This is a genomic window from Mycolicibacter longobardus (assembly GCF_002102265.1).
In the GTDB taxonomy this organism is placed as follows: domain Bacteria; phylum Actinomycetota; class Actinomycetes; order Mycobacteriales; family Mycobacteriaceae; genus Mycobacterium; species Mycobacterium longobardum.
This window is the reverse complement of sequence record NZ_LQPG01000033.1, coordinates 57,407-114,710: the sequence shown is the minus strand read 5'-3', so window position 1 is coordinate 114,710 and position 57,304 is coordinate 57,407. Positions and strand designations below refer to the sequence as shown.

52 protein-coding genes (2 of these 52 cut by a window edge) are annotated in these 57,304 nt (G+C 67.5%); 20 read left to right on the top strand and 32 right to left on the bottom strand.

What is annotated here, in order from left to right; translation table 11 throughout:
• The 3 genes in view from AWC16_RS17440 to AWC16_RS17430 are tightly spaced (at most 38 nt apart) and all read left to right on the top strand, a layout consistent with a single transcriptional unit that may run on beyond the window.
• Positions 1-448 carry the 3' portion of a DUF309 domain-containing protein gene (locus tag AWC16_RS17440; protein WP_085265997.1) on the top strand. It extends 29 nt beyond the left edge of the window, so only the last 448 of its 477 coding nucleotides appear in the window; its start codon lies off the left edge, out of view; the stop codon is at positions 446-448.
• 38 nt (positions 449-486) lie between these two features.
• Complete coding sequence (gene galT / locus AWC16_RS17435) at positions 487-1,542, top strand: galactose-1-phosphate uridylyltransferase (RefSeq protein ID WP_085266044.1); 1,056 nt, start codon at positions 487-489, stop codon at positions 1,540-1,542.
• The gene (locus AWC16_RS17430) at positions 1,539-2,618 is read left to right on the top strand and encodes a galactokinase (RefSeq protein WP_085265996.1); all 1,080 of its coding nucleotides are present in this window, start codon (positions 1,539-1,541) and stop codon (positions 2,616-2,618) included. Before galT ends, AWC16_RS17430 begins: the two co-directional genes overlap by 4 nt.
• A gap of 2 nt (positions 2,619-2,620) precedes the next feature.
• On the opposite strand, the gene AWC16_RS17425 is transcribed toward AWC16_RS17430, so the two are convergent.
• The 4 genes from AWC16_RS17425 to AWC16_RS17410 form a co-directional block, all read right to left on the bottom strand.
• Positions 2,621-3,793 (bottom strand): FAD-binding domain, encoded by a 1,173-nt coding sequence (locus AWC16_RS17425; protein ID WP_085265995.1) that lies wholly within the window; start codon positions 3,791-3,793, stop codon positions 2,621-2,623.
• 4 nt (positions 3,794-3,797) lie between these two features.
• Entirely contained in the window at positions 3,798-6,164 is a 2,367-nt protein-coding gene (locus AWC16_RS17420) for a lysylphosphatidylglycerol synthase transmembrane domain-containing protein (RefSeq protein ID WP_109561480.1), read from the bottom strand.
• 183 nt (positions 6,165-6,347) lie between these two features.
• Positions 6,348-7,223 carry an oxidoreductase gene (locus AWC16_RS17415; protein WP_085265993.1) on the bottom strand — a complete coding sequence of 292 codons (876 nt, stop codon included), beginning with the start codon at positions 7,221-7,223 and terminating at the stop codon, positions 6,348-6,350.
• 9 nt (positions 7,224-7,232) lie between these two features.
• On the bottom strand, positions 7,233-7,886 hold the full coding sequence (locus AWC16_RS17410; protein ID WP_085265992.1) for an ankyrin repeat domain-containing protein: 654 nt from the start codon (positions 7,884-7,886) through the stop codon (positions 7,233-7,235).
• A 130-nt stretch (positions 7,887-8,016) separates the two neighbouring features.
• Between AWC16_RS17410 and AWC16_RS17405 the strand changes: the two genes are divergently transcribed.
• The gene (locus AWC16_RS17405) at positions 8,017-8,793 is read left to right on the top strand and encodes a hypothetical protein (protein ID WP_085265991.1); all 777 of its coding nucleotides are present in this window, start codon (positions 8,017-8,019) and stop codon (positions 8,791-8,793) included.
• On the opposite strand, the gene AWC16_RS17400 is transcribed toward AWC16_RS17405, so the two are convergent.
• From AWC16_RS17400 to AWC16_RS17380, 5 genes are all read right to left on the bottom strand, one after another.
• Entirely contained in the window at positions 8,768-9,070 is a 303-nt protein-coding gene (locus AWC16_RS17400) for a hypothetical protein (protein ID WP_085265990.1), read from the bottom strand. The two genes, AWC16_RS17405 and AWC16_RS17400, sit on opposite strands and share 26 nt — an antisense overlap.
• On the bottom strand, positions 9,067-9,417 hold the full coding sequence (locus AWC16_RS17395; protein WP_085265989.1) for a hypothetical protein: 351 nt from the start codon (positions 9,415-9,417) through the stop codon (positions 9,067-9,069). Before AWC16_RS17395 ends, AWC16_RS17400 begins: the two co-directional genes overlap by 4 nt.
• Before the next feature lie 20 nt (positions 9,418-9,437).
• A complete protein-coding gene (locus AWC16_RS17390; RefSeq protein WP_085265988.1) occupies positions 9,438-10,709 on the bottom strand; it encodes a DUF4226 domain-containing protein in 1,272 nt (423 codons plus the stop codon).
• Between the two features lie 59 nt (positions 10,710-10,768).
• Complete coding sequence (locus AWC16_RS17385) at positions 10,769-11,548, bottom strand: acyl-CoA thioesterase (RefSeq protein ID WP_085265987.1); 780 nt, start codon at positions 11,546-11,548, stop codon at positions 10,769-10,771.
• An 83-nt stretch (positions 11,549-11,631) separates the two neighbouring features.
• A complete protein-coding gene (locus AWC16_RS17380) occupies positions 11,632-12,486 on the bottom strand; it encodes a class I SAM-dependent methyltransferase (RefSeq protein ID WP_085265986.1) in 855 nt (284 codons plus the stop codon).
• A 224-nt stretch (positions 12,487-12,710) separates the two neighbouring features.
• On the opposite strand from AWC16_RS17380, the gene AWC16_RS17375 reads away from it, so the two are divergent.
• Positions 12,711-14,279 (top strand): acyl-CoA carboxylase subunit beta, encoded by a 1,569-nt coding sequence (locus AWC16_RS17375; protein WP_085265985.1) that lies wholly within the window; start codon positions 12,711-12,713, stop codon positions 14,277-14,279.
• A 14-nt stretch (positions 14,280-14,293) separates the two neighbouring features.
• Here the strand turns inward: AWC16_RS17375 and AWC16_RS17370 are convergent, their stop codons facing one another.
• Complete coding sequence (locus AWC16_RS17370; protein WP_085265984.1) at positions 14,294-15,085, bottom strand: chymotrypsin family serine protease; 792 nt, start codon at positions 15,083-15,085, stop codon at positions 14,294-14,296.
• Between the two features lie 69 nt (positions 15,086-15,154).
• The gene (locus tag AWC16_RS17365; protein WP_234812319.1) at positions 15,155-16,048 is read right to left on the bottom strand and encodes a ribonuclease HI; all 894 of its coding nucleotides are present in this window, start codon (positions 16,046-16,048) and stop codon (positions 15,155-15,157) included.
• Between the two features lie 339 nt (positions 16,049-16,387).
• Here AWC16_RS17365 and AWC16_RS17360 point away from each other — a divergent pair, with 339 nt between their 5' ends.
• Complete coding sequence (locus AWC16_RS17360; protein ID WP_420094306.1) at positions 16,388-17,821, top strand: protein adenylyltransferase SelO; 1,434 nt, start codon at positions 16,388-16,390, stop codon at positions 17,819-17,821.
• A gap of 52 nt (positions 17,822-17,873) precedes the next feature.
• Here AWC16_RS17360 and AWC16_RS17355 read toward each other — a convergent pair whose 3' ends face one another.
• From AWC16_RS17355 to AWC16_RS17310, 10 genes are all read right to left on the bottom strand, one after another.
• Positions 17,874-20,198, bottom strand: coding sequence for an MMPL family transporter (locus AWC16_RS17355; RefSeq protein ID WP_085265981.1), 2,325 nt, complete (start codon positions 20,196-20,198; stop codon positions 17,874-17,876).
• Between the two features lie 86 nt (positions 20,199-20,284).
• The gene (locus AWC16_RS17350) at positions 20,285-21,355 is read right to left on the bottom strand and encodes an aminotransferase class I/II-fold pyridoxal phosphate-dependent enzyme (RefSeq protein ID WP_085265980.1); all 1,071 of its coding nucleotides are present in this window, start codon (positions 21,353-21,355) and stop codon (positions 20,285-20,287) included.
• On the bottom strand, positions 21,352-22,374 hold the full coding sequence (locus AWC16_RS17345; protein WP_085265979.1) for a 3-oxoacyl-ACP synthase III family protein: 1,023 nt from the start codon (positions 22,372-22,374) through the stop codon (positions 21,352-21,354). The genes AWC16_RS17350 and AWC16_RS17345 overlap by 4 nt, the downstream gene beginning before the upstream one ends.
• Positions 22,375-22,381: 7 nt before the next feature.
• Complete coding sequence (locus AWC16_RS17340) at positions 22,382-23,047, bottom strand: SRPBCC family protein (RefSeq protein ID WP_085265978.1); 666 nt, start codon at positions 23,045-23,047, stop codon at positions 22,382-22,384.
• Positions 23,025-24,770, bottom strand: coding sequence for a thiamine pyrophosphate-binding protein (locus AWC16_RS17335; RefSeq protein ID WP_085265977.1), 1,746 nt, complete (start codon positions 24,768-24,770; stop codon positions 23,025-23,027). Before AWC16_RS17335 ends, AWC16_RS17340 begins: the two co-directional genes overlap by 23 nt.
• Positions 24,771-24,841: 71 nt before the next feature.
• Positions 24,842-25,558 (bottom strand): anti-sigma factor family protein, encoded by a 717-nt coding sequence (locus AWC16_RS17330; RefSeq protein ID WP_085265976.1) that lies wholly within the window; start codon positions 25,556-25,558, stop codon positions 24,842-24,844.
• Positions 25,555-26,046, bottom strand: a complete 492-nt coding sequence (locus AWC16_RS17325) for a sigma-70 family RNA polymerase sigma factor (RefSeq protein WP_234812326.1) — start codon at positions 26,044-26,046, stop codon at positions 25,555-25,557. The genes AWC16_RS17330 and AWC16_RS17325 overlap by 4 nt, the downstream gene beginning before the upstream one ends.
• Before the next feature lie 94 nt (positions 26,047-26,140).
• On the bottom strand, positions 26,141-27,781 hold the full coding sequence (locus AWC16_RS17320; protein ID WP_234812318.1) for a carotenoid oxygenase family protein: 1,641 nt from the start codon (positions 27,779-27,781) through the stop codon (positions 26,141-26,143).
• The gene (locus AWC16_RS17315; protein ID WP_085265974.1) at positions 27,778-28,023 is read right to left on the bottom strand and encodes a sigma factor-like helix-turn-helix DNA-binding protein; all 246 of its coding nucleotides are present in this window, start codon (positions 28,021-28,023) and stop codon (positions 27,778-27,780) included. The genes AWC16_RS17320 and AWC16_RS17315 overlap by 4 nt, the downstream gene beginning before the upstream one ends.
• Positions 28,024-28,255: 232 nt before the next feature.
• Entirely contained in the window at positions 28,256-29,032 is a 777-nt protein-coding gene (locus AWC16_RS17310; RefSeq protein WP_085265973.1) for a chymotrypsin family serine protease, read from the bottom strand.
• A gap of 415 nt (positions 29,033-29,447) precedes the next feature.
• Between AWC16_RS17310 and AWC16_RS17305 the strand changes: the two genes are divergently transcribed.
• Positions 29,448-32,549, top strand: coding sequence for a DEAD/DEAH box helicase (locus AWC16_RS17305; protein ID WP_085265972.1), 3,102 nt, complete (start codon positions 29,448-29,450; stop codon positions 32,547-32,549).
• Positions 32,550-32,896: 347 nt separating this feature from the next.
• On the opposite strand, the gene AWC16_RS17300 is transcribed toward AWC16_RS17305, so the two are convergent.
• Positions 32,897-34,030, bottom strand: coding sequence for an HNH endonuclease (locus tag AWC16_RS17300; RefSeq protein WP_085265971.1), 1,134 nt, complete (start codon positions 34,028-34,030; stop codon positions 32,897-32,899).
• A gap of 352 nt (positions 34,031-34,382) precedes the next feature.
• On the opposite strand from AWC16_RS17300, the gene AWC16_RS17295 reads away from it, so the two are divergent.
• The 5 genes from AWC16_RS17295 to AWC16_RS17275 all read left to right on the top strand — a co-directional run bounded on the left by AWC16_RS17295 (position 34,383) and on the right by AWC16_RS17275 (position 38,490).
• A complete protein-coding gene (locus AWC16_RS17295) occupies positions 34,383-34,946 on the top strand; it encodes a protein-tyrosine phosphatase family protein (RefSeq protein WP_085265970.1) in 564 nt (187 codons plus the stop codon).
• A 2-nt stretch (positions 34,947-34,948) separates the two neighbouring features.
• The gene (locus AWC16_RS17290) at positions 34,949-35,965 is read left to right on the top strand and encodes a hypothetical protein (protein ID WP_085265969.1); all 1,017 of its coding nucleotides are present in this window, start codon (positions 34,949-34,951) and stop codon (positions 35,963-35,965) included.
• A gap of 214 nt (positions 35,966-36,179) precedes the next feature.
• Positions 36,180-37,169: a hypothetical protein gene (locus tag AWC16_RS17285; protein WP_085265968.1), complete on the top strand. Its 990-nt coding sequence runs from the start codon at positions 36,180-36,182 to the stop codon at positions 37,167-37,169.
• A 232-nt stretch (positions 37,170-37,401) separates the two neighbouring features.
• The gene (locus AWC16_RS17280; RefSeq protein ID WP_165759252.1) at positions 37,402-37,866 is read left to right on the top strand and encodes a helix-turn-helix domain-containing protein; all 465 of its coding nucleotides are present in this window, start codon (positions 37,402-37,404) and stop codon (positions 37,864-37,866) included.
• A gap of 42 nt (positions 37,867-37,908) precedes the next feature.
• Positions 37,909-38,490, top strand: coding sequence for a PIN domain-containing protein (locus AWC16_RS17275; RefSeq protein ID WP_085266042.1), 582 nt, complete (start codon positions 37,909-37,911; stop codon positions 38,488-38,490).
• A 104-nt stretch (positions 38,491-38,594) separates the two neighbouring features.
• On the opposite strand, the gene AWC16_RS17270 is transcribed toward AWC16_RS17275, so the two are convergent.
• Entirely contained in the window at positions 38,595-38,822 is a 228-nt protein-coding gene (locus AWC16_RS17270) for a hypothetical protein (protein WP_085265966.1), read from the bottom strand.
• Between the two features lie 13 nt (positions 38,823-38,835).
• A complete protein-coding gene (locus AWC16_RS25635; RefSeq protein WP_165759251.1) occupies positions 38,836-40,815 on the bottom strand; it encodes an SEC-C domain-containing protein in 1,980 nt (659 codons plus the stop codon).
• A gap of 602 nt (positions 40,816-41,417) precedes the next feature.
• Between AWC16_RS25635 and AWC16_RS17260 the strand changes: the two genes are divergently transcribed.
• From AWC16_RS17260 to AWC16_RS17250, 3 genes are read left to right on the top strand one after another with little or no spacing between them, the layout of a single operon-like run.
• Positions 41,418-41,663, top strand: a complete 246-nt coding sequence (locus AWC16_RS17260) for a type II toxin-antitoxin system VapB family antitoxin (RefSeq protein ID WP_085265964.1) — start codon at positions 41,418-41,420, stop codon at positions 41,661-41,663.
• The gene (locus tag AWC16_RS17255) at positions 41,660-42,058 is read left to right on the top strand and encodes a type II toxin-antitoxin system VapC family toxin (RefSeq protein ID WP_085266041.1); all 399 of its coding nucleotides are present in this window, start codon (positions 41,660-41,662) and stop codon (positions 42,056-42,058) included. Before AWC16_RS17260 ends, AWC16_RS17255 begins: the two co-directional genes overlap by 4 nt.
• A 30-nt stretch (positions 42,059-42,088) precedes the next feature.
• Positions 42,089-43,360, top strand: a complete 1,272-nt coding sequence (locus AWC16_RS17250) for a cytochrome P450 (protein ID WP_207572348.1) — start codon at positions 42,089-42,091, stop codon at positions 43,358-43,360.
• A 75-nt stretch (positions 43,361-43,435) separates the two neighbouring features.
• Here AWC16_RS17250 and AWC16_RS17245 read toward each other — a convergent pair whose 3' ends face one another.
• Positions 43,436-43,795 (bottom strand): hypothetical protein, encoded by a 360-nt coding sequence (locus AWC16_RS17245; RefSeq protein ID WP_133055962.1) that lies wholly within the window; start codon positions 43,793-43,795, stop codon positions 43,436-43,438.
• Positions 43,796-44,101: 306 nt separating this feature from the next.
• Between AWC16_RS17245 and AWC16_RS25630 the strand changes: the two genes are divergently transcribed.
• Positions 44,102-44,236, top strand: a complete 135-nt coding sequence (locus tag AWC16_RS25630) for a hypothetical protein (protein ID WP_264017344.1) — start codon at positions 44,102-44,104, stop codon at positions 44,234-44,236.
• A complete protein-coding gene (locus AWC16_RS17240) occupies positions 44,233-46,929 on the top strand; it encodes a GH92 family glycosyl hydrolase (RefSeq protein ID WP_085266040.1) in 2,697 nt (898 codons plus the stop codon). The genes AWC16_RS25630 and AWC16_RS17240 overlap by 4 nt, the downstream gene beginning before the upstream one ends.
• Before the next feature lie 18 nt (positions 46,930-46,947).
• Here AWC16_RS17240 and AWC16_RS17235 read toward each other — a convergent pair whose 3' ends face one another.
• Positions 46,948-47,340, bottom strand: coding sequence for a type II toxin-antitoxin system VapC family toxin (locus AWC16_RS17235; protein WP_085265961.1), 393 nt, complete (start codon positions 47,338-47,340; stop codon positions 46,948-46,950).
• Between the two features lie 6 nt (positions 47,341-47,346).
• Complete coding sequence (locus tag AWC16_RS17230) at positions 47,347-47,604, bottom strand: type II toxin-antitoxin system Phd/YefM family antitoxin (protein ID WP_085265960.1); 258 nt, start codon at positions 47,602-47,604, stop codon at positions 47,347-47,349.
• Between the two features lie 93 nt (positions 47,605-47,697).
• On the opposite strand from AWC16_RS17230, the gene AWC16_RS17225 reads away from it, so the two are divergent.
• Both AWC16_RS17225 and AWC16_RS17220 read left to right on the top strand, forming a co-directional pair.
• The gene (locus AWC16_RS17225; RefSeq protein WP_085265959.1) at positions 47,698-48,174 is read left to right on the top strand and encodes a nuclear transport factor 2 family protein; all 477 of its coding nucleotides are present in this window, start codon (positions 47,698-47,700) and stop codon (positions 48,172-48,174) included.
• Positions 48,175-49,014 (top strand): SDR family NAD(P)-dependent oxidoreductase, encoded by an 840-nt coding sequence (locus AWC16_RS17220; protein ID WP_085265958.1) that lies wholly within the window; start codon positions 48,175-48,177, stop codon positions 49,012-49,014.
• 24 nt (positions 49,015-49,038) lie between these two features.
• Here AWC16_RS17220 and AWC16_RS17215 read toward each other — a convergent pair whose 3' ends face one another.
• Positions 49,039-50,457, bottom strand: coding sequence for an SDR family oxidoreductase (locus AWC16_RS17215; protein ID WP_085265957.1), 1,419 nt, complete (start codon positions 50,455-50,457; stop codon positions 49,039-49,041).
• A gap of 70 nt (positions 50,458-50,527) precedes the next feature.
• On the opposite strand from AWC16_RS17215, the gene AWC16_RS17210 reads away from it, so the two are divergent.
• The gene (locus AWC16_RS17210) at positions 50,528-52,168 is read left to right on the top strand and encodes a peptide chain release factor 3 (RefSeq protein ID WP_085265956.1); all 1,641 of its coding nucleotides are present in this window, start codon (positions 50,528-50,530) and stop codon (positions 52,166-52,168) included.
• A gap of 5 nt (positions 52,169-52,173) precedes the next feature.
• Here AWC16_RS17210 and AWC16_RS17205 read toward each other — a convergent pair whose 3' ends face one another.
• The 4 genes from AWC16_RS17205 to recB all read right to left on the bottom strand — a co-directional run.
• Positions 52,174-53,055, bottom strand: coding sequence for an NYN domain-containing protein (locus AWC16_RS17205; RefSeq protein WP_109561474.1), 882 nt, complete (start codon positions 53,053-53,055; stop codon positions 52,174-52,176).
• Positions 53,056-53,204: 149 nt separating this feature from the next.
• The gene (locus tag AWC16_RS17200; RefSeq protein WP_085265955.1) at positions 53,205-53,603 is read right to left on the bottom strand and encodes a type II toxin-antitoxin system VapC family toxin; all 399 of its coding nucleotides are present in this window, start codon (positions 53,601-53,603) and stop codon (positions 53,205-53,207) included.
• Between the two features lie 92 nt (positions 53,604-53,695).
• The gene (gene recD, locus AWC16_RS17195; protein ID WP_109561473.1) at positions 53,696-55,441 is read right to left on the bottom strand and encodes an exodeoxyribonuclease V subunit alpha; all 1,746 of its coding nucleotides are present in this window, start codon (positions 55,439-55,441) and stop codon (positions 53,696-53,698) included.
• A protein-coding gene (recB, locus tag AWC16_RS17190) for an exodeoxyribonuclease V subunit beta (protein WP_085265954.1) crosses the window boundary here: on the bottom strand, positions 55,438-57,304 show its 3' portion. Its footprint extends 1,439 nt past the window's final position; only the last 1,867 of its 3,306 coding nucleotides appear in the window; its start codon lies off the right edge, out of view; the stop codon is at positions 55,438-55,440. Before recB ends, recD begins: the two co-directional genes overlap by 4 nt.

Here is a 57,304-nt window from a genome sequence, read left to right as displayed (position 1 = left end):
CCGCCCCCGCAACGCCCGTCCGCGTGACCGGCTGGGCCGGCCGCTGCCGCGCGGCAGCCAAGGCGGGGTCGAGGGCGTTCCGGACGATCTGAACCTGCCACCGGCCCAGATGCTGGCGTATGCGCAACTGTTGTTGGACGACGGACTGGCGTTCAACGCCCACGAGGTGCTGGAAGCCGCTTGGAAGCACCGGCCCGCCGCCGAACGCGATCTGTGGCAGGGGCTGGCGCAGTTGGCAGTCGGTGTCACCCACGTCCAGCGCGGCAACGTCACCGGCGCGGTCAGTCTGCTGCGCCGCGGCGCCGAGCATCTGGCGGCGGCGCCGGCCCCGGTGCCGTACGGGATCGATGTCGCCGGCCTGCTCGGCTTCGCCACCGGCCTGGCCGATGACCTGGCGGCCGGCGTCGAGATCCCTCCGCAGCGACTGCATCCGCGGCTGGTCTCGTGAGCGCCCCGACCAGCTGGACGCTGGCCGACGGGCGCGACATGCTGTTCTTCGCGCTGCCCGGGCGCACGCCGGCTCCGGTGCCGGACCGTCGACCGCTGCCGCCACGTGACCCCGCGCCGTCGCAGCTGCGGCTCGACCGCACCACCGGCCAGTGGGTGATCATCGCCGCGCAGCGTCAGGACCGCACGTACAAGCCACCGGCCGAGGCGTGCCCGCTGTGCCCGGGGCCCAGTGGTCTGACCAGCGAGGTTCCCGCGGCCGACTACGACGTGGTGGTCTTCGAGAACCGTTTTCCAAGCCTGGCCGGGCCGGGATTTCGGCGCGATAATGACCGCTCAGCGGGAGAAACCGCGCCGAAATCGTTCGTGTCGGCCCCGGGCGCCGGCCGCTGCGAGGTGATCTGCTTCTCCGCCGATCACACCGGTTCGTTCGCCGACCTGCCCGCGGCGCACGCCCTGCTGGTGGTGCAGGCGTGGCGGCACCGCACCGCCGACCTGCTGGCCCGCCCCGGTGTCGAGCAGGTGTTCTGCTTCGAGAACCGCGGCGAAGAGATCGGTGTGACGCTGGCCCACCCGCACGGCCAGATCTACGGCTACCCCTACCTGACGCCGCGCACCGCCGCGATGCTGGCCCAGGCCCGCGATCACCGAGTTGCCCACGGCGCCAACCTGTTCGCCGATCTGCTGGCCGCCGAACGCGCCGACGGCGCCCGAATCGTGGCGCAGACCGAACACTTCACCGCGTTCGTGCCGTTCGCCGCGCGCTGGCCGGTGGAGGTGCACCTGTACCCGAATCGGCGGGTGCACAATCTGACCGAGCTGACCGATGACGAGCTCGACGACTTCGCGGCGGTCTACCGAAACCTGTTGGGTCGCTTCGATCGTCTCTACGGCACTCCGCTGCCCTATATGGCCGCACTGCACCAGTACCGCAACGACGGCGCGCAGGCCGACGGCTATTTTCACGTCGAGCTGATGTCGATCAAGCGCAGCGCTACCAAACTGAAGTATCTGGCGGCCTCGGAGTCGGCCATGGACGCGTTCATCGCCGATGTCACCCCGGAGTCCGTGGCGGCTAGGCTGCGTGAGCTGTGATCACCTACTCCGCTCCTGGTCGGGTCAACCTGATCGGCGAACACACCGACTACAACGGCGGTTTCGCATTGCCGATCGCGTTGCCGCAGCGCACCAGCGTCATCTTCACGCCGGCCGAGACTGACACGCTCACCGTGTTCAGCGACCGCGCGGACGTCCCGGTGGATATTCCCCTGGACACTACGCCCGGACAGGTCACCGGCTGGGGTGCGTATGCGGCAGGGGTGATCTGGGCGCTGCGCGACAGCGGCTTTTCGGTACCGGGTGGAACCATGATGATCCACAGCGACGTACCGATCGGCTCGGGACTGTCGTCCTCGGCGGCGTTGGAATGCGCGGTGCTGGGCGCGCTGGCGTCTGCTGGCGGTCTGAATATCGACAGGTTGGAGCAGGCCCGGATCGGGCAGCGTGCTGAGAACGACTATGTCGGTGCCCCAACGGGTTTGCTCGATCAGTTGTCGTCACTGTTCGGGGAGGTGTCGAGCGCGCTGCTGATCGACTTCCGGGACCTCGCCGTGCACCCGGTACCGTTCGATCCGGATGCTTCCGGGGTGACGCTGCTGCTGTTTGATTCCGGTCAGCGGCACGGCCACGTCGACGGTGAATACGCCGCCCGGCGCGCCTCGTGTGAACGGGCCGCCGCCGCATTGGGAGTGGCATCGTTGCGCGAGGTGCAGCACCGGGGCGTCCAGGCGCTGGCCGCCGTCACCGAACCCGTCGACGCCCGCCGGGCGCGCCACGTACTGACCGAGAACGAGCGGGTGCTGGATTTCGTTGCGGCCCTAGCAGAATTGGACTTTCCCGCAGCCGGCAGGTTGTTCACCGCGTCGCACACCTCGATGCGCGACGACTTCGAGATCACCACCGAGCATCTCGATGTGATCGTCGACAGTGCGGTGGCCGCCGGAGCGCTGGGCGCCCGGATGACCGGCGGCGGGTTCGGCGGCTGCGTGATCGCACTGGTGCCCGCCGAACTCACCCTCAAGGTGGATGACTCGGTGCGCCACGCGGTAACCGAAGCGGGTTACGAAGAGCCCGAGGTGAGCCGGGTGTATGCCGCCTCCGGGGCCGGATAGCGTCAGATCCCGTAGTCCGGCAGATCGAAGTCGTCGCGCACGGCGCCCGCGGACAGGCTGGTCAGCATCCGGAGATTCATCGCCCGCATCGCCATATTGCGGAACCACAGGCCGAATCGCGTTCGAGTGGCGAAGAACCCGAGGAACTGTCGGGCACCGGACTGTTTGGCCTCGATGAACGGGCGTAGCCGCGCTTGGTAGGCAGCGAACGCGCGCAGGTGGTCGCCGTCGGCTCGTTGCAGCTCGCCGGCCAGCACGTAGGCCTCGGTGATCGCCAGGCCGGTGCCCTCGCCGCCGAGCAGGGAAATGCATCCGGCGGCATCGCCGATCAACAGCACCCGCCCCTGTGACCAGCGATCCATCCGGACCTGACTGACCACATCGAAATACAGATCGACATCCGCCCTGCCTTCCAGGGCGGTCAGCAGCTGAGGGCACTCCCAGCCGGTATCGGCGAACCGTTCGCGCAAACAGGCTTTCGGATCTGCGGGCAGGTCGGACGAGGGATCCCGGAACACGAACAGTGCCAGGGTGCGGTCGTCGCGCAGCGCGACGCGGGACACCTGCCGGCCAGGGGCGGCGTGGGTCACGTAGGCCAACTCGTCGCGCGGCCGGTATCCGTCGACCACGGCGGCGGCCACCTTGCAGCCCAGATAGTGCTCGAAGTCGGAGTCCGGGCCGAACGCCAACCGGCGCACGTTGGAGTGCAGCCCGTCGGCGCCGATCACCAGGTCGAACTCGCGCGGACCGGCATGGGCGAAGGACAGTCGGATGCCGTCAGCGTGCTGGTCGATGGCGGTGATGCTGTCCCCGTAGATCATCTCGACCTTGTCGGCGATGGTGGCATGAATGACGGCGGCCAGATCACCGCGCGCCAGACTGGTGAAGTCCTGGCCGAGCAGGCGCCGAAAGACGTTGGTGTCCAGCGCCGCGATGACCTTGCCGTCGGTGTCGACCGACCGGACGGACTCGATCTGGTAGCCCGCGTGCAGGATCTGTTCCTCGATGCCCATGCGTTGGGCCACCGTGTAGCCGACGCCCCAGAAGTCGATCATGTAGCCGCCGGAGCGGAACGCGGGCGCCTGCTCGATCAGCGTCGGGGTGTGCCCGGTCCGATGCAGCCAGTGTGCGAGCGCCGTTCCGGCTACTCCCGCACCGCTGATCGCGATCCGCATCGGCTCAAATCATTTCGTTCTTGGTCAGCCAGCGCATCACCGGCCAGCCGATGAACACCGGAAGCCAGCAGGTCAGCACCCGGTAGAGCAGTACCGACGGGACGGCTATTGCGGCGGGCACACCGAACGCGGCCAACCCACCGATCAGGGCGGCTTCCACGGCGCCCACCCCGCCAGGTGTCGGCGCGGCCGAGGCCAGGGTGCCGCCGACCATGGTCACCACGGTGACCGTGACGAAAGAGGTGTTGCCGCCGAAGGCCTCGACGCTGGCCCACAGTGCCAGTGCCGCACCCAGAGTGGTGCCGGCCGCGCCCAGCACGATCAACCCCAGCCGTTGGGGTTCACGTGCCAGTTCCATCAGGTCGCTGGTGACTTCGGTGAGTCGGGGACGCAGCGCGGTCGTCAGCCACCGGCGCAGGTTGGGCACCAGCAGGAAGATGCCGGCCAGTCCCAGTGCCACACCGGCTATCAGGTACAGCATGGTGGCGCCGGGCACGAAATGGGACAGGTCGGCCCGGGTGCCGACGGCGGTGGTGAAGATGACCAGCAGGATCACGTGCACGATCACCTGCACCGACTGCTGCAAGGCGACTGCGGCGGTGGCACGCAGTGTGCTCAGGCCGCCTTTCTGCAGGAACCGGGTGCTCAACGCCAGGCCGCCCACCCCGGCCGGGGTGGTGGTGGCCGCAAACGTGTTGGCCACCTGCATGATCGCCAGATTCCGGAAGCTGACCATGCCGTTGGTGCAGGCCCAGAGTGCGCCGGCCGCGCCGACATAGGTGAGCGACGAAACGATCAGCCCGACCAGAGCCCACCACCAGTTCGCCTGCCGCAGTTGGGAAAAGAATGTCGGAACCTGGCTGATGAACGGATAGGCGACGTAGACCAGCGCGCCCAGCAATACCAGCTGAATCAGCTGACTGCGGGTGAACCGGGTGATGGTCTTGGTCTGGATCTCGTCGGTGTTGGTCTGACGCTTGACCTCTTCGCGGGCGGCTGAGATCACCGTGCCGACGTGGGCGATCGTCTTGCGAAGTCGCGCCGGCACCGCCGATTTGGTGAGGCGGCGCGAGGCGGCCAGGATCGCGGTGCGGCCGAAGTGCTCGATCGCCGCGCCCACCGCGGCAGCTGCGTCGTACAGCGACGACGTCGTCACCAACAGCTGCGCGATGTCGGATTGCAGCTGGGTGTCGGTGGCGCCGTACTCGGCATGGCCGAAACCGCCGAACAGCACGGTGCCGCCGTCGACGGTCATCTCCTTGCTGCGCAAGTCGCCGTGCGAGATCTGGTCATCATGCAGGCGCCGCAACGATTCCCATGGTTTGCTCACCGGGGTGGTGGCGGTACTGTCAGCGATCGGGACTCCCCGGGGCGGGGTGTGCGCATACAGCGTCCAGCCCCGGTCCAGGGAGGCGACCGCGACGGTCTCGGAGTTGGCGACTCCGGCCTCTCCGATGGAGATCGCCATCAGCGCGCGATGCTCCACGGCGCGGTGCAGCGAGGCGTGCAGCGGCGCGGTCTCGGTGGTGCGCAACCGCAGCTTGCGCCAGAGCTGACGCAGCGCGCCCCCGCTGCGCTGGTTCGGGCCGTACAACTCGATGACCACGGGGCTTTCGTCGACGGTCGTCAGCACCAGCGGGCCGGGGCCGGCCGGGCGGACCACGGAGAGTTGAGTGACGATGCAGCCGCGGCGGGCCAGGGTGCGCACAGCGCCGTCCAGTGGCACCTCCAGCGCGGGCGTGCCGACGATCAGGATCACCAGCGCCCCGACGAACCACCCGACGGCCAGACCGAGGAGCGAGCGGGCCGGCACGATCGCGCTCACCACCAGGTGGATGGGCACGAAGGCCAGTAGCAGCGCCCACCACCAGCGTCGCCAGCGGGCCGGCAGCCATGGGCCCGAGACGGTGAGCATGGCGGCCAGCATCGCGATCCACCGCGGGTCGTCGAGGAACTGCGCCAGCGTGGTGGCCAGCCGTTCGGACAGATCGAAGTGCCAGCTGGGCGCGGCCATGCCATTGCTGCGGACCGACAGCGACACCACGGCGAGCAGCCCGGCGACCGCATAGGCCCCGAGCAGCTTCCACTGTCGGGAGACCACCAGACCGATCAGGATCGCAAAGGGCAACACCAGGATCGCGATGCCGTAGGCGAGATAGACCAGGTTGGCGTGGGCGGGGGAGAGCACCCCGACTATCTGGGACACCGACCGCTCCAGTGCGACCCATTCGTAGCGGGTGACCAACGAGCTGGTGATGACGGTCGCGAGGAACAGGGTGGCCAGCAACAGACGCAGAATGTCGTTGGTGCGTCGGGTCAGCGGCTGCAGCAGGTTGCCGGTGACGGCGACGTCGCGCCCCTCAACTCGCATGATCACTTTCGGTCCGTCTGGTGCCGCATCGTGCGGCGGCTCGCCACAACTTAACCGGTGAGCTGCGGTGTCACGCTAGTTTGTCGGTGACATCGGGCTGCGTCCACCCGCGCGAGCCTCATGTGCCACACCCGTCACCGCCCGGGATGACCCGCGGTTTGCCCGGCTACGCGCGACAACTCATCAGAGCGGGTAGCTGACCCCGGTCATCTTCTCCGACTCCTCCCACAGCCGGCGCCACAGTCGCTGATCTTTCGACAGCTTGCTCGACGGGCACGGGCCCACCGGGCCGCGGGCCTGGCTCAGCTTTGTCGGTCCCCAGTAGACGTCCGGGTCGGTGTCGGCGACGGTGGCGGCCAACAGGGTCGACTCAGCGGCGCGCTCCGGCGGCTGGCCGATCAGGCGCATGCCGTACTTGGTGACCAGACCGGGCAGGCTCTTGTCGTTGTCGAACAACTCGGTGCTCGACACCCCCGGATGCACGCAAAAGGAGCGCAGCGGCGAGCCGGCTGCCACCAGCCGGCGCTGCAGCTCGCGGGCGAACATCAGGTTGGCCAGCTTGGACTGCGCATAGGCCAGGTTGCGCTGGTAGGGGCGGTGCTGGTAGTTGAGATCGTCGACCCAGAACTTCGGAGTCTGCTTGTGCGCGATGCTCGACACCGTCACCACCCGGTCGCCGATCCGGTCCAGCAACAGACCGGTCAGCGCGAAGTGGCCGAGGTGGTTGACGCCGAACTGCGTCTCGAAGCCGTCGACGGTGCGCCGCATCGGGATGTTCATGATCCCGGCGTTGTTGATCAGCACGTCGAAACCGCTCTGCTGTGCGGCGAAGTCGCGCACCGAGGCCAGGCTGCCCAGATCCAGCGCCGCCACCCGGACGTCACCGTCGATTCCGTCGGCGATCTCCTGGGCCTTGGCCGTGTTGCGGCAGGCCATCACCACGGTGGCGCCCTTGGCGGCGAGGGTGCGGGTGATGATCTCGCCCAGACCACCGTTGGCGCCGGTCACCACGAAGGTGCGGCCAGGCTGGTCGGGGGTGCGTCCGCGTTTGAATGGCATGCGGCAACGCTACCGCGAAGCCGAGACCAACACCGCACCCTGATGGGTGATGACGTGCACTTGGACAGCGCTGACGGTCTCCAGGTAGCCGCATCGCAGGGTGATCCGGACACCGCCGGGCAGCCCTGGGAGCGCGAGGTGCACCGACTCGCCGGGGGCTTCGTGCAGCACCGCGACCGGGGGGTAGCGCAGTATCCGGCGCAGGGCGTGGTCGCTGTGCCCCGCGAAGAGCTGCGCGCTGCGAATGCTGCCGTCGATCACCCACTCCAGGTTGGCGTCGAGGGTGCGGATCCGTTCGGTGGGCAGCGGCGACGGCGGTGGGGTCAGCAGCGCGGCCGAGTGCCCGGCCTCGCCGGCCACGTCGCACGCGGTGCGGCCCCTGGCATCCGGAAGGGAGCGCAGCGCACCGCGTTCGAGCAGCGCGGTAATGACTGTCGCCGGAGCGCCGTGGCGGGCCGCCTGATGCAGCGGCGTGAGCCAGTCGGGATGGCCCGGCCGCCACTGGTTGACGCTGAGCGCCGGGATCTCATCGAGGAGGTCGAGCAGTGCCGGCCACTCGCCGGCGTCGGCCGTATCGGCCAGTTTGTGCCCGGCCGTGACCAGCTCCTCCGACAGCAGTGCAGGTTCCAGCACGCCGGGCCAATCTAGGGGAGGTTCGTCCATGACCAGACCGTAGCCGCGGCCACCGACAACTTCGGTTGCCGATGGCGAGCGCCAGGACTTGTCGGTACCCCCCGATAGCTTGGCTTAGCAGCACTTTCCCACGGGGGCTTTCGCAATCGGGAGGTAGTCCATGTCGCGCTCGTCCGGTAAACCGATCATTCTGCTCGGTGACCACGACACCGTGGCCCACCGCGCGGAGCTGGCCGCAGAAGCCGCCAGGCGGGGCTACGGCATCGTCGACGCATTCGGGTTCGGGGTAGGCGACGCCACCACCACCGACGACCTGACCGAAGTCGAGGCCGTGGTTGCCGCGCTGGGCCGTGCCATCAAAGGCCGGGCGGATATCTGGGTGCCGTTGCCAGGCCCGGACTTTCGCCGCGAGCAGCATCTGCGGCGGCTGAGCCTGGTGCTCCAGCGGCACGGCCAGAACCTGCTGGTGACCCGGGAATTGATCTCGGCGCCCACCGATGGTGGGATCAACGAGATCGACTTCGCACTGCGGCGGGAGGTGCAGGGCGTCGACAACCTCGATCAGGCGGCGCTGGCCGCTGAAGGGGTCAAGAGTCTGAGCCGGGAGATCGAGCTGGCACTGGTCAGGGCCCGCCCAGCGTCGGTGCGGCGGACGCCCGACAGCGGCCAAGCCGGCGTGTACCCGCTGCCGCCCACCCTTCCGCCGCCGACGGTGCCCTGGCCGGAGCGCAAGCGACTGCTCGAGCGTTACGCGGGCTGGCTGGTGTACGGCTGCGGGGTCACCCAGGCGGCCACCGCGCGGGTGCTGAACTCAGCCGGGCAGCGCACCCCGACCGGACGGGAGTGGAAGCCGGGCACGGTATCGAAGCTGCTCACCGGCAAGTACGAGGATCCGCGGCGTCCCGGTGACGTCACGCTCGATGCAAGAGCTGGGTGATGACGACTGGAGGGATGACTACCAGGGCGATGGTCAGTGGTGTTGCCAGATAACCGATGAGCATGCCGCGACCGATCTGGGCAGTTTTGGTGCCACCGGTCTGGGACATGAAGAAGCCGGTCGGCACCACGACCACGGTCGCGATGCCGAACAAGTACAGCTGGGCGATCCAATAGGGAATCCAGATCCACGTCGCGGTCTCGACGATCGCGATGGTCGCCAGCGCGGCGATGAAGCCGAACGGGCCGTAGCGGGCTTCGTCAGCGGCGGTGGTCATATGGTTTCCAACCACGGCACGAAAATCAGCGCGTAGGCCAATCCGCTGATGAACGTCACCACGGCTGATCCGCAGACAGCCAGCCCTACACCCCGTCGACGCGGTGACTCCGCGCGCAACAACGCCGTGCCGATCACCAGCGCTGCGGCGGTCGGCACGATTAACGCGGCCGTGGCCAGATAGCGAAACGCTGTCCCGTAGGAGAGTGGGACGCTACTGAATGACAGCCAGACGACTCCGATTACCGCCGCGAGGACGACTTGGACCACGAGCGGTGCTGATCGGGTGGCGGCGCGCCAGAAGTCGGGGTCGCCGTCGCGGATACGGGCCAGTATTGCGGTGGGCATGTATCAGCTCCTTTCGGTGATCACGCGGGGACGCCGCCGGGTCTACCCGACGACGAGGGTACCGACGGTGGGGCGGCGGTCGGCCCGAAGGCAGTGACAGGCAACGGTGGATTCCAGTCGCCGCCGTGGTCGAAGGGCGCGAACGCCTTGCCGCCGACTCCGACATCGTGGTGGAACGGCAGGTTGAACATTGGCCCAGTACTGCTTCCGGATTGAGCCGGGTCGATCAAGACGGTGCGGGTGCTGCCGTTGGGCAGGTCTTGGTAAACCTCCAGCGACGGGTAGTCCGTTCGGGTGCCGTCGACGTGCACGCCGCCGGGGCCGGGGGTGAACACCAGATCGCCATTCACGCTCCAGCGGTGGTCACCGAACGGTCCGCGGACGTCGGTCAACGCACCCGGCGCGAACGGGTTGCCCGCGTCGTATTTGATCCGCACCGACCCATCCGGAGCTTGCGCGATGCCCCCTTGGGGGACACCGACTTTCACTTGCCCGGGGCCACCGCTGGGGTTGAGTTCGACTGAGGGATTCTGGCGCATCACCACAATGCCGTTGTCGTAGTCGATGTAGGTGGTGACCTTGGTGTCCTCGGGATCGAAGTGCGCGTTGGGTCCGCGCTCGTTGCCGAAGTCGCGTTTCCATGGCGGGACGCTGCTCACGTCGCGCTGCGGGATCCACTGCGATGCGCGCACGACGCCCTGCCCCGGCACCGGATCGATCCGGGCCACTCGGACTTCGGAGTTCACCCCCTGGAACTTGGGGTCGTAGGTATGCGCGTCCAGCGCGGCCGCGGTAGTCCAGTCGGACGCCGACACCGGGTCGCGTCCGAAGACCTGCTTGAAGGCGTCGATCTGATTGAGCCGGCGTTCGTCATCCGTCGAAGGGGCCTGCTTGTACGTGACGTGGTCGACGGCTTGGACACCCGGCTTCCGCGGGTCTTCGACGGCGTAGCCGCCGCTCAGGGATCGCACCACCTGCGCGCGGGCCCGGCTGTCGGCGACGGTGTCGGCCACCACCTGGTGGATGTCGCGGGTCTTCGCGGTCAGGAACCGCTGGAACTGACGGACACCAGCGGGGGTGTTCAACGCCAGCGCACGGTGGTTGGCCAGCGCTTGGTGGATCTCGGCCTCGATGCTGTCGAGCCGTTTGCGGCCCAGCACGGCTGCCTGTGCCGCGCCGCGTACCGTCGCCACGAAGGCCCGGTCGGCCTGCGCGGAACTCTGCAGCCGCCGCGCCAGGGCGTCCTCGCGTGCTCGCGCGGCATCGCCGTGGGCGCCGAGTTCCTCGGGCATACCGGGGACGCTAGTTCAGCTTCGGCGATCGCGGTATTCACCCGCGGCCGGGGTGGGCGTCAATCCTTGAAATACACCAGCTGATGCGTGCTGGCCAGCAGCCGGCCCGCCCGTGACCACAGGTGCGCGCTCTGGTCGAAGTAGCCCCGGGAAAACCGGTTGGCGTGTGCGCTGCCCAGTAGAAAGTCGCCACCGAGAGCGTCGATTTCACCTTGGTCGGCGTGAAAATAGGTGGTCAGCGAGATGGTGCCCGCGTTGACGAAACGGCCGCGGCGCAGAAACACCCGGGGAAAGAACACATCCGAGAGGGACGCCAGCGCGGCGAAGTCGAGGCGCCGGCCTGCGGCGTCGCGCACCCACAACGTGGTGGTCGACGACTCGCTGGGCTCCACCGCAGAGAGGGGCACCGGGCCCGCGGTGAAGCGCATGTCATAGCGCTTGGCCCAGACGATCGCGTCGATGAACGACCCGGCGGCGACGTCCTCGGGCGCGGCAGCGTTCGGCGGGTGGGTCTCGTCGTCGGCCCAGGTGTCGCGGTGCAGGCCGAACAGCGCGGTGGCGGTGGTCTTGACCTCCTCGCCCTGGCGCAGCTCGAGCATCCAGTGCTGGTTGCTGCGGTTGGTGCGGGCGGCACGCAGCGAGATGTCGAACTCGCCGTCGGCGATGGGTGCGGCGAAGTTGACGGTCAGCGCCAACGGGTCGCCGATGCGGTCGGGGTGGGACTCGACGGCGCGCAACAGGACGGCGGCGGTGATCCCCCCGAACGGCCCGACCATGTTGGCCCACTCCGGGTGGGTGGCGCCGCGGAACGTCCCGGCGTCGACGGTCTCGAGCTGCATGGCGCTGTCGAAAGGGTGCGAGGAGGCGGTCACGGAGATCCTTCAGGTGAATAGAACGACTTCGGTCACGCTATCGTGGCCGGTCACCGACCCGGATTGGTCGCGGTAACCACCCAGGTGCGGCCCGGGAACTTCACGACGCCGTCGACGCGGTGCCGGCGCAGCTCCTCGCGCAGCTCCTCGACGACACCGGCCCAGCCGTCGGCGCCCAGGCGGGCCTCCAATTCGGTGCGCGCCTGTTGTCCGGTGCGGTTGGCCAGGATCAACGCCAAGCGTTCCTCGACACCGTCGCTGCCGTCGAGGCTGAAGTTGCAGACCCCCTCGAACTCCGCCAGGGTGACGTCACTCCAGCCGGAGCCGGTCAGGATGGCTCGCACCCGCTCGGGATCGCCGAAGGCCAGCGGGCCGGGCTCCCTGGGATCCAGTGCGGCGGGGGGTGATTCCAGCTTGGCTGCCAGGATGTCGACGCCGGTGGTGAACATCGGATTCTCGCCTTCGCGCCAGCACACGAACGCCAATCGGGCGTCGAGGGTAGCCGACTGGCGGATATTGACGAACGCGGTCACCGGATCATCGAAGAACATCACCCCGAACCGCGAGATGATCCGGTCGAAAGACGCCCCGGATGCGGCCTCTCGCAGGTCCATGGTCTGGGCGTCGCCGAGGGTCACGGTGGCCGCGGGAACTCGTCGGCGTGCCGCCTGCACCATCGGTTCGGAGATGTCGACCCCGAACGGGATGGCGCCGAGCGCTGCCGCCCGCTGCAGCAATGTGCCGGAGCCGCAGCCGATGTCGAGCACTCGCGCGCCGGGGCCGATATCGGCGGCGTGGACCACCGCGTCGGCGAACGGCGCCAGCACCGCCTCGAAGATCGCCGCGTTGTCGACCCAGTCCACCCCCTGGGCCGCCCAGGCCTGCTGCTGTTCCTTGTTCGCCATGCCCTCAGGGTAGGGGGCGGAGCTGGAGGCGCAGCCCGAGTGGCCGGTGTCACAGGTGTGCGGGCCGTGACTGGGAATCGGACGACGCGACACGCTCAAGTCGTGTCGTCAGATTCCCGCTGGGCGCCCGCTCAGAGCCGGGCAACACCCACTTCCGAGGCTTGTGAAGGTCATGCGGCGCATGATGTTGTTCTTGATCGACGCCTCTGTGAAGGAATTCCCACATGCCCGACGCTTCTCCGAGTGATGACCACCTCGAGTTGCTGCGCCGCCGCGCGTTGACCGAGGACGCGGCCCGGCCGCACGCGGTACAACGCAGGCACGACGCCGGCGGTCGCACAGCCCGCGAGAACATCGCCGACCTGGTCGACCCCGGGACGTTCGTGGAGTACGGGCGCTTCGCGATCGCCGCCCAACGCGCGCGCCGCGACGTCGACGACCTCATCGCCAACACCCCCGGAGACGGCTTGCTGGCCGGTACCGCGTCGATCAACGGTGCACTGTTCGGACGTGAACGCAGCGCCTGCGCCGTGTTGGCCTACGACTACACCGTGCTGGCCGGCACCCAGGGCGCGGTCGGGCACTTCAAGAAGGATCGGCTGTTCGAGTTGATCGAACGGATGCGCCTGCCGACGGTCTTCTTCGCCGAAGGCGGCGGCGGACGGCCCGGAGACACCGACTATCCGACGGTGTCGTCACTGGATGTCCCGGCATTCGCCTTGTGGGCCAAGCTGTCCGGGTTGGTGCCGCGTATCGCCGTGGTCAAGGGCCGCTGCTTCGCCGGCAACGCCGTGATCGCGGGAGCATCGGATCTGATCATCGCCACCGCGGACACCTCCATCGGCATGGCGGGCCCGGCGATGATCGCCGGCGGGGGACTGGGGCACGTCGCCCCCGACGACGTGGGACCGTTATCCGTGCAGGCACCCAACGGCGTCGTCGACATCGTGGTCGCCGACGAAGCCGAGGCGGTCGCGGTGACAAAGCAAGTCCTCGGCTACTTTCAGGGCGCCACCGCGCCGGACGGCGCCGCAGACCAGAACGCCTTGCGCACCATGATTCCCGAGCGCGCGCGGCGCGCCTATCCGCTCAAGCCGATCATCGAGACGATCGCCGACGCGGGTTCGGTGACCTTCTTGCGGGAGCGGTTCGCGCGGGAGATGGTGACGGCGCTGGCGCGGATCGAGGGCCGCCCGGTCGGCATCATCGGCAACAACACCATGGTGATGGCCGGTGCGATCACCGCGGCGGCATCCGACAAGGCCGCGCGGTTCCTGCAACTGTGCGACGCCTTCGGACTGCCGGTCGTGTCGCTGGTCGACTGCCCGGGCTATATGGTCGGCCCTGCGGCCGAAGCGGAGGCGTTGGTGCGGAGGGGATCTCGGCTGTTGGTGGCCGGCGCGGCGCTTCGGGTGCCGATGGTGGCGGTCATCCTGCGGCGCGGCTACGGGTTGGGTGCCCAGGCCATGATGGGCGGCAGCCTGCACCAACCGGTGCTCACGGTGGCATGGCCGGGCGCACATCTGGGTCCGATGGGGCTCGAGGGCGCCGTCCGGCTGGGGCTGCGCAAGGAACTCGAAGCCATCGCCGACGCCGACGAGCGGGAGGAACGCGTCCGGCAGGCCACTGCCGCTGCTCAGGAGAACGCGAAAGCGCTCAACGCCGCAACACTTTTCGAGATCGACGACGTCATCGACCCCGCTGACACCCGCTCGCTGATCGCCGCCACGTTGGCGGCGTCCACCGGGTTCGGGCAGGACTCCCCGCGGCCACGATTCGTCGACACGTTCTGAACGGTGGGCACGGCTTACGCTGATGAGATGCCGGCGGCGGTGTCCAGCGTCAGCTCCCACGCCGACAACCACGGCGTGATGGTCTGGGCGATCGAGTACGGATGCGGGTCTTCGCACTTGGGCTCGGAGTAGGTGCCGTCGGACACCGCGATGTAGATGCCGACCGCCTCGGCGGTGCCGTCGTCACGCAGCCGGTACACGGGCCCGCCCGAATCGCCGCAGGTACCGCCGGCTTCAAACCGGACCTTGTTCGTCTCGCTGGCCACCACCGGCCCGCACACCGGACCGCCGCTGCGGATCCCGAAGTGGCACAGCACATCACCGACCTCAACATGAGACGCCACCCCGGTGACCGGATGCCCGTCGACCATCGAGTTCAGCGGGAGCTTGCCTGGATCGTCCAGCATGATCAGCCCGATGTCGTAGTCGTCCCAGTTGCTGCCGTCGTTCACGGTTTCGGTGAACGTACCCACAGCGCGGTAGGCGAAGGCGCTGTGGCGGATCACCACCTGACCGGGCCCACCGGCCGGATTGCAGTGCCCAGCCGCCAGCAACCCGGGCCGGCCGTCGCGGGCGCGCACCAGGAACCCCGTCGTGCAACTGATCCCAGTGGCTTCGCCCTCGGGTGCGACGTAGATGCCGATGCCGGGACCGATCGCGTGCGCGGTCGGCATTGGGACCTGCGGGTGCACCGGATGGGCCCGGTTCACCTGGTACAAGCCCACGAAGATCGCGACCAGGATGAGAGCGATCCCGGCCCGCCACGCTGCGGTCCTGGCTGTGTCCCAGCGGCGCCGATCCGTCACCGTCGCCAGGGTAGCTGCCCGCCAAGCGGCCGCTTGAACACCTCGACCGGGCGGCGCGGCCGGGTAGCTCTAAGGATTTTCGACCTGCTTTCGTCGGAATTCAGCGGCGAACGCCCCAGCTAGGCCGGCGGCCCGGCGGTGGTACTCGACTGCGGTCAAATCCTTTGCTCCAGCCGCATATCGCCTGGCAAGCCGGGCGAGCGCATCGGCGCCTTCGTTGAGGGGGTGGCCCTGATGCCCCTTCACCCAGGTGAGCTTGAGCCGGTTGCGTTGCGCGCGAAAGTGCTGCCGCGCGGCTACCAGACCCGCTGGCCGCCCGTCGGCCCGCTCGGTGGTGTATCCCTCGGGTAGGTTCTCGTCCCCGCTCATCCAGCGTTCGGCCATTGCTATGGCGTCTTGACTGTCGCTGAGTACGGTGATGTGCCGGCTGCGCAGCTTGCGAACGACCCCGGCCATGGCGCGCAGCTCGGCGATCAGCACAACCTCGCTGCCGATCTGCTTGGCGGAATGGCGGAAGCCGCACAGTCCGTACTCGCCGGTGGATGCCAACCAGCCGTAGCCGGTGAACTTACCGCGCACCGAACCGTCAGTGGCGGCCACCACCGACGACAGCGTGGGATCTGATCGGCTGTCCGGATTGGCCGGTGTTGCCGTCCCGGGTGCCAGTGCGGCTTCGGCAGCATCCATCAAGGGACGGTCGGCAGCTCGTGGCATCTCGATAGTCGTACCCGGAAGCAGTGCGCTTACCTCGGGAGCGTGACGCCAAAGTCTGCTTGCGGCACCCAGATCCACCAGAAACCGCACCCTGTCCATACCTGGTTCGTCCATGCGCAGACGGGTTATCACGTCAAGTACCGCAGCTTCGATGGACGCGGCTTCGACCTCCCCGGACCAGCTGCCCACCGTGGACACGGCGTGGAAACGAAAAACCGGTCCGAACCTGTCGGCGAAGGCGATGGCCACGGAGTCTATGTACCGCGGCCGCGCGAAGGCGATATCGGCCCGCGGCGGCCGTGGGGTCGGCATGGGCCGCTGTAGGACGTCGTTCATGGCTGCACCGTAGGTGCGGGGTGTGACATCGAATGCGGATGAGCGAGACGAGCGGTTCTGCAAAATGGCCGCCTAGTAGCAGGAAACACCGTGATAGCGTCACCGCTATCGTCTTCGGACCTCGATCACCCCGGCTCCGGCGGTACGGAAGTGGCAGATGTGATGCGGCGGTCAGCGGATTCTCGATGCCCCCGATATGGATGTCTCCGACCTGGTGGAGCTGAAACGACGGCGTTGATCTGTCCGTAGGCTGTGGGAGTGGCGCCCCCGCAGCTGACCGCCGACTTCGCCCGCGAGCTCCCCGAACTCGCCAAGCCCTGGCAAGCGGCCACCCCGCCGGACCCGAAGCTGCTGGTGCTCAACGAGGAACTGGCCGCCGAACTGGGTTTGGACCCCGACTGGCTGCGCAGCCAGGACGGTCTCAAGTTCCTGACCGGCAATGAGATTCCCGACCACGCGACCCCGGTGGCGCAGGCCTACGCCGGACATCAGTTCGGCAACTACGTGCCGCTGCTCGGCGACGGTCGAGCCCTGCTGCTCGGCGAGCTGGATCACGGCACGCGCCGCGACATCCACCTGAAGGGTTCCGGGCCCACCCCGTTCGCCCGCGGTGGTGACGGCCTGGCGGTGGTGGGCCCGATGCTGCGCGAGTACGTGATCAGCGAAGCCATGCACGCCCTCGGTGTGCCCACCACCCGGTCGCTGGCCGTGGTCGCCACCGGAGCGCAGGTGCAACGGGAGACCCCGCTGCCCGGGGCGGTGCTGACCCGCGTCGCCGCCAGCCACCTGCGGGTGGGCAGCTTTCAGCTCGTCGCGCAGCAGGCCCGCGCCACCGGTGACCTGGGGCTGCTGCGCCGGCTGGCCGACTACGCGATCGCCCGGCATTACCCGGAGGCCGCGCAGGCCGAAAACCCTTACCTCGCACTGTTTCAGGCGGTGCTGGAGGCGCAAGCCTCGCTGATCGCCCGCTGGATGTTGGTCGGATTCGTCCACGGGGTGATGAACACCGACAACATGACCATCTCCGGGGAAACCATCGACTACGGGCCCTGCGCATTCATGGAGGCCTACGACCCCGCGACGGTGTTCAGCTCCATCGACTACGCGGGGCGCTACGCCTACGGCAACCAGCCGTTGGTGGCGCAGTGGAACCTGGCCCGCTTCGCCGAGACCATACTGCCGCTGTTCGCCGCCACCGAGGAGCTTGCTCTGTCGGTGGCGGTGGAAACCCTGGAAGGGTTCATGCCGCGCTATCACGGTTTCTGGTCGGCCGGGATGCTGGCGAAGTTCGGGTTGTCCGGGAGCGTGGAGGCCGCCGCCCTGATCGACCAGGCGCTCGCCCTGCTCAACGAGAACGACGTCGACTACACCTCGTTCTTCCGGAACCTGGTGCGGGCCGGTCGCGGTCACACCGAGGCGTTGCCCGCGGTGTTCGGCGACTGGCTGGTGAGCTGGCGGGCACTTCAACCCGACGTCGAAGCGATGGACCGGGTCAATCCCGTCTACATTCCGCGCAACCACCTGGTGGAGCAGGCATTGACGGCCGCGACGGGCGGCGACCTCGCGCCGGTGGAAAAGCTGCTGGACGTGATCACCCAGCCGTACCGGGAGCGCGACGGCCTGGAGTTCTACGCCGCGCCGGCGCCGCCGGAATTCGGTGCCTACCGGACGTTCTGCGGGACCTGAGGTGACGGTCAGGCCGGGGCAGCGCCGCCTTGTGCGTCGATGACCTGCTGGATCAGCTCAACGATGCGCTCCTGACCGGCAGCGGTGACGGCGAACCTGGTGCGCTGGAACGCGTGGGGTCCGAAGTCCCCGGGGGCGCGGCAGGGCGGGTCGTTGGACCACTGCCCTCTTCGCTGATCTCGAACCGTCGCTGCAGCCAGGCCAGCGGTGCGGGTGCCCACCAGTTCCAGCCGCCCATCAGGTGCATGAACGCCGGCACCAACACCATCCGGATCAGCGTGGCGTCCGCCAGCACGGCCAGCGTCAGCCCGAGGCCGAGCATCCGCATGAACGACACCTGCGCGGCGATCAACGCCGCGAACGAGATCGACATGATCAGTGCCGCGGCGGTGATCACCCGAGCGGTCCGGGCCAACCCCAGTGACACACTCTCGTCGTTGTCGGCACGAGTGCGGTCCGAGGCCAGCCAGTACTCCCGGATCCGGGACACCAGAAAAACCTCGTAGTCCATCGACAGCCCGAATGAGATGCAGAACAGCAACACCGGGACGTTGGCGACCAACATCCCGGTGGGAGTCGTGCCCAACGCCCCCAGATGGCCGTCTTGGAATATCCAGACCAGCGCACCGAAGGCGGCGGCCAGCGACAAGACGTTGAGTACCAGCGCCTTGATCGGCAACACGACGCTGCCGGTGAGCAGGAAGAGCAGCCCGAACGTGATCACGGCGATCAGCCCCAACACCAGGGGCAGCCGGTCGGTGATGGCGGTGACGCTGTCGCGGTTGATCTGCGCCAGCCCGCCCATCAACACCGGACGCCGGCCCGGTTCCGGCACTTGGTGCAGCAGATCGAGTTGGGTTTCGGAGGCGTCGGAGAACAGCGGGGCGGTGCTGGTGACGGTCAGCAACACACTGTCGTCGTTGATCCCGGTGGCTGCTGTGGGATCGCCGACTCGCTCACCGCCGACGAACGTGCCGGTCGGTGCCGACACTGACGACACATCCGGCACCCGAGACAACTCGGTGGCATACCGGTTCAACTGTACGGGCGCAATGCCGCGCGCCTCACGAACGACGATCGGGACCGCCCGGGCGGAGTCGTCGGCGAACCGATCGCGCAGCGCGTCACCGACCTGGTGCGCCGAGGCGGTTCGCGGCAGCACCCGATCATCCGGGAAGCCCCATTTCACCCCGAGGAACGGCATCCCCACCGCCACCAGCAGCGTGACCACTGCCAGACCGATCGGTACCGCATGCCGGGACACGAATGTTGTTGACCGGTACCAGAACCCCTGTTCAATCGGTCGTGCGATGGGTGCGGGTCGGCGAAGCAATCGGCGAATCGGGCGATGCAGGTCCAACGCGTCGAGCCGGGGTCCCAGCAGAGCAATCGCTGCGGGCGTCACGACGATGGCTGCGACCGCCACGAAAGTCACGGTCGCCACCCCGGCGTAGGCGAACGACTTCAGGAAGTACATCGGGAACCAGACCATCGCCGCCATCGACAGCGCGACCGTGATCGCCGAGAACAGCACCGTGCGACCGGCGGTGGTCATGGTTCGGATCAGCGCCAGGTCGGGCGCGACGCCGTCGGCCAGTTCGTCGCGGTAGCGGCTGATGATCAGCAGCGTGTAATCGATCGCCAGCGCCAGCCCCATCGCGGTGGTGAGGTTCATCGCGAAGATCGACACGTCGGTGCCCAGCGTGATCAGTCGCAGCACCGCCATAGACCCCACGATCGCCACCCCGCCGAGCACGACCGGCAGCGCCGCCGCCAACAAGCCGCCGAAAACCCATACCAGCACCGCGAAGCTCAACGGGATCGCGATCGATTCCATCAGCAGCAGATCGTGCTGATTCTGGTGATTGATCTGCGCATAGACCATCGCGCCGCCACCGGCGAGAACACTGACCCCGTCCCGGTCGTACACCAACTGATCGGCCAGGGTGCGGGCATACTTCTGAGCGTCGTTCTCGCCGCCCTTGAGGTTGGCCACGATCAGCCCGGCGGAACCGTCGGTGCTGATCAGTCGGGCGGCGGCCGACGGCGGATCCATCCAGGGCGAGGTGACGTTGAAGACGAACGGCGACTGTTGCAGCTGTCCGGCGATCTCGGTGCCGACCGCCCGGGCCCGCTCAATGTCAGCTCCATCGGGCGAACTCACCAGAATCAGCAGCTGCTGGTCACTCTGGCCGAACCGGTCGGTCAACAACCGGGTGGCCTGCGCGGACTCCGAACCCGGATCCTGGAAGCCGCCCGCGGACAGGCTGTCCGCCACCGGGATTCCGAACACTGCGGCTGCGACCATCACCAGTGCGGCCAGGACGAGGACACGGCGCGGAGCGGCGAGAGCCAGCACGGCGATCCGGTGCAGCACGTCAGTGACCCTTCCGCCGCGTTCGGTCAACGGGAGGTGTCCGTGGCACCCCTATCGACAAGATACGGTTCGCAAGGCCGCCACGTTCACTGTTCGGACGTGAAGCTCCCCGGCGCACTGAGAGCCTGCTCGACCGCGGACAGCACCATCCGGGTAGAACTGCGCGCGCCCACCGTGATGCGCACTGCGCCATCGGGATAGGAGCGGACCCGCAGATCGGTGCCGTCGAACATCTCCCGCCACGGCCGGCCCGCCGCCGGCAGGTAGACGAAGTTCGCGTGCGAGTCGGTGGTATAGATGCCCGACGCCCGCAGCCGGGAGCGCAGGTAGCTGCGTTCAGCGACGATGTGCGCAATACGCTGCTGCAGTTGCGCTTCCGCATCATATGAGGCCGCCACGGCCACCGTGCAGCTGGTGCTGATGCCGAACGGCACCTGCATGGCCCACAGCGTGCCGGCCAGGCCCGGTGCCGCCAGCGCGTACCCGATCCGTAGCCCGGCCAGCCCGTAGGCCTTGGAAAAGGTACGCAGCACAACCACGTTCGGGAATCGTCGAATCAGGTCCGGGACGTCGATACGCTGGCCGGGGGAGACGAACTCGATGTAGGCCTCGTCGAGCAGGACGATGGTCCGCTCCGGCACACTCGCGATGAACCGTTCGACATCGGCGACGGGCTCCAGCGTTCCGGTCGGGTTGTGCGGCCGGCACAGCACCACCACCCGGGCGTCGGCGGCGGCGCGGGACAAAGCGACCAGGTCGTAGTGGCCGTAGCCATCGAGGGGGACGTCGACCATCGCCAGCCCGGCTATCCGGGCGAAGACCGGATAGCCGTCGAAAGTCGGCTGGCTCAGCACAATCCGATCACCGGGCGATGCCGTCGCGCTCAGCACCCGGATCGCCAGCCCGGACGCCCCGGGGCCGATCGCCACGCTTGTCTCCGGCACCCCGACATGGTCGGCCACCAGCCGGCGCAACCGGGTGGGCAGGAAGTCCGGATAGCGGTTGGCCGCCCCGATGGATTCGGTCAGCGCCGAACGCACCGCCGGCAGTGGCGGTAAGGGGTTCTCGTTGAGCGACAACGCACACGGGTCGACCGCCGACGGGAACCCGCGGCGAAGATGCGCGGTAGCCGAACCCGACAGCGCAGCCGCGGTCATCGGAGTTGTCCGCCCCAGCGAACCGCGGCCGCTCCCGCGAAATCACCGGCATGGGCGAACGCGGCCATCACCACCACATCACCCGGCTGGACTCGTTGCTCGGTGATCGCCCGATCAAGGTTGATCGGGACACCGGCTCCGAACAGGTTGCCGCACTGGTCGAAGGTGTCGAAATGCCGTGATTCAGGCAGTTCGAGGGCTTCTCGCCAGTTGCGCAGAAACACCCGGTTGGGCTGGTTGGTGACCAGCAGGCCGATATCCGAGGCGGACAGGCCGGCGCGGTGACAGACCGCGAGGGCGACTTCGGGAACCTGCCGGTTGCCGCGCGCAAGCACCTTGGCGATCTTGCTTTCGGTGAAGCCGATGTAGCCCGCTCCCGGGCCGGGCTGCCACCACTTGCGGGGCGGGTCGGCGGCGTAGCTCATATCGCCGGCGTACTGGCCGTAGGTGCGGCACTCGACGTCGATGATCGGCGATTGATCGGACAGGGTGACCAACCCGACCGCGGCGCCGTCACCGGGAACCGACGCCTGCGACTTGCCGCGCACGGCGGGCTGCTCGAAGATCTGGCCGGCGGAGTTCTGCGCGACGGCGATCAACGCGGTGCTTCCCGCGCCGGACGCCAACAGCTTGCGGGCCACGTTGAGGCCCAGTATGAATGCGGCGCAGCCGCCGTTGTGCAGATCCAGAACCCAGTCCGGATGCATACCCAGCCGGTGGGCGACACCCCCGCCCGCGCCGTAGAACGGGACATCCGGCAACTGGGTGTGGGTGATCAGCACGTCGGTGTTCTCGATGACTTCTCGGCCGTGACGTTCGATCAGTCCCTGTGCCGCACGCTCGATCATGTCGACCGCGGACTCGTCGGGGCCGACGTGGTGGCGGAACCGGGGCGCGCGGAACATCAGGTTGTCCCGCAGATCGTCGGATTCGGCGAACTGCGCGTAGTAGTCGGCGGAAATCGGTTCGCCGGGAAGGTAACTGGAGACGTCGGTGAGGCTGATTACGGGTTGGCTCATGATCGGCTCATCTCATCCAGGCCGGTGTGACCGGCAGCCCGTTGCGGTGTCGGTACTCCGCGATCATCTTCAGGTTCTTCAGCTCCAGCAGGTGACCGGCGCCGAACATCTCCCAGAAGTCGCCGACCCATTCCTCGCGCTGCGGCGGCGCGGTTTCCGGGTACGGGTTGTCGTCGTAGAACGGGTGGTGGCAATTCGTCCACAGCACAACCGATCCGGGCTTGTTCAGCACCAGCTGCGCGTCGACGACCCGGATCAGATAGATCATCCACAGATGGTCGCCCTGGTCCCAGGCGCAGTGATAGTCCACCGTGCGGGCTTCCCGGTTCGAATGGGTGCGGGCGTAGATCTGGGTCTGCGAGCCGAGCAGGTCGTAGCCGACCCACAGGCCGGGTTCGTCGGTGGGGGTGAATCCGCGCGTACTGTAGGTCCACTCTTCCAGGCTTCGGGTGTCGGCCAGGTAATCGAACAATTCATCGGGCGGACAGTCGATGTAGTCGTTGACGGTGCAGTACTCGCCGAAGACCGCGTCGTGGGTGTAGACCGAATGAATCATCTCCATGAGGATCGGGGTGGCTGCCTCGCGCGGAGTGGTCTCGACCCGGATCAGGCCCTCGATAGGGCCGGGCGTGCCGGTGTGGGCGGCGATATCAGCGAGTGCTGGCAGCGACATCCAAGTGCTCCTTCGTGGGGGTCGGGGATTGGCCGTTGTGCCGGACAGGGGTTGCCAGGGGCTCAGCAGCAGCAAGAAACGGCGCGAACGGCGGTATCTCGTCAGCCGAGCACTCGACGCTGATCACCGACGGCCCGTCGTGGTCCAACGCCGCGGCCAATGCCGCGCCGAATCCCTCGGCGTCGGCCGTGTCGACAGCGTGAAGTCCCGGGAACATCGACGCCAGGCCGGCGCCGAGATCGCTGCGGTCGAAGCGATTGTAGGAGTGTGAGCCGTTGTAGAACAGGCGTTCACGGGTGACGCACATGGCGTGAGCGTTGTTGTTCAACAGCACGAACAGCACCGGCAGCCGGTACTGCACAGCGGTATGTATTTCCATGCCGTGCATGAAGAAGGCGCCGTCGCCGGCGATCACCACGGTGCGCCGGCCACGGCCCAACGCCACTCCGATGCCGGCGCCGAAGCTGTAACCCATGCCGCCCATCCCCAGGGCCACCAGGAAGCGGCCGTCGCGTCGCGGCGGCAGGTAATGGATGGCCGCGGCGCCGGTGTTGCCCGCGTCGACGACGATGTCGACTCCCTCGGGCAACCCGTGGTCCAGCACGGTCATCGCGTCGCGATACCGCATTCCCGGACCGGCGTAGGGCGGTGGTTCCAACTCGGTGTGCGGCACCGTCTCGGGGACCCGCAGCCACTTCGGGCGTCCCGTCCCCGAGAGTTCTTGGCAGATCATCCGCAGGGATGCCCGTAGATCGGTTGTCTGCACGTGTGTGCACGGGAAATACGGTGGCGCCGAGCCGATCGACACCGTGGGGACCGCGCTGAGCGCCTCGTCTAGGCCGGCGCGTGCCGTCACCGCGAGCCGGGTGCCCGCCACCAGGCACAGTGCGCTGGCTGCCACCGCGCCGGCGACCGAGGGGTTACCCATCACGCCGGTGACGCCCAGTGCCGACGACGAGCCCAAACCCGGTGTGCCGGAGACATCTTTGGCGTCGGGGACGCAGGCGACCCGCCCGCGCAGCAACGCCCGCAGTTCCTCGAGTTCGGACCGCGCGTCGTCGCGGGCCACCTGTTCGCCGGCGATGATGGTGACGGGACCGTGAGACTGACGCAGCGCGTGCACAATCGGATGCGGGTTGCTGATCGACGGCCGATCAGCCCCGGATTCACCGTTGTTGCAGGGTGGGTTGACCGTGATGGTGCCCTGCTGAACATCCTTGGGCATCAACAGCACCGCCGGGCCGCCCCCGCGGGCCGCGGCGATCGCGCGGGACAACGCCGAGACGATGTCGTCGGGTTGCAGCACTCGCTCGCAGAACACCGACACGCATCCGAACAGGGCTTCGGCATCCAGCGAGCCGTTGCGGCCACTGGTGTCCTGAAAGCTGCCCCGGCCGTCCATCGCGCGCGGAGCCTGACCCACCAGCGCCAGGACCGGCACCCGGCTGGCCAGCGATTCGCCCAGTCCCGCAACCAGGTTCAGCGCGCCACCGCCCGACGTCGCGGCCACCACTCCCAATCCCGCGCCGCTGCGGCTGTACCCGTCGGCCATGGTGGCGGCCGCGAACTCGTGCTTGGCCAGCACCGCAGCAATGTCCGGCCGGAAATAGGCTGCATCATAAAGATCTTCGATATTCGCCCCGTCGACACCGAAGATGTGGCCCACCCCCGCTTCCGCCAGCCGGGCGACGATGTGATCAACCACGGAAAAAACCCTGGGCATCTGCTCACCTAACTCGTGACGATGTCATTGACACGACGTACGGCTGACATTGGTTCAGCCGTACGCCGGGCTTACAGCGCGCGCTGCAGGAGAACCGTGCCATCGTCAGCCGAAACCACCTGCACCGCGGCGATCTGATCCGTCGGAGTCGAAATGCTGCCCGCGGGTGTCGCGGTGTGCCCCGGCTCGGCAACCCAGGTCGCCAGTCGGGTCTGGCTGCCGTCGCGGCCGACCACCACCAGCGCCAGCGTGTCGTGGCTGGCGTTCATCGGCGCCAGGCAGACGCAGCTCAGGTCGATGACACTGCCCCAGGATTCGCTCTTGACCGCCACCGTCGAGGCCAGCGCCGTGGTCCCGACCTGCGCCATCGGCAATGCGTCGTGCCGCGGTGAAGGCGTTGTCGAGTCGGTCGAATAGCCGACACCGATCAGGACACCGATCCCTACCACTGCGGCCGCCGCGGCCGACGCCGCCCAGGCCGCCAGCCGGGTGCGCCGACGGCGCCGGTGCACCGCGGTCAACAGCGACGGCAACAGGTTCGCCGGTGGCTGGGGCAGTGCCCCGCCGGCATCGTTGATCGCGGCCATAGTGTTGCCGTCGAGCTGCGACAGCAGGGCGGGTACGCCGCTGATCTCGGCGACCGCGCTCCGGCATTGTCGGCACACGGCCAGGTGCGCCTCGAATTCGCGGCGATCGGCGCCGGACAGTGAACCCAGCACGTAGGCCGCATCCCACATCTCGTACGGGTGGCCACCGTCGACCAGGCTGAACTCTCGCGGTGACGTCATCGTGTCACCCCCATCTCCTGCAGGGCCAGTCGCAGAGCCCGCACCGCGTAGTGCAGGCGTGATTTCACCGTTCCTTCGGCGATCCCCAGGTCTTCAGCGGTCCGCTCGGTACTCCATCCACGGTAGTAGGACCGTTCGATCACCGCCCGGTGTTCCGCGGACAGGTGGGTCATCGCGTCGGCGATCAACATCCGGTCCAGCGCCGTGTCCACCTCGTCGCGAGTGGGTTGCTCGGGTGCGGTCGACTCGTCGAGCGAGCCGACCACGTGGCGGAATTGGGCGCTGCGACGCTCATCGATGATCATGTTGCGCGCGACGGTGCAAAGCCAGGCCCGCGGCGACCGCTCGGCGTCGCCGATGACCTCCGGGTGCTGCCAGGCGCGCAGCAGTGTCTCCTGGACGACGTCTTCGGCACGGCTCGCGTCGCCGGTCAGGCGCAGCGCGTAGCGCCACAGCACCGCGGCATGCTCGTCGTAGAGCGCCTTCATCAGCGCTGCTTCGTGGTCCGGCAGGATACCGATGCGAGGCACAGCTTCACCTCCTGTCTATTGACACGACGTGGGCGCCCGGCGGGTTCAGAACTCAATCGGGGATCCAGCTGCCGTGAAATCCGTGTGGAACGCGCCGCGGCAGCCGCACCCGGGCGACGGGTTCCGCGTCGAACGCCGATGCGCTGAGGATCACCAGTTCGCTGCACTCGCGCACCGGGCTGTAGACGTAGGTCAGATACCAGCCGGCGGACTCGTCGACCTGCCCCGGCGACGGGGCGAACACCGCCTCACCGGGCGTGCCGGACAGGCCGTTGACGCCGAACCGGCAGACCTCGGCGCTGTCTTGGGCCAGGTCGTAACGCACCAGACCGTCGTGGGCGACGGTGACGGCGTAGCGGGCGTCGGCGCCGACCAGCCGATCATCGACTCGGGGGAACTCGATATCGCGATCGTCGAGCTGAACCTCCTTCACAACGCCGGCATCCAGGTCGATCGTCCAGCGCCACAGCGTGGCCTCGATCTCGAAATCGCTGCTGTGGCACCAGATCTCCGGGTAGCGAACCACCTGCAGCACGATCGCGTCACCGGTGTCCGCCACCACATCGAAGGCGTTGGCGATATGGAACACGTAGCACGGGCCGATGTCGAACCAGCGCACCGGACCATAGGGGTCATCACGGCGCAGCACCCCGAGACGGGCGCCGTAGTCGTCGTTCCACCGGTACGGCGGATCACGTTCGATGCGCCCGGTGAGGGCGACCTGCAGGTCGAACACCAGCGGCAGATCCATGAACACCACATGCTCTGCGGTGAGCGCGAAGTCGTGCATCAGCGTCAACCCGGGGACGTCGATCGGTCGGCGGACCGTGACCGCGCCGTCGGCGCCGGCGCGGTAGTAGTTGATGTGCGGATCGGTCAGGCCGCCGTGGCCGAAGAAATGCAGCTCGCCGGTGGTGGGGCAGATCTTGGGATGTGGGGCCATGGAGTCAGCCAGCTTGCCGGCGAAGTCGTAGGCGCCCAGCGTCTGCAGATCGTTGGTGATCTCATAGGGCAGCGCGAAGTCCATCAGCGCCAGCGTTTTGCCGGCATGGCGGATCACGTGGGTGTTGGCCACGCTGGAGCGCAGGTTGCGGCTGCCGTCGGCGTTGAGCAGCGGCAGTGGGTGTTCGAAGCTCTCGGTGCGCACCCAGCGGTTGCGGTACCAGGCGGCTCGGCCGTTCTCCAGCCGGACTCCGTGGACCATGCCGTCCCCGGTGCACCAGTGTCCGCCCGCCGCACGGGGATTGGGCCCGTTACGCAGATACCAGCCGTTCAGTTCGGGCGGGATGCTGCCGTCGACCGGCAGATCGAACGCGGTGAGCTCGTCGGGGACCGGCGCGTAGTTGCCGGGACGGAAGATCGGGAAGACCGTCTCCGGCGGTTGAATGACCGCCATTGGTGCGCTGGATTCCCGACGATCCGCGCCACCGCCCGCCTGCCGGGCCACGCCGGTGTGCGCGGCAGTGCCGGCGCCGAGCTCGCCCGCGTCGAACGCCGCTGTGACGTCGTCGAAATCGTCGCGATCCAGCAGCGACAACATCGCCGGCAGCGCGGACAGCTCGGTGACGGCGTCCCGGCACAACGGGCACCCGTCCAGGTGGGTCTCGAATTCGAGATGGTCGGAGGCCGACAGTGACCCCAGCACGTAGGCGGCATCCCACATGGCGTACTGGTGGTGAGACATCGTCGTCATAGCGCGGCTCCCAGATCTCGCAGTGCCCGCTGCAGGCTCCGTAGCGCGTAGTGCAGTTGGGTCTTCACGCTGCCTTCCGCGATCTGCAGATCGGCCGCGATCTGCTCGACGCTCCAGCCGTCGTAGGCACGACGCAGCAGTGCCCGGTGTTCGGCGGAGAGTCGCGCCAGCGCGGTGGTGACCATGGCCCGGTCTGGTGCGGTGCTGCGGAGTTGAGGCCGGGCCTGGTCGTCGGTGGTCATGGTGGTTCAGGCCCGACCCAAGTGGTCCGCACGCACGGCTGGGTGCGGCCGCGGCCTGTCCGCGGTCGAATATCGATCCGCCGCTGGTTTCGCGATATCCATGCACCAGCCTCCCGGAAGTGACACGACGCGATGTCCCGTCCGGTTCACATCCGATCCACCGGGCTCCAGCCGCGCCGCGGCCCGTGTTCTCAGTGTGGCGCGCGCGGGACGGCAGCGGTAGGGGTGATCGCTACGTTGTCGCGGTGACCAGCGTCAGCTGCCAGGCCTCGAGCCACGGTTTGATCAGCTGCGCGACGGAGTAGTCCTGGGTTTCAGCGCATGTCGTCGGGGCGTCCTCGCCGTTGGACACCGCGGTGAGGATGCCGACCGCTTCGACGGTGCCGTCCGGACGCATCAGGTAGGCCGGGCCGCCGGTGTCACCGCAGGTGCTGGCCGCGGCGAACCGGACCTTGTTCTTCTCATTGGCGGTCACCGGTCCACACATCGGTTCGCCGCTGCGGATTCCGAGGTGGCAGAGGGTGTCGCCGATCTCGACGCGTTCGGCCAGGCCGGTCACCGGATGCCCGTCGACCTCGGCGGACACCGGGATCTTGTCCAGGTCTTTCAACGTGATGAGGCCGATGTCGGAGTCGGTCCAGCCGTCGCCGTCGTAGATGCTCTGCGTGAACGCGCCGACGGTGGGGTAGAGGCCGCCGTGGTGGACAGCCACCTTGCCGGTTCCAGCGGGCTTGTTGCAGTGCCCGGCCGACAGCAGCCCCGGCTGGCCGTCCTTGTTGACCACCAGGAAGCCCGCGGTGCAGCTGGTGGTCTCAGAGCGGCGGCCGGAGCCGGTGATCTTGATGCCGACGCCGGGACCGATCGCCTCAGCCGACGGCAGCGGGACCAGCTGGCGCACCGGGTGGGCGCGACTGGCCCACACCATGCCCGCCAGGACCACGACGGCGATGCCCGCAAAGGCCAGGCGGGCGAGCAGGGTTTTGCGTGGGAGTCGTCGAAAGGCAGCCACGCGGGCCACGGTACCGAGCGATGGCCGGATGCGCTGTCGGAGATGTTTCGCGGAGTGCGAAAAGGGGGGTGAGCTGGGGAGATGGTGAGGAATTTTGACGGTGTGAGTGCTTCAAATTGGGGTTGGGTTGGTGCCGGATTGTTCGGGGTGATGGGCCTTCTCGGATGTCGTGATGGCTAACGGGTTGCGCGCTCCTGAGGCTGTGGGTGTCACAAATGTCTTCCGGTCGCAACTGATTCTTTGTTTACGTGGTGCGCGGGAAGTCGTGTTTCAACTTGGTGAGTAGTGACCCACGGCAGGTCGCAAGGGATCGTTACGGGCCGGTTGAGACATGCCGATTGGTCAGAAAGCCGCAGGTATGGGCACAAACCGGCGTTTGCTTTCCCTGTCCGCCAGATCTACTACTCTCCGCCCCATGGACACCGGCGTCTACGAATCCCTGCTCACCGAGAACCTCAGCGGCCAGCTCGCACATCACCCTGACCTGCACCCCGACTTCACTGCCGTCGACGACGCCGAGCAGGCGCTGAGCATTACCCGCTACCTCGCGCCGATCATCGAGCGATCGTTGAGCGCCGCCCGCACTGTTGAGGACCGTGTGGACTTGGCCCGCCGCATTCTCGACGTCCTGCCGGCCACCCACGCCGACGGCGCCGCCCTGCACACGAATGAGCCCGGCAAGATCACCCGCCTCGATGAGATGAGACGCGCAACTGCGCTGGACGCCAGCAGACTCCCGCGCCCAGCTACCCCGTTCTCCGATGCAGCGCTGATGACGAACGCCCGCAACGAGCCAACCCTGGCTGCCGAGCTGCGCGCGGAGCTCGCCAGCGCCGACCGGGCGGACCTGCTGTGCGCATTCGTCAAATGGCAGGGACTACGCCTGCTGGAAAAGGAGCTCACCGAGCTCAATGCGCGCAATATCCCCCTGCGTGTCATAACCACCACCTACCTCGGCGCTACCGACGCTCGCGCTCTGGATGCCCTGGTTAGCGAGTTCGGCGCCGAGGTTCGGGTCAACTACGACACCAACCACACTCGCCTGCACGCCAAAGCGTGGCTGCTGCGGCGCAACACGGGCTTTCACACCGCTTACGTGGGCTCCAGTAACCTGTCGCACGCCGCCCTGATCGACGGCCTGGAATGGAACGTGCGTCTTTCGGCGATCGCAACCCCGCATCTGCTGGAGAAGTTCCGGGCCACATTCGACTCCTACTGGGAGAACCGCGATTTCGAGCCCTACCGGCCCACCCACGACGGCGAACGGCTGCGTCAAGCTCTGCAGACCGCGTCCGGGGCAGGCAAGCGCGACCAGCTGGCAGTCACCCTGTCCGGTCTGGAAGTACGCCCTAAGCCATTTCAGGCAGAAATGCTCGAACAACTCGACGCCGAACGCACCCTGCACGATCGGCACCGCAACCTGATCGTCGCCGCGACCGGCACTGGCAAGACCGTGATGGCTGCCCTGGACTACCGTCGACTGGCCCGCGACGTCCACGGCCGCGACCTCACCTTGTTGTTCGTCGCGCACCGCAAGGAGATCCTCGGTCAGGCCCAACGCATGTATCGGGAGGTCCTCGCCGACGCCACTTTCGGCGAGCTGCTCGTCGACGGCCAGCAGCCGACCAAATGGCGCCACGTGTTCGCCAGCATTCAATCGCTGTCGGCGAACCGACTGGCCAACGTCGAACCTGGCCGGTTCGACGTCGTCGTGGTCGACGAGTTCCACCACGCCGAAGCTGCGTCATACCGTCGCCTGCTCGACCATGTGCGGCCCGTCGAGCTGCTCGGCCTGACCGCCACCCCAGAGCGCGCAGACGGCGTTGATGTACGCGCCTTCTTCGAAGGCCGTATCGCCGCCGAACTGCGCCTGTGGGAGGCACTGGAACAGAACCTGCTCTGCCCGTTTCACTACTTCGGCATCCATGACGGCACCGACCTCGAAACGGTGCAGTGGAAACGAGGCGGCTACGACCTGGCCGCGCTGAGCAGTGTCTACACCGGTAACGACGCCCGCACCCGCATCGTGCTCAAGCAACTGCGCGACAAGGTCGGCGACGTTGCGGGCATGCGTGCGTTGGGATTTTGCGTCAGCGTCGACCACGCTCGCTACATGGCGCAGTGCTTCAACGACGCTGGCATCCCTGCTCTGGCGGTCTCGGGGGAGACACCTGCCGATGAGCGGCGCGCCGCCTTGGCTGCACTGCGCAACCGCGACATCAACGGCATCTTCGCCGTCGACCTGTTCAACGAGGGCCTGGATATCCCCGAGGTCGACACCGTGCTGTTTCTGCGCCCCACCGAAAGTGCGACCGTATTCCTGCAACAGTTGGGCCGCGGTCTGCGCCTCAACCACGGCAAAACCGTGCTCACCGCACTCGACTTCGTCGGGCACCAGCGTCGCGAGTTCCGCTTCGACCAACGGTTCCGAGCGCTGACCGGGGCGGGCGGCAAAGCGCTGCAGCACCAGGTGGAGCAGGGCTTTCCGTTCCTGCCGTCGGGCAGCCAGATCGTGCTCGACGGCGTCGCGCAAAAACTGGTGCTGGACAACATCAAACAGCAGGTAGCACCGCGCTGGGCGGCGCTGGTCTCCGAAGTGCGAGCGCACCCCGACGACCAGCTGGCCGGCTACCTCGACGCCTACGGCCGCGGCTTTCCCGACATCCTGAAGAACAACCGATCCTGGACCACACTGTGCCGCGAAGCCGGTAGGCCAATCTCCGATGCCGGCCCACGCGAAACCGATCTAGTCAAACGCGTCCGTGCACTGGCACACGCTGACGATCGGCTGCGCTGGCAGACATACCGGGCCATCCTCGATGGTGCCGCTGATCTGGTCGGCCCCGCCGAGCGGCGGCTAGCCGCGATGCTGTTCTACTCGCTGTTTCCCAACGGTGGCGGATTCGCCGATGTCGCAGCTGGACTTGACGCCCTGGCCGGTGAGCCCGTCGTCGACGAGATGCGCCAGATCATCGATATCGCCTTCGATACCGCCCGGCGCAGCACCTACTCCCTCGGCGGACTGGTCCCGTCGCTGGCCGAGATTCCGCTGCAGGTGCACGCCACTTACTCGCGCGAAGAGATCCTGGCGGCGCTGGACTACGCTGCTCAGAACCGCACCCCGAGCACCATGCGTGAGGGTGTTGTGTGGCGCCCGGAACTCAACACCGATGCGTTCCTGATCACCCTGAAGAAATCCGAGACCGACTACTCGCCGACCACTATGTATCGCGACTTCGCGCTCAGTGACAGGCTGTTTCACTGGGAATCGCAATCCACTACTTCGGAGTCATCCGCGACAGGGCAGCGCTACATCCACCACCGCGAAAACGGCTCGCACATACTTCTATTCGTCCGCGCCGCCAAAGCTAGTGCACTCGGCGCTGCGCCGTATGTATTCCTCGGGCCTGCCGACTACATCTCCCACGAAGGGGAGAATCCGATGGCGATCACCTGGCGGCTGCATCGACCGATGCCGTCGGAGGTGTTTCAGGCGTCGAGCGTGGCGTTGGTGTAGATCAGCCGTTCATCACGCGGGGGCAGGGTTGGCGATCGCCCGGAAGCTCAAGGCGGTGCATCTGCACTGCCTGGGTGGGCGATCCGCTTGGAACCAGCTGGTGCGTTTGGTCTCGCGGTGGGGTGACAACGAGAAATAAACCAAATGCGAACCTGACGGCCCTTGGTGGCTATCGTTGCGGCCCAAATTATCTCGTGTGACGAGGTTTGAACCCGGTGCGGTTGAGCGTGGATAAGCCGCTGTTCGGCTCGGCGGGATTCCACGCTCGGGGCGGTCAAGGCAGTACCCGACGGGTGGGTTGGCAGGGACTGCCTGACGGCGCCTGGCGATACCGTCTTGTGAACCAGCTATGTCGTTGGGCGGGCGCTGTGAGGTGCCTCGTCCGGCCCCAAGCCAACGCCCACCCGAATCCACCACTGCGGGCGGCTGATGTCCAGCCGGGTGCTCTGGCGGTAACCCGCCCACGTCGGCACACCCGGCGCCTGGCCGCGGTAGAGGCCACGCGCGGCGGCGACCACTCGGTCGTACTGCGTCGGCCAGCCGATGTCGGTGGCGATCTGCTCCAGCACAGCGCGGTCGCGTCCGAGAACCCGGTCCACGATCTGCAACGATGGCAAGGCGTGCCGTTTGTCGCCGTTGCATCGCGGGCAGGCCAGAACCAGGTTGGCCAACCCGTCGATCCCGACCAGCGACCAGGGCAACACGTGGTCAATCGGATTGTCGCTCCGTAACGCCGTGTCGCAGTAGAAACATCGGGCGCCGAAAACGTCTTTGAAGGGTTCTCGTACTGCGGCCAGCGAGATCCGTTCCCGCCCGAAAAGATGGCCACTCACGTCGGGTACCTCGGCGTCGAGGAACTTGTTCATCCGGCGCACGTCGTCGACCCACATAATCTCCAACGCCGGCTTCAGCAGTCCGGCCAGCCGCGCCAACCCGTGGGCGACCCCGGGTTTGAGTTCGATGGCATCGTCGTGGGCACGCAGCGTAGCCCGCGAGACTTGGTCGTGCAGAAACGAGTCGTCGTACAGAAACCGATCACCGGCAGAGCTACCCGGCAGATGCTGCAGTCGGTGCAAGGGCTGCTGGGCCAGGCACAGGGTGATCTCGTCAATTGCCGTGCGATAGGCCGCTGGTGCGCGTTCCACCGCGACCGCGAGTGCCACACCACTGTTGCCGACACCAGACGCGGCTCGAAACCTACTGGTAGCGGCTAGAATCCTGGCGCGGGGCTGGGTCGACTGGCGAAGCTCGCGTCCGTCGAAGGGCCGTACCTGACGCCAGTAGGTCTCCAAAACCCGATGTGCCAGTTCGGGGATCGGCACCGTCAGCGATGCGTCTGGATCATCGGGGAGGTGCTCGATGCAGTGGTCCACCAACGCGGTGATCGTGGCGAGTTTGTAGGTCGCGGTCCGTAGGCCGGTCTCCAGGATGGCTACTACCCGTTGGCCGAGCAACAGTGGATCAACAAGCCCGTCAGCCACCGCAAATCTCCCGGCCGGCGCGACGTCGCGGGGCGTGCGCTGTCGGGTGCCAGCGGTAGGAATACATGAGACGCAGTATGGCAGGAGGTGCCGATCTCAATGGGCCAGCCTTGCGGGCCCAGATTACCGAGCTGATCCGCGGGGCGGGACACATATCGGTAGGTGGCACACGCGCGTGGACTTCAGCGCGGCGGGGAGTGCGCTGTGCTCGTCCCTACGTCCTTACCGTCGAGATCATCGAGTTCCCGCACCGTGACAGTCCATCCTGCGACACCGACCGTTTCGGACCCATGTTGATGTCAGAGGCGTGCCGCATACTGCCGTCAGCGGAAGCATTACGACGGGAGAAGCCATGACATCATCTTGGCCCCACGACGACATCCTGCACGCCTGGTGGGTGCAACCCGGCCGACTGCTGGCCGGGGAGTACCCGGCCTCGTTAGACGCGGAGAAGGGCGCCCGGAAGCGCACAGCCTTACTGGAGGCCGGCGTCGACTCGATCGTTGACCTGACTGAAGCGGGCGAACGATCCTGGGTCGGAGACGTTCTGGAGCCCTACCACGAGGCGTTCCGCGCTGCCGCGGACGCGCTCGGCGTCGGCTCGCCCGCATATGCCCGCCACGCGATCCCGGACATGTCCGTCATCGACGACGACGGCTACGGCCGCATCATCGAGTACATCCGAGGAGAACTCGACTCCGGCCGGGTCGTTTACGTGCACTGCTGGGGCGGCAAGGGGCGCACCGGAACCGTGGTTGGAGCGTGGTTGATCACCCACGAGGCGCTGGGCTACCCCGCCGTGCTCGACCGCATCGACAAGTTGCGTGCCGGCACCCGAAAGGCCAATGAGCCGGCTCCGGAGAATGCGCAACAGCGCGCGGTTCTTCGGCGGCTGGTCGTACGGCGGGAGAGCTGACGATGACTTCCCGCGACTGGTTCTTCGACTTGATGGGATTCCGCGAGGACGGCTACGAGTCCACCCGGCGTCGGCTGGCGGTGGAAGGCGATGAGCTGATCTCGACGGTCAACGGCAAGCGCTACGGTATCGGTGAACTGACGCTGCCGACCCTGTCTGAGGTGCGCTCGCGCGTGGATCCCGCTGGCCGACAACGCAGCACGGTCGCATGCGTGGCCGGTGACGCCCGTGCGCTGCATGCCGAACCGGACTTGGCCGGCGCCTTGTTCCAGGTCGCCTCGCAGTTCAACGTGCTGGAGATGGTCAGTGAACACGTCACGCCCGAGCAGGGCGTCACGGGCTATGCCTACGACCGCACCCAGGGGCCGGCCTGTGCGATGGCCGCCGGGGCGGCCACCATCTACCGCAACTATCTTGTGCCGGTTGGCGGACAGACTGGCCAGACCCGCGACCGTCAACTTGATGCGTTGGCACCCTTCGGCGCGGCGCTCTCTGCGGAGTTGGGCCGCCCGGTGACTGATCTGTGGAAGATGCAGAACGGTTACGCATTGTGCAGCCCCGACGGATTGACGGCGATCAACGCTTTGCTGACCAGTGCCGACGACGGCCTGCGCGACAGGCTGCGCGGGCAGTTGGCAATCGGGTTGCACCGCAATGTTCAGATCACCGATGTCGTGGGCGAGCCGGGCCGGTATGTGTCGCAGGCATTCTGTTCGGCATTGCCGGTCGCCTATTCGCGTATCCCGGCACTTGGCTGGGAGCTTTTCGCCCGCCTGGTGTTGGAGGCCACCTATGAGGCGACATTGCTCGCCGCCGCTGAGCAGGCGCATGCCGGGGGATCCAGCACAGTGCTGTTGACCCGAGTCGGTGGGGGTGCGTTCGGCAACGGAGCCACGTGGATCGACGGCGCGATTGCGCGGGCGCTGTCGATCGTGGAGTATGCCGGGCTGGACGTCCGACTCGTCGACCACGGCCGTGTCAATCCGTCGTCACGAGCGATCGCCGAACGCTGGGGTTGAGGTCGTGTACCCGGCGCAAACGCGGAGCACGCCGCGATGGGCCAGGCATTGGCTCTGTTCGCGGTCCTCGCTCATCCTGCACCTGGCGTCTATATCGGTACTGATATAGCGACATCGGGATCCGGAATGCTTGTGAGGCGTCGACCACCCTGCGCCGTGGGCAGGCCGGGTGACGGCGGACGCAGTGTCGTACCCCGCTCGTAGCGTGCAAGCCATGAACACGTTGGGAGCTCGCGCCCGCACGGCACTGCGTCAGGGTGCGGTTCCCGCCGTAGCCGTGCTGTTCGTCGTCGCGTTGTCCGGGTCGGCTGAGGCGTGTGTCGCCGTCGTGGTCTTGGCCTCGCTCGGGTTCGCTGGCTACATGGTGGCGCCGTGGATCGTCGAACAACGGGCGGTCGCCGTGCGGCGCCGCAATGCGATCCGTGAGCGCGCCGACCAGCAGCACCGCTGGGCGTTGCGCGGCGACAGCCGGGGCTTCTATGGTGCCGACGGCGCCGAACTGATGCGCCGAATCGCCGCCGATTCGCACCTCGACGACATCACCGCGGACGATGATGAAGAGCCCCAGATCGCCGCCGTGGCCTACACGCCCGACGGCATTGACAGACTGCTGGCCGAACGGCCGGCCTGCTGGCGCTACGCGGTCTTCGCTTCGGTGCTGGTGCAGCGGCGCGCGGCACTGGAACCACGCCTGCGCGATCAGCAGATCGGCTACGCCCCGAAGCGAGGCGTGCGTATCGACAGTGAGTTTGAGCTGCGCCAGTTGATGATTGACTTCATAGACCAGATGCTCACGCTGGTAACCCAGGTCGAGGAGTTGATGCTCAGACCGGCGTTCACCCGGATGTTCGGCGATCCCACCGACGAGACCTCCGCCGACGCCGATGCCATCGTGCACGCGGCGAACCGGTTGATGGATCTGCACGAACGCCTGCTGGAACTGACCGAAAGCTGTCGCGGCGTGAACGCACCGGGCGAACACGCCGACGTCGTGCGCGACTGCGCACGGTTCCTGGATGTCCCGTTGGAGGGCTACCGGCGGTTCATCGACGAGTTCGTGGTCCGAATCGGCGAACTGGCCGACGTACTACCCTATGCGCGCGGCACCGTAGAGATGGATCCGGTCATGCTGGAGATAGATGACAGCGACGAACTTCGCGAGAAGGCCTTCGCCGGTATCAGCAAGTTGCCAACCGCCTACTGAGGAACGCCACCAGCTCCGCCGGGTCGGGCCCGTCGTCAAGCAGCTCGACCAGCTCGTCGCGTTCGTCCGGTGTGACCGGGTCGATCCCGTGCGAAATCCTGCCAGTGGGCACCGACAGGGTCTGTCGGCTGCCGATGGTGATCGCCCTTCAGTGCTTGTGGACATGCAATCTTGCACTTATAAGTGCAAACACCTATGCTGGCGGCTGCATGCTGTGGGAGGAGCGGAGGCGATGAGCGTCGTACAGGAACGTGGCACCCGGATGATCCTGACCGTCGACGAAATAGAGATTGCCGAGGCGCGCACCTTGTGCAGTTCCCTTGCTGGGGCGCGGCAGACTGCAGCTGACATTGAGTTCGAGGTCGGATCCGTCGGCGGGCAGAGGGTGCGGATACCCGAAGCGCTCGCCCGGTTGATGTGCCAAGTCATCGACGGCGTGAGTCGAGGAGCCACGATGACCATCCACTCGTTGCCACAGGAACTGACAACCACGATGGCTGCCAAGATGCTGGACGTCTCGCGGCCAACTCTGATGAAGCTAATTGGTGAGCAAAGGTTGCCGGCCCACAAGGTCGGCTCGCACACTCGGCTGTCAACGGCTGATGTGCTGGCTTTCCGGAACGAGCAGCGTGAGGGCCGGCGCCGTGCGTTCGACGAGTTGCGGAAACTGGACGAAGAGATCGGTATTGAACCCTAGTGACGTGCCGTCGTCGGCGCTGGGACGTAGCGTGCCATGGCTATGGGGGCATCGACGACAATCGTCCTTCCTGACGCCAACGTCCTCTACTCGCGAACGCTGCGCGATTGGTTGGCGCTGTGCCACCTGGAAGTGGACGGGTGGTTTGACGTCAGGTGGACCGAGGACATCATGGCCGAGGTTGTCTACCGGCTCCGCCGGGACAAACCGCTAGCGTCCGATCGGCAGATCGCCGGTGTGCGCGACCGGTTAGTCGAAGTGTTCAGCAGCGGCAGAATCGCTGGCTACGCAATCGATTCCAACATGTCCTACCCGGATATCTTTGACGCACACCTCCATGCTGCTGCGGTCCATGGGGATGTGGATATCGTGATCACCGCCGACAAGGGGTTTGTGGCCCTGGCAGACCAGATCGATGAGCTCCCGTACGAGGTGCACAGCCCCGACACCTTCTTCTGCCTGCTCGACGATTTGGATCCGGGCGCAGTACAAGCGGTGACGCAGAAACAACTCGACTACTGGATGATCCGAACCGGCCAGTTCAATCTGTGCGCGCATCTCGAGCGCGCCGGGACGCCTCAATTCGCCGAGCGTGTTCGCCTGCATCTACAAGGCTCTTGCTAATCGAAGGTGTCGGCCCCATCGGCTACCGCGGACGGCCCTGGTATCCGTGCGAAGACGGCGATATGTCAGCCGGTCGCGGCCGCTCCAAGCCTTGTCTGCCGGGGTTATCCCTTCCCGAACCGTTGATATGCGGCCTGGCGGCTAGTGCCGAGCGCCACCCCGATCGCGTCCCAGGTGTCTCCCGCCGCTCGGGCGGCAGCGACCGCGGCACGTAGGTCGGCTTCGGCGGCTTCCAACGCTTCGGCCGTTGCGATGATCCTCCGGATGTGGCTGGCATCGCGCGCATCGGTCGGCTCCGGCTCGATCGAGTCCAGCCAATCCATCGCCACCATGTAAACGATACCTTTACAAACTGCCGGCGCCATCCCCTTCGCCGCCAGGCGTTCGCCCCGACTCGCGGTCGCTCGTTTCCGCACCACCGCTGAGTTGCGCCACCAACTCCACCGGATCGGCGCCGAAAGCGAGGAGGGCGGTCAACGGATCGCGCTGTTGTGGCGAGATCGGCTCCAGCGCGAAGAACTGCAGCCCGGCCCCGTCGGTCGCCACCCGGGCGCAGACCAACTGCCCGGGCTGCAACGGCAGGCTCATCATGCGCACGCCTACCTCGTGCCGGTCGCCGGTGCGCACATCGCGGGCAGTGGCACTCCGGTCGTGGTGCAGGTGCTCGATCTCGAACACCGACCGCTCCGCCAGCGACCACTGCTGGGCCAGTGCCCATTCGTCTTCGGGCAACAGAGCGCCCCGAACCGTCAGGAACTCGTCAAATGCGCCGCCCTCGAACAGCACTGTGTCGATCACCAGCGGGTCGGCCAGTGCCGCGTTGAACGCGTCATCGTCGTCGAGGATGGTGGACCGACACCGTTCCCAGGCGACCGCATGGCGCAGATCGGTCCAGTCGCCGAACAGCACGTGCTGAATCGCCTTGTGATACAGCCAGCCCACCCGGTCGCGCAGCGGCAGCCCGCGGAGATGGCACGTCTTATATTTTCGGCCGGATCCACACCAGCACGGTGCATTTCGGCCCAGATCGGTCCGCGGCGCGACACGGTGCAACTGCAGCAGGCATGCCAACGGGTGATCCGCTGGTGCTCCGGCGCGGCGCAGCAGGGCCAGACCGGTCTCCGCATCGCCGCGGTCGGAGGCGATGCCGGCCAGATCGAGCAGGGGCAACGGCCACTGGCCGTCCATCGCCTCAGCCGCCAGCAACTCACGCTCGAACCCGGCGACATCGCCTTCGCGTTCCAGTGCCACCGCACGAAGCCACTGGCAGGCCACCCGCGCCGACGGCGGAACCCGTGGGGCCAAAGCGTCCGCCAGCAGCCGCAAACCGCCCGCACCGAGCCGGCCATACTGCACGGTCTCCGCCGCCAGCAGCTCGGCGATCACCGGATCGCCCACCGCATGGCCAAAGTCATCCATGATGTCGCCGAATTCGATCACCGCAGACTCGACGGTCGCTGTGTCGGGACGCGACTCGTGCAGCTGCCGCATCACCATCAGCCGGTGCAGCCGCAGCAGCGTGGTCAGCGTCAGCGCGTCATCGTCGGCGAGCCGGTGGCGCTGCGCGCGCTGCTCACATTCCCGCGTGAAAACCCAACGAGTGAAATTGAAATCCGGTGGTACCAGCCACACGCCACGCTGGGTCAGGCCGTGTTCGGCGACGAGCTCCGACAGCGGCGCCGTCGGTTTGGTGAACAGTGTCGGATTGGCCAGGCACACCGCCCAGACCAGTGCGTCGACGCGCTCCGGTTGCGTACCGAGCAGCGCGGTCAACTGTGCGCCCGCCGTGGTTTCGGTCGCCGAGGAGACTCTTTCGACCACCAGTCCCACGTCGCCCAGGCGCAGGCCGATCAAATCACCGTCGTCGACGCCGAGTGCCTCGAAAGTGCCGGCGGCCAGCGCGAGCACACCTCCGGCATCGACCACATCCGCCGGAATGTCCAACTGGCACAACAACCGATCGTCGCCGCGCATCACGTAATGGACGGCGGACCCGTCGGCCAGCCGTTGGTACGGGGCGCTGTCGCACAACGCGGCTATCGGAGCCAGATCCGGGGTGATGTTGAGCAGGTCGAAGCTCACCTCGGGCTCGGTGACCCGCCGGGTGAACACCCGGCCGGCCAGCACGGCGGGCAGCCATGCCCAGCGTCCGTCGATCAATTGACCTGCGGGTAAATCGATTTCGAGGCGCAGGCGCCGTAGGATACGAGCGGGGTCGGCCACGCCGGCTTCCCGCAGATACTCGGCGATGTCGTCTTCAACCAGCGGGCCACGCTCAGTGAGAATCTTCGACAGTGGCCCAATAGGATCCAACGGTTCGGTCATGGCGGTCAGGCTAGGGACGAGGCCGTTGAGCCACACTTCACCTGATGGGCTGGTGTGGAGAAACCGCCGCGACATAACGTCCGTTGTCGCTCATAGGCGGGCAACAATCACATATGTCCGACGACCGGCTCCTCGACTGGCGCTGGTCGGGCAGTGCCGCCGACAGGGCAGGATGTCCCTGTTGCGGATTCGTCTAATGCGCGTCGCCGATCTGTGCCCCAAATCCTGCGGATCCGTCTCTAGGGTCGGCGGGCGTCTCGTGCGGCACTTGTCAGGCCGAGGCGCTGTCGCCCTGATTCTCGATGACGGTTTGAATCAGCTCCACGATGCGCTGCTGGCCGGTCGCGATCGCCTCGAATTTGCCGCGCATCTCGGCGAAGCCGTCGGACATTTCCTGACGTAGCGCATTGAAAGCTTTTGATGGTGGCCTGCTGGAAGTCGCGGATCTCACCGCGCATCTCCCCGATATTACGGTCGGCCCCCGGCATGGAGGCAGCCTACGCTGCGACGGGCTATTGGGGCAGGCGACCATCCACAGCGTCGTTCCGGGATGCTCGCCGCTATGACACTGGTACCATAATCCAGGTAGAAAGGTACCAATCATGGCGTTGAACATCAAAGATCCCGCCGTACATGAAGCCGCCAAAGAGATCGCCAGGATCACCGGCGAATCCCAAGCGCAGGCCGTCGCGACTGCGGTACGGCAGCGGCTGGCCCACCTGCAGGCCGACGACCTCGCTGCTCGGCTGCTCGCCATCGGCCACCGGACGGCGGCCCGGATGAGCCCGGAGACCAAGAGACTGGACCACGGCACGCTGCTCTACGACGAGTGCGGGCTGCCGACATGATCGCCGACACGTCGGCGATCATCGCGATCCTCAGGGACGAGGACGACGCCGCCGCCTACGCCCGCGCCATCGCCCGGGCAGACACCCGCCGACTCTCCGCTGCGGCCTACCTCGAATGCGGGATTGTTCTGGATTACCAGCGTGATCCGATCATCAGCAGGGCGCTGGATGAATTCCTCGACGAGGCCGGCTTCGTCATCGAGCCGGTGACCGAGCGGCAGGCTCGGCTGGCCCGACAGGCCTACACCGATTTCGGCAAGGGCAGCGGACATCCCGCCGGTCTGAACTTCGGAGACTGCCTTTCCTATGCGCTGGCAGCCGACCTTCGTGAACCGCTGCTATGGAAGGGCGACGACTTCGGACACACCGGAATCCGCTCCGCAGCAGTCGAGTAGGACCTACCCTCGGCACCAATGACCCACCCCGTGCGCTACCGGCCCGGCGAGGCGCTGCTGGCGCTGCATCGCCGCCGCGGCCCGATGGTGGACGCCGGGTTGGGCCGGCACGGCTACGTCTATCTCTTCGGCGCCGAGGCCAACAAGTTCGTCTTCGCCAACTCCGACGCCTTCAGCTGGTGGGACGCCTTCCAAGTGCTGGTGCCCGTCGACGGGCCCACCGCACTGATCGTCAGCGACGGGGCGGAGCATCGTCGTCGCCGCAGCCTGGTCCAACCGGCTTTTCACCACCGCCACCTCGCGAACTACCTGGAGACCATGGCGGCCAACGCCGACGCCGTCATCGACACCTGGCGGCCCGGCCAGACCCTCGACATCTTCGCCCAGCTGCGCTCGGCGATACGGCGCAGCGCCATCGAAGCGCTGTTCGGCCAGCGGATGGTCCAGCACTCCGATTTCCTGGGCGAGGAGCTGCAACCGCTGATGGACCTCACCCACCGGCTGCCCCAGGTGCTACAAGCCGAGCAGCGGCTGCGCACCCCGGCCTGGCGTCGCGCAATGGCCGCCAAGAAGCGGGTCGACGAGCTGATCTACGCCGAGATCGCCCACGCCCGAACCCGCCCCAGCGCCGACGACAACGTGCTGGCCAGCCTGGTCGAAGGGCGCACCGAGGACGGCGAGGCCTTGCGCGACGACGAAATCCGCGACCAGATCGTCTCGCTGATCGCCGCCGGCTATGAGACGACCAGTGCAGCGATGGGCTGGGCGGTGTACGCCCTGCTGAGCACCCCCAGGGTGTGGGAGACCGCCGCCGAGGAGGTCCGCGACGTCACAGCGGGCCGGGCTCCCACCGCCGCCGACCTGAAGAACCTGACGTATCTCAACGGCGTCGTGCACGAGACGCTGCGACTCTACCCGCCGGCGGTGATCTCCGCGCGCAAGGTGACCCGCGACCTGTCGTTCGCCGGGCGCCGCATCCGCGCGGGCCGCACCCTGGTGTTCAGCCCGTACGTCACCCACCGGCTGCCCGAGCTGTGGGCCGACCCGCTGCGGTTCGATCCGCGCCGCTGGGACCCCGCCTCCCCGGGGTATCGCCGGGCGGCCCCGTATGAGTTCCTGCCGTTCGGCGGTGGAACGCATCGCTGCATCGGGTCGGGATTCGCGACTGCCGAGCTGACGGTGATGCTGGCCCGGCTGCTGGCCAGAACCCGGCTCAGCCTTCCTGACCAGCGCATACGGGCCGCAGGGTACGCGGCACTGCAACCTCGGGATGGCCTGCGAGTGCAGGTCGGCGCTTCGTAAAGCTGATCAGCACGCGATGGTAATACCGCCTTGCCGCACTGGATATTCCCGGTAATCCGCACGGGTGCGGCGCTTTCAGGCCGAGGCGTTGTCTCCCTGCGCGTCGATGAAGGTTTGAATCAGCTCCACGATTCGCTGCTGCCCGTCGGTGACATCTTGGCGGAGGTCGGCCACGTCGGTGCGGAGGTCGGTGACGTCGGTGCGGAGCTCGGTCACGTCGGTGCGCAAGTCGACCATGTCCGCCCGCAACGCGTTGAAACTCGCGACTGTCGCCCGGCGGAAATCCTGCATCGCGCTTACATCGCGGTCGACCGCAACCACGAGCGCTTGTACCGCTGCCACGTTCAGCTTGTTGGTCTGCATCTCATCACGGAGGTCTTGCACCTGACCCTCCAGCGCGGTGACGCGCGGTTCGAGGTTCTCCGGCGGCGGCATGGTGGCAGCGTACGCCGACACGGCGGTTTGGAAAGTCAGTCCATCCACAGCCCCCGCGGGTACAGAGAACGCCGCCGCGATCTCACCGTCGATACCGGCTAAGCCGTCCTGAACGGCGCATAGGTGCCGCCGGGTGCACGGCGTTGCAGCCCCGACACGTCCTCGTCGTACAGCTTGCCGAGCTTCACTGAATCGCAACGAAACTTTTTGGTGAGTGGGACAGGGCTGGCATTTTCCTTAGAGGTATGATGTGGTGTAGACCACGTTAAACAACTTGATGTGATGCACACCACAGGAGTCGAGGCCATGACCGCTTTCCTGAGCGCCCTGGGTCTTACCGCGATCACCGCGACCGTCGGAGCCAGCATGATGGGTCAAACCACCGTGGCGCTGTGCGTCGGATTGGTGTCCGCGGCGTTCTTCGCCGGCCGAATCTGCTGAATCACGTCGTAGCCGAGGGCCGCGGTGACGCGCCGCGGTCGCGTCGGCGCACCCGTCTGGCAACCCGCGGAGCCCTACTGGCGTCGGTGCTGCTCATCGTTGGGCTGATTGCGGCTCCCAACACCTCCTACGAATACCGGCCGGTGTTCGCGACCAGTCCCGTCGACTACGTCAACACCCTCATCGGCACCGGAACCGGCGGCAAGTGGGTGGGGGAGATCAACAATTTCCCCGGCCCCTCTGTGCCGTTCGGGATGGTGCAGTACTCACCGGACACCCTCGGCACCTACGCCGGATATGACCACGCCGTGGACCGAGCCACCGGATTCAGCATGACCCACGCCTCGGTCGGCTGCGCGGCGTTCGGGGACATCTCCATGCTGCCCACCACCACCGCGATCGGCTCGCGGCCGTGGGAACTCACCGAGAAGATAGCCCACGACCGCACCGAGCGCGGCAAGCCCGGCTATTACACCGTCCGCTTCCCCGAGACCGGCGTGACCGCGGAGCTGACGGCCACCACCCGCACCGGCGTGGGCCGGTTCCGCTACCCCCGCAAGGGACCGGCCCTGTTGTACGTGGGCGCGGGTGCGTCGCTGGCGGGCAACTCCGCCGCGACGATTCAGATCGGCGACGACGACACCACCATCACCGGGTGGGCGACCAGCGGCGGGTTCTGCGGCAAGAACAACACCTACACGGTGTATTTCGCGATGAAGTTCAGCCGCCCGTTCACCGCCTACGGGGTCTGGGACGGCTACTCGGTGTATCGCGGCACCCGCAGCGCCTACTCCAGCTACATCGGCGACAGCGGCGGATACGTGCAGTTTCCCTCCGGATCGGAGATCGAGGTACGCACCGCCCTGTCCTACGTCAGCGTGGACGGTGCGTGGGCGAACCTGGCCGCCGAAGGCAATGCCGGCTTTGACGACGTGCGGGCCGCCGCAGCACGGGAGTGGAACACGGCGCTGTCGAAGATCCGGGTGGCCGGCCGTGACCGCCGCGACCTGACGACGTTCTACACCGCGCTGTATCACGCTCTGCTGCACCCGAATACGTTCAACGACGTCGACGGACGCTACCTCGGTTTCGACGACGCCGTCCACACCCTCCCGGACGGCCACACCCATTACGCGAACTTCTCCGACTGGGACACCTACCGGGGGCTGGCCGCGCTGCACGGGCTGTTGGTGCCGCAGCGCGCCGCCGACATGGCGCAGTCGCTGGTCTACGCCGCAGAGCAGACCGGGGCGTTCCCGCGGTGGGCACTGGCCAACGCCGCCACCGCCCAGATGACCGGCGACAGCGTGGTGCCGCTGATCGTCAACCTGCACGCCTTCGGAGCGACGGGCTTCGACACCCGCCGGGCGCTGCATTACATGGTCTCCGGCGCGACCACCGGCGGAGTGGGCCGCCACGGCTACATCGAGCGACCGGGTCTGGGCGGCTATTTAGAACGCGGCTACCTCCCACAGGTCGGCGGATCCTGCAGGGGCCCTTCGATACCCAGCGCCTCGATCACCCTGGAGTGGTCGGTCGACGACTTCGCCATCGCCCGATTCGCCGAAGCGCTCGGCCAGCGCGACACCGCCGCGCAGTTCGAGCCGCGGGCGCAGTACTGGCAGAACCTGTTCAACCCCACCACCGGCTACCTCTCTCCCCGCGACGCCGCCGGGTTCTTCCCCGACGGCCCCGGATTCGTCGAACCCGACCCGGGCTGCTTCGGTCAGCTCGGCTACGACGAGGGCAACGCCGAGCAATACCTCTGGTACGTGCCACACAACGTCGCCGGCCTGGTCACCGCGATCGGCGGCCGCCAGGCGGCGACCGAACGCCTCGACCGGTTCACCAAGAAACTCAATGTGGGCCCCAACGAGCCCTACCTGTGGGCCGGCAACGAAGTGGGCCTGGGTGTGCCGTGGCTGTACAACTACCTCGGGCAGCCGTGGAAGACCCAGCTGCTGGTCGACCGGATCCGCAGCGAACTGTTCGGCCCGACACCCGACGGCGTACCCGGCAACGACGACCTCGGTGCCATGGCGAGCTGGTATGTCTGGGCGGCGCTGGGCCTGTTCCCGGCCATCCCGGGGACCTCGATCCTGACCGTCAACACCCCGTTGTTCGAAGCGGCCGAAATCGCGCTCGCGGGAGGCAAATCCATCCGGATCAGGACTCCCGGGGCCTCCGGCGGCCACCGGCTGCGCTACATCGAGGGTCTGGCATTAGACGGCCGGCCCACCCAGCAGACGTCGCTTCCGGAGTCCATCATCCGCACCGGAGGCGAACTCGCCTTCACGCTGTCACGCAAACCGGACACCGGTTGGGGCACCGAGGAATCCGCAGCGCCACCGTCGTTCGACGAGGGCGGGCAGGCAGTGGCCGTCAACGTCACCCCGGCCGTGGCCGCGATCGCCCCCGGAGGCTCGGCCACCGTGCGGCTCGACGCGCAACGGCTGACTAGGGGGCCCGACGAGTACATGATCACCGGCAGCTCGGCCGACGGCGGGATCGCGGTCGCGCCGCTTTCCGGCCGGTTCGACACTGACGGATCCACCCGTCAGGACCTTGAGATCACGGTGGCCCGCTCGGTGCCCGACGGCAACCATCGGCTGGTATTGACGACCACCGTCGGGCAGAGCACCCGCACGTTCACGATGCTGATCGACGTCGGGGAGTCCGAAGCCGGCGAATAGGGGCTCGCGACAGGATCCTCAGAGCTGAATGACGGTCACTCCGGGCATTGCCGAGTAGTCGGTGTGCTGGGTGACCACCGGGATCTCATGTGTCAGAGCCGTTGCCGCGATCCAACTGTCGTTGATCGGGACCCTTCGGCCGGCGGAGCGTAGCTGGGAGACCAGCAACGCCCACGCTTCCGATACTCGTTCGTCGACGCTCAGCGGCTCGAAGCGTTGCGCGATCTGGTAGGCGGACAGCCGGCGCGCCGCGGCTTCGGGAGTGGACGCCTGCAACACCCCAAATCGGAGTTCTCCGAGCGTGATAGCTGAAACGCCCCACTCAAACGCGGCAAACCTGCTTGCGTCGATGCGTTGTGTCTCGAGGCCGATGAATACCGATGTATCCGCCAGTGCTCGCTGAAGACCCATTGCTGCTCATCCAGGCAGGTCGTCGGTGGTCTGTGTCAGCGCCTCCCGCAATTCCTGGCGCAAATCGGTGCTGTCCGGGCCGAGGCGCACCAGTTCTCCAATGACTTCTGCGGCGGGCAGCCACCGGCGTCGTCGCGAAACCGGACTGATCAGCGCCACCGGACGGTTGTCCTTGAGCACTTCGATCTCTTCGCCGGCAGCGACCCGGCGCAGGATCTCCGCAGTGTGGTTGCGGAGGTCTCGGGCTGGAACCGTAGCGGCCATGCTACGAGTGTAGCGGGACATCGTTACCTGGTCCCGGGATATGTAGCGCATGCCCCCACCGTGGCACGGGGCACCGACAACTATCGTCGAGCGATGACCCCCGAGGAGCGGCTGACCGCGCTCGAACAGATCGAGGCGATCAAGGCCCTCAAACACCGCTACTTCCGGGCCTGCGACGCCAAGGACCCCGACACCTTCCGGGCCTGCTTCATCGCGCAGGGTGCGGACGTCCACTACGGCCCGCTGGGCGGGTTCGACGACGCCGACCAGATTGCGGCCGTATTCACCCGCATCGCGCTGCACAAGGTGGACGGCAAACCGGTGATCCTGGACATGCACCACGGGATGCACCCCGACATCACCCTCACCGGACCGGACACAGCCACCGGACGCTGGACGTTGAAGTTCCGTCAGCTCAACATGATCGAGCGCACCGAGCGTCTGCTCACCGGCGAGTACGACGACGACTACGTGATCGAGGACGGGGTGTGGAAGATGGCGCGCAGCCATTTCCAGCAGCTCTGGGCGATCGTGCGCCCGCTCGGCGACGACACCGTGGTGGAGGTCTGAGTGACGGACTCGCGGATCGCCCTGGTCACCGGTGCCAGCCGCAGCGTCGGCAGGGGCATAGCGTTGGCGCTGGGCTCGCACGGGTGGACCGTCTACGTCACCGCGCGTGGCGAAGTCGGTGTCGACGGTCCGCTGGATGAGACCGCCCGGTCGGTCACCGAGCGCGGCGGGCGCGGAATCGCCGTGCAGTGCGATCACCGCGACGACGACCAGATCGCCGCGCTGTTCGCCCGCATCGCCGACGAGCAGGACGGTCGGCTGGACCTGCTGGTCAACAACGTCTGGGCGGCGCCCAAGGGGTTCGCCGGATTCACCGAGAAGTTCTGGCAGCGACCGCTTTCGGACTGGGACACCCTGATCGGGGTGGGGCTGCGCGCCCACTACGTCGCCTCGGTGCACGCCGCGCAGCTGATGGTGCCTCGCGGTGCGGGTCTGATCGCCAACATCTCCTCGTTCGGCACCCGAGGCCACCTGCACTCGGTGCTCTACGGCATGTCCAAGGCCGGACTGGACAAGATGGCCGCCGACATGGCCGTGGAGCTCACCGGCACCGGCGTGAGCGCGGTATCGCTGTGGCCGGGGCTGGTGAAAAACGAAGTCATGCAAGGCTTCATGGATCGCGGCCTGGACAACTTCCAGGGCTTCCCGCTGGCCAACGCCGAAACCCCGGAGTTCATCGGCCGTGTCATCGCCGCGCTGGCCGACGACGCGGGAGTCGGCGCCCGCAGCGGCCACACCCTGATCACCGCCGAGACCGCGTTGGACTACGGCGTCACCGACCTCGAAGGCAACCAACCGGATTCGCACCGGACGTTGTTCGGCGGCGGACCGCTGTACTGAGCGTTGGCAGAGCCGGCCCGACCCCTACCAATTAGTCGGCGCGTAATCCTTGAGGAAACACCCGTACAAGTCCTCGCCGGCCTCCCCGCGCACGATCGGGTCATAGACCCGGGCGGCGCCGTCGACCAGATCCAGCGGGGCGTGGAACCCCTCCTCGGCCAGCCGCAGCTTCGTGGGGTGCGGGCGCTCATCGGTGATCCAACCGGTGTCCACTGCGGTCATCAGGATCCCGTCGCGTTCTGCCATCTCCGTCGCGCTGGTGCGGGTGAGCATGTTCAGTGCGGCTTTGGCCATATTGGTGTGCGGATGCCCCGGGCCCTTGTATTGGCGGCTGAACTGGCCCTCCATCGCCGACACGTTCACCACGTACTTACGCCGCGCCGAGGCCGCGGCCATGGCCGGACGCAGCCGGCTCACCAGGATGAACGGCGCGGTCTGATTGCACAGCTGCACCTCGAGCAACTCCAGAGCGTCGATTTCGTGCACGCGCTGGGTCCAACTGTTCACCGCGGCGGTATCGGGCAGCAGCCCGCCCGCGTCGATGGCGGTACCCGCGACGATCCGCTCCGGGGACGCGCTGCGGGCGGTCAGGGCCAGCGCGGTCAGGGCGTGTGGTTCCTGGTGCTCGGCGAGGCTGCCGGCCAGCGCGGCCGGGTGGGCGTCACTGACGTGGTCGAAGGTGATGACGTCGACGAGCTCGTTGGCCGGGGTTCGTTCGGCTTGCACGAGTGCGGCATACGAGCCGGGTGCGCGGCGCACCGTCTGCGCGGCGTTGTTGATCAGGATGTCCAGCGGGCCGTGGGCGGCCACCGTGTCGGCGAGCGCGACGACCTGGGCCGGGTCGCGCAGGTCGATACCCACCACCTGCAGCCGGTGCAGCCAGTCGGCGCTGTCGGGCATCGCGGCGAAGCGGCGCACCGCGTCGTTGGGAAAGCGGGTCGTGATCGTGGTGTGCGCGCCGTCGCGCAGCAGCCGCAGCGCGATGTACATGCCGATCTTGGCGCGCCCGCCCGTGAGCAGGGCACGCCGGCCGGACAGGTCGGTGCGGGCGTCGCGCTTGGCCCGGCTCAGTGCGGCGCACGGCGGGCAGAGCTGGTGGTAGAACGCATCCACCTCGGTGTAGTGGTTCTTGCAGATGTAGCAGGCCCGCGAGCGCAGCAGGGTGCCCGCCGACGCCCCGACCGCGGCGGACACCAACGGGATGCCTTGCGTCTCGTCGTCGATGCGGCCCGGCGCGCCGGTGGCGGTGGCGGCGATCACCGCCTTGTCGGCGGCGGCCACCGCGTCCCGCTTGGCGTTGCGGCGGGCCTTCTTCACCGCTTTGAAGATGCCTGCGGTGGCCCGGCGCACGGCGACGGCATCGGGGTGCTCGGGCGGCAGTGAATCGACCTCGGAGAGCACTTGTAGGCAGGTGGCGAGCTTTTCCGGATCGATCGCGGTCACGCCTGGAAGGGTATCGGTCCCGGTGTCCGATTATTGAATTGCTCAAGGCCCCAATACACTCGCTGACGCCATGACCGACAACGCCCTGGAGTCCGCGACGGTCGCCGCTGGGCCGCAAACCGGCCGGATCTCCGGCGAAGCGGGCCGCCGCCGAACCTTCGCCGTCATCAGCCATCCCGACGCCGGCAAATCCACCTTGACCGAGGCGCTGGTGCTGCATGCCAAGGCCATCACCGAAGCCGGCGCGGTACACGGCAAATCCGGTCGTCGTGCCACCGTGTCGGACTGGATGGAGATGGAGAAGGCCCGGGGCATCTCCATCACGTCGACCGCCCTGCAGTTCCCGTACCGGACCCCCAAAGGGCAGGACTGCGTCATCAACCTGCTCGACACCCCGGGCCATGCCGACTTCTCCGAAGACACCTACCGGGTGCTGACCGCGGTCGACTCCGCGGTCATGCTCATCGACGCCGCGAAAGGTCTTGAGCCGCAAACCCTCAAGCTGTTTCAGGTATGCCGTCACCGTCGGATCCCGATCATCACCGTGATCAACAAGTGGGACCGCCCCGGTCGGCACGCCCTGGAGTTGATGGACGAGATCCAAGCCCGGATCGGCCTGCGCCCCACGCCGCTGACCTGGCCGGTCGGCATCGCCGGAGACTTCAAAGGGGTGCTCGACCGCCGGTCCGGACACTTCATCCGGTTCACCCGCACCGCCGGTGGCGCCACCGCGGCACCCGAGGAGCACATCGCCGCAGCCGACGCGCACAGCGCGGCCGGCGAGGATTGGGATACCGCGGTCGAAGAGTCCGAGCTGCTGACCGCCGACGGATCCGACTTCGACCGCGAGGCGTTCCTCGACTGCACGGCAACACCGGTCCTGTTCACGTCGGCGGCATTGAACTTCGGGGTGAATCAGCTCCTCGACGTGCTCACCGAGTTGGCGCCGCCGCCCAGCGGAGCGCTCGACGTCGACGGAACCCGGCGCGCTACCGACGCGCCGTTCAGCGCCTTCGTCTTCAAGGTGCAGGCCGGCATGGACTCCGCCCATCGCGATCGCATCGCCTACGCGCGGGTGTACTCGGGAACCTTCGTACGCGGTGACGTCCTCACCCACGCCGCCACCGGCAAGCCCTTTGTCACCAAGTACGCCCAGTCGGTGTTCGGCCAACAGCGTTCCACTCTGGAGAGCGCCTGGCCCGGCGACGTGATCGGGCTGGCCAACGCCGCCAGCCTGCGCCCGGGTGACACGCTGTATTGCGATGCGCCCGTGCAGTACCCGCCGATACCGAGCTTCTCGCCCGAACATTTCTCCGTGGCGCGCAACGTCGATCCCAGCAAGCACAAGCAGTTCCGCCGCGGCATCGAGCAGTTGGACCAGGAGGGCGTCGTGCAGGTGCTGGTCTCCGATCGCCGCGGTGAGCAGGCGCCAGTGCTCGCCGCGGTCGGCCCGATGCAATTCGAGGTGGCTGCACATCGGATGGCCGGAGAGATGGGCGCACCGATCTCGCTGGAACCGCTGCCCTACCAGGTCGCGCGGATTGTGGATCCCCAAGACGCCGACTTCGTCGGCAAGCAGGCGCTGGCGGAAGTCATGACCCGCACCGACGGCGTGCAGCTGGCCTTGTTCTCGAACAGCTGGCGGCTGCAGGGTTTCCAACGCGACAACCCCGACGTGCAGCTGCGGTCATTGGTGGCCGCAGAGGGGTAGTGGTGTCAGCCGCGCAGCCGCACCAGCCGCGTCGTCGAGCTCTCGTCGAGTTCCACCAGATCCGCGTAGGACCGCAGGAAATCGCTGAATGACTTGTAGCCCAGGGCTTTCTCACTGAACGACGGGTCCATTCGCTTCATCTGGGCCTTGACCGTCGAGTTGTGCAGCCACTCGACGTCGTCTTTCTCCATGCCGATCCTCAGTGCGCGGATAAGCAGTGCGGTGGCGGTGTCCTGCGGATCCGGCGGCGGCGGCTCCTCCGGTTCCTGTTTGGCCTGGCGGGTGCGCCGCTTCGGTTCGGCGTCGGCCTCGGCATCGGCCGGCGCGGGCTCGAACACCGGCACTCCGGGCAGCGCGTCGTAGCTGACGAAGTCATCACAGGCGGCGGCCAACGCGCGGCTGGTAGACCCGGCCACTCCGATCCCGACGACATAGCGGCCCAGGCGTTTACAGCGCTGCGCCAGCGGGATGTAGTCGGAGTCGCCGGCCACGATCACCACGTGGGTCAGATCCGGCAGCCGGAACATGTCCTCGACCGCGTCGACGGCCAATCGGATGTCGGCGCCGTTCTTGCCGTATGCCGCCGCCGGGAACAACTGCACCAGGTCAACCGCGCGGCCGACGAGTTGCTGGCGGTAACCGGTGTTGACCTCCGCCGACCAGTCGGCGTAGGCGCGGGTGAGCACCAGCGTTCCGAACGACGACGCGAAGTCGATGATCGCCCCGACGTCGACGGTGGCCCTCGCCAGCCGATCCGGCTGCTTGCCCAGCCCCTTGGCCTTGTCCTTTTGAAAAGAGCTGCGGCCGTTGACCTGGTCGTAGCGGGAGATCACGATGTTGTCGAAGTCGAGGTAGACCGCGACCCGGGTATCGCCGGATTCCGTCATGGTCCCAGTGTGGCCTATGGCCGGCCACGGCCGTGGAGCACGGGTGCATATGTGAGTTGCCCGGCTATGCGCGACAACTCTCGAAGTGCGGGCGGGCTGTTCGCGATCTGTCGCTGATAGCCGGTCACACCCACCACAGATCGGGACGGTCACCGACCCGGCGAGACGGTTGGCAGGCCCGCGGCCTCAGCTTCGTCGAGCAAGCGTTCGTCGTAGGCGACAAACGCGGTCAACCTGGCGCCGAAGATTGCGTGATCGGTGGCGAGGTGAATTGCGTCCAGCGGCCGCAGGGCCGAGTCCCGAAATGCCGCGGCGGTGGCCCGCACCGCCTCATCCACCTCGTAGCGGGCGACTCGGGCCACCAACGCCGGGACATCGGCGAGCAGCGAGGGGTCTACTCGCCGCAGCGCGCGGGGCAACTCGACCTCGATCAACGTTGACGACACCCACGGCGTCGCCCCCTGCGCGTCCAGCCAATCGGCCAGTGCACCGCTTTCCGGTTCACGGCGGACGAGCTTCACCAGGGCCGACGTGTCCAGATAGAGCATCAGTAGCGCTCGTCATCCCGCATCGTGCGTAGCAGTTCCCCAGCCTCTTGATCGCTATGGATGGGACCCGATGGACGAGGCGCCAGACCCCCTCACGCCTCACGTAGCCGCAACGCCAAACCAGAGGCCCGCACCGCCCGCCGATCCAGCGCGGCACGGATCTCCTCCTCGGACCCGACCACCCGCACCTTGTGCTTGGCGCGGGTCACCGCGGTGTAGAACAGCTCGCGGGTCAGCAGCCGCGACTCGACCGGCGGCATCAGCACGGTCACCACGTCGGCCTCGCTGCCCTGGCTCTTGTGGATGGTCATCGCGTACATGCTGTCCACGTCGGAGAGCCGCCCGGTGGCGAAATCCACCGGGCCCGACGCCGTCGCGATCACCGCGCGCAGCCCCTCGTTGCCGGCCGTGACCACCCCGGTGTCGCCGTTGCGCACCCCCAGCCCGTAGTCGTTGGCGGTGACCAGCAGTGGCCGCCCGGCATACCAGTCCGCCCACACCGGATCCCCGGTGTGCTCGGACACCCAACGCCGCACCTGGCGGTTCCAATGGTTCGCGCCGTGCGGGCCGTCGCGGTGCGCGCACAGCAACCGGTGCTCGTCGAGGTTGCGCAACGCCTCGCCGGCGTCGCCGAGCAGGGCCGCCTCACGCACCCGCAGCGCGTGCGGCACCGCGATCTGCGCCAACTGGTCGGCCAGGGCGGCGGCGGATTGGACGTCGATCCATTCCCGGTGCTCGTCACCGGAGCCCAACAGCTCGATCACGGTGTCGCCGTCGCCGGCGCGAATCGCCGTCGCCAGTTCGCCGATCGGCTTCTTGTAACGGTGCGCGGTCACCAGGGTCGCCACCCGGGTGCCGGGCCGCGCCGCCAAGCCGTCCACCAGGTCGGCCAGCACCGCCCCGGCCTCCACCGACGCCAACTGGTCGGGGTCGCCCACCAGGATCAGCCGGGCCTGCGGCCGCACCGCCTCCAGCAGCCGGGCCATCAACGTCAGCGACACCATCGACGTCTCGTCGACGACGATCACGTCGTGCGGAAGCCGGTTGCCCCGATTGTGCTTGAACCGCGACGAATTTCCCGGCCGCGAACCCAGCAGCGAATGCAGGGTGCTGGCCTGCAACCCGGCAAGGCGGGCCTGATCCACCGGGTCGAGGCCGGCCACTTCCCCGGCGACCGCCTCGGTCAGCCGGGCCGCGGCCTTGCCGGTCGGCGCGGCCAGCGCGATCCGCAGCGTCGGGCGGCCGGACGCCTCGGCCTGCTCGGCCAGCAGTGCCAGCAACCGGGCCACCGTGGTGGTCTTGCCGGTACCCGGTCCACCGGTCAGCACCGTGACCGCCTGCGTCAGCGCGATCTCGGCGGCGCTGCGCTGCTCGTGGTAATCCGACGGGAACAACCGGTCGAACGCGGGCAGCTCGGCCGGCCCGGGCTGTGGCGTGGACAGCGCCAGCAGGTCCGCGCAGACCTGCTCCTCCTCGCGCCAATAGCGATCCAGGTAGAGCAGTCGGTCAGCGTAGAGTCGCAGCACCTGCTTGGCCACCAGCGAACTGGCCCGCACCGCCGCCAGCCACGCCGCGGGCTCCGGCCACGCCAACTCCGGCAGCTCGGTGCTGTCGGCCACCGTGGCCAGCTCCACGCAGACCGACCCGGTGCGCAACGCCCGCACCGCCAGCGCGACCGCCAGCGCGACCGACTCGTCGGACTCGGCGCCCAGCGCGCAAACCCGTTGCGCGGTGTGCACATCCGCGGCATCGAGCACCCCGGCCTCATTGAACTCGCGCAGCAAGCCGGTAGCCCCGCGCGCCACCCGGCACGACAGCGGATCGACGTCGACAATCACGCCGCCACCCCCCGGTGCAGCAGATCCGACAGCGCGACCACCAGCGCGGCCGGCGGCCGCCAACTGAACACCCCGGCGGGATGCCCGTCGAGAATCGGGGTATCCGGTCCGCACATGCCGCGCACGAACAGATACAGCACCCCGCCCAGGTGCCGGTCCGGGTCGTAATCCGGTTGGCGCCAGCGCAGAAAACGGTGCAGCACCGCGGTGTACAGCAACGCCTGCAGCGGGTAATCCGAGTGCAGCATGGCCTCGGCCATCCGGGGCGGGCTGTAGTCGGCGGCGGTCTCGCCGAGGTTGTTGGTCTTGTAGTCGACCACCAGGTAGCGCTGATCGGGCAGCCGCAGCACCACGTCCAGGGAGCCGGACAGGTATCCGCGCAGCGACTGGCCGCCGAGGGCGTCGGATGCCAGCCGGTCGGCGTAGACGGCGAACGGGTCCGCAGGCGTGAGATGTTCGCGCAGCAGCGCGCCCACGTCGGCGACCTGCACCCGCGGCGCCGCGCCGCGGACGTCCCCGCCGGCGAGCGGAATCTCGAAGTCCAACTCCCGCAACCGATCCACCGTCCCGATCTGCCGCAGCGTCAACCCCTCGGCCAGGGGACCCAGCGAGGTGTCGTGCATCGGCACCAGGGCCTCCGCCAGCACGTCGGCGTCGACACCGATCGGCCACCAGGGTTCGTGGACTCGTACCTGCTCGGTCAGTTCGGCGGCCAGGTCCGCGGCGAACGGGTCGGCGGTCTCCAGCACCCCGTGCACCAGCGACCCGAACGTCTTGCCGCCGGGCAGATCCGCCATCGGCGAGCGCAGTTCGGCGCCGGCGTCGGAGGCGGCCTCGGTGACGGTGACGTCCTCGGATTCGTCGTCGCGGGTGTGGGTCTCCGGCTCGCTGCGCACGCCGGCCTCGGCGTCTTCCTGAGCACCGCGGATCAGCGCCGAATAGGAGGTGCGCCGCCAGCCGGGATCGATATGGCGATGGAAGTGGCGCACCGCGAGCTCGCCGGGCGCCTCGCGCGGCACCGCCGGTGTCGGCGGGCCGATCACCGATTCCTCCACCACCGGCCCGCCCAGGGCTTGCCAACTCCGGAAGATCACTTCGGCGTCGTCGTCGGAGATTCGCGGGGAGCACCGGTCGGGCACCTGCGCTTCTCCGGGGGCCCGACCGCGCAGCAGCCGCGACAACCCGCCGTTGATCTCGTCGCCGGCCGGCGCCCACCACGCGATGACCTGGGACTGGGCCCGGGTCAGCGCGACATAGGTGATCCGGATGTGGTCGAGCGCCTCCTCCAGCCGGTGCAGCTCCTTGACCTCGGCCATGCCGGGGCTTCGGGGGCCGCCGATGTGCAGGCAGCGGACCTCCGCGCCGTCGGCGCCGATCTCGTGGTAGAGCAGGTTGCCCTTGTCGCTGATGTGGCGGCGAAACATGAAGGGCAGGTACACGATCGGGAACTGCAGGCCCTTGGCGGCGAACACCGTCATGATCTGCACGGCGCCGGCGTCACTGTCCAGGCGGCGGTTGCGTTCGACCGCACCGGTGCGGTCCTCGCGCTGGTGGCGCAACCAATCCCGCAGCGCCGGAAGACCGAGCCGCTCGGCGTGCGCGGTCTCGTGCAGCAGCTGACCGATGTGGGCCAGATCGGTCATGTGCCGTTCACCGCCGCGCCGGCTCAGCACCCGCCGGCCCATCCCGGAGAGCTGGGCGGCTTCGAAGGCCGCCGCGATGCCGCGCAACCGGACGTGATCGGCCCACTCGCGCAGGGTCTGGGTCACCCGGTCGGTGATCTTGTCGCCGCCGAGGGCCAGGGATTCCGCGGTCTCACCGAAGAACATGGTGCAGGCCGCCGCGCGCACCAGACCGGTGCGG

Bases quoted from the DNA above. Each gene is read 5' to 3' on its own strand.
- AWC16_RS17420 (WP_109561480.1), bottom strand. From the start codon at position 6,164: ATGCGAGTTGAGGGGCGCGACGTCGCCGTCACCGGCAACCTGCTGCAG.
- AWC16_RS17390 (WP_085265988.1), bottom strand. From the start codon at position 10,709: ATGCCCGAGGAACTCGGCGCCCACGGCGATGCCGCGCGAGCACGCGAG.
- AWC16_RS25635 (WP_165759251.1), bottom strand. From the start codon at position 40,815: ATGACCGAACCGTTGGATCCTATTGGGCCACTGTCGAAGATTCTCACT.
- AWC16_RS17280 (WP_165759252.1), top strand. From the start codon at position 37,402: ATGAGCGTCGTACAGGAACGTGGCACCCGGATGATCCTGACCGTCGAC.
- AWC16_RS17205 (WP_109561474.1), bottom strand. From the start codon at position 53,055: ATGACGGAATCCGGCGATACCCGGGTCGCGGTCTACCTCGACTTCGAC.
- AWC16_RS17400 (WP_085265990.1), bottom strand. From the start codon at position 9,070: ATGACCACCGCCGCTGACGAAGCCCGCTACGGCCCGTTCGGCTTCATC.
- AWC16_RS17260 (WP_085265964.1), top strand. From the start codon at position 41,418: ATGGCGTTGAACATCAAAGATCCCGCCGTACATGAAGCCGCCAAAGAG.
- AWC16_RS17375 (WP_085265985.1), top strand. From the start codon at position 12,711: ATGCCCGACGCTTCTCCGAGTGATGACCACCTCGAGTTGCTGCGCCGC.
- AWC16_RS17270 (WP_085265966.1), bottom strand. From the start codon at position 38,822: ATGGTGGCGATGGATTGGCTGGACTCGATCGAGCCGGAGCCGACCGAT.
- AWC16_RS17415 (WP_085265993.1), bottom strand. From the start codon at position 7,223: ATGCCATTCAAACGCGGACGCACCCCCGACCAGCCTGGCCGCACCTTC.
- AWC16_RS17295 (WP_085265970.1), top strand. From the start codon at position 34,383: ATGACATCATCTTGGCCCCACGACGACATCCTGCACGCCTGGTGGGTG.
- AWC16_RS17275 (WP_085266042.1), top strand. From the start codon at position 37,909: ATGGGGGCATCGACGACAATCGTCCTTCCTGACGCCAACGTCCTCTAC.
- AWC16_RS17315 (WP_085265974.1), bottom strand. From the start codon at position 28,023: ATGACCACCGACGACCAGGCCCGGCCTCAACTCCGCAGCACCGCACCA.
- AWC16_RS17410 (WP_085265992.1), bottom strand. From the start codon at position 7,886: ATGGACGAACCTCCCCTAGATTGGCCCGGCGTGCTGGAACCTGCACTG.
- AWC16_RS17305 (WP_085265972.1), top strand. From the start codon at position 29,448: ATGGACACCGGCGTCTACGAATCCCTGCTCACCGAGAACCTCAGCGGC.
- AWC16_RS17255 (WP_085266041.1), top strand. From the start codon at position 41,660: ATGATCGCCGACACGTCGGCGATCATCGCGATCCTCAGGGACGAGGAC.
- AWC16_RS17285 (WP_085265968.1), top strand. From the start codon at position 36,180: ATGAACACGTTGGGAGCTCGCGCCCGCACGGCACTGCGTCAGGGTGCG.
- AWC16_RS17245 (WP_133055962.1), bottom strand. From the start codon at position 43,795: ATGCCGCCGCCGGAGAACCTCGAACCGCGCGTCACCGCGCTGGAGGGT.
- AWC16_RS17290 (WP_085265969.1), top strand. From the start codon at position 34,949: ATGACTTCCCGCGACTGGTTCTTCGACTTGATGGGATTCCGCGAGGAC.
- AWC16_RS17395 (WP_085265989.1), bottom strand. From the start codon at position 9,417: ATGCCCACCGCAATACTGGCCCGTATCCGCGACGGCGACCCCGACTTC.
- AWC16_RS17225 (WP_085265959.1), top strand. From the start codon at position 47,698: ATGACCCCCGAGGAGCGGCTGACCGCGCTCGAACAGATCGAGGCGATC.
- AWC16_RS17320 (WP_234812318.1), bottom strand. From the start codon at position 27,781: ATGACGACGATGTCTCACCACCAGTACGCCATGTGGGATGCCGCCTAC.
- AWC16_RS17325 (WP_234812326.1), bottom strand. From the start codon at position 26,046: ATGAAGGCGCTCTACGACGAGCATGCCGCGGTGCTGTGGCGCTACGCG.
- AWC16_RS17340 (WP_085265978.1), bottom strand. From the start codon at position 23,047: ATGTCGCTGCCAGCACTCGCTGATATCGCCGCCCACACCGGCACGCCC.
- AWC16_RS17350 (WP_085265980.1), bottom strand. From the start codon at position 21,355: ATGACCGCGGCTGCGCTGTCGGGTTCGGCTACCGCGCATCTTCGCCGC.
- AWC16_RS17380 (WP_085265986.1), bottom strand. From the start codon at position 12,486: ATGGCGAACAAGGAACAGCAGCAGGCCTGGGCGGCCCAGGGGGTGGAC.
- AWC16_RS17335 (WP_085265977.1), bottom strand. From the start codon at position 24,770: ATGCCCAGGGTTTTTTCCGTGGTTGATCACATCGTCGCCCGGCTGGCG.
- AWC16_RS25630 (WP_264017344.1), top strand. From the start codon at position 44,102: ATGACCGCTTTCCTGAGCGCCCTGGGTCTTACCGCGATCACCGCGACC.
- AWC16_RS17405 (WP_085265991.1), top strand. From the start codon at position 8,017: ATGTCGCGCTCGTCCGGTAAACCGATCATTCTGCTCGGTGACCACGAC.
- AWC16_RS17345 (WP_085265979.1), bottom strand. From the start codon at position 22,374: ATGAGCCAACCCGTAATCAGCCTCACCGACGTCTCCAGTTACCTTCCC.
- AWC16_RS17210 (WP_085265956.1), top strand. From the start codon at position 50,528: ATGACCGACAACGCCCTGGAGTCCGCGACGGTCGCCGCTGGGCCGCAA.
- AWC16_RS17200 (WP_085265955.1), bottom strand. From the start codon at position 53,603: ATGCTCTATCTGGACACGTCGGCCCTGGTGAAGCTCGTCCGCCGTGAA.
- AWC16_RS17235 (WP_085265961.1), bottom strand. From the start codon at position 47,340: ATGGGTCTTCAGCGAGCACTGGCGGATACATCGGTATTCATCGGCCTC.
- AWC16_RS17330 (WP_085265976.1), bottom strand. From the start codon at position 25,558: ATGACGTCACCGCGAGAGTTCAGCCTGGTCGACGGTGGCCACCCGTAC.
- AWC16_RS17425 (WP_085265995.1), bottom strand. From the start codon at position 3,793: ATGCGGATCGCGATCAGCGGTGCGGGAGTAGCCGGAACGGCGCTCGCA.
- AWC16_RS17230 (WP_085265960.1), bottom strand. From the start codon at position 47,604: ATGGCCGCTACGGTTCCAGCCCGAGACCTCCGCAACCACACTGCGGAG.
- galT (WP_085266044.1), top strand. From the start codon at position 487: ATGCTGTTCTTCGCGCTGCCCGGGCGCACGCCGGCTCCGGTGCCGGAC.
- AWC16_RS17385 (WP_085265987.1), bottom strand. From the start codon at position 11,548: ATGCAGCTCGAGACCGTCGACGCCGGGACGTTCCGCGGCGCCACCCAC.